The sequence below is a fragment of the Streptomyces sp. NBC_00490 genome (assembly GCF_036013645.1).
Classification (GTDB): Bacteria; Actinomycetota; Actinomycetes; order Streptomycetales; family Streptomycetaceae; genus Streptomyces; species Streptomyces canus_F.
The window spans coordinates 9392698-9450368 of record NZ_CP107869.1; the positions used below are offsets into that span (position 1 = coordinate 9392698).

Below are 57671 nucleotides of genomic sequence, written 5' to 3' on the forward strand. Positions count from 1 at the left end.
TGTCCTGTACTGCGGGCAGGATGGATCTCATGCACAAGACATCCTCCCGACTGCTCGCGCTGCTCTCGCTGCTGCAAACGCACCGTGACTGGTCCGGCGAGGATCTCGCCGGACGTCTCGACATCACCTCGCGCACCGTGCGCCGTGACATCGACCGGCTGCGCGAACTCGGTTACCGGATCACGACGGTCAAAGGACCGGCCGGCGGATACCGCCTGGACGCCGGCGCCCACATGCCGCCCATGCTGTTCGACGACGGCCAAGCCGTTGCCCTGGCCGTCGCGCTGCAGACCGCGGCCTCCGGCACGACCGTCGCCGAGGACGCGACCCGCACCCTGGCCACGCTCCGCCAGGTGATGCCGTCCCGCCTGCGCCACCGCATCGACCTGCTGCGCATCACCGCCGTCCCACCACCCGAGGCCCGCGACGTCTCGCAGGTCGATGCGCGGGTCCTGGTGGAGCTGAGCCGCGCCATCCACGCGCGCGAGGAACTGCGCTTCGACCACACCCCCGGCGCCGGCACGTCCCTCGACCATCCTCGCCGCGTGGAACCCCACCACCTGGTCACCCGGCTCAATCGCTGGTACCTCGTGGCCTGGGACCTGGACCGGGAGGACTGGCGTACGTTCCGCGTCGACCGTGTCCGGCCCCGCACACCCACCGGCCCCCGCTTCACCCCGCGTGAACTCCCCGGCGGCAGCGTCTCCGCCTTCGTCACCGGCCGGTTCCGCGGCAACGACGGCGCCACCACCGACTGGCCCTGCCGGGGCGAGGTCGTCCTCCACCTCCCCGCCGCCGAGATCGCGCCCTTCGCCCAGGACGGAATCGTCGAGGAACTCGGCCCCCACCGCTGCCGGCTCACCCTCGGCTCCTGGTCATGGACCGGACTCGCCGCCGCCATCGGCCGCTTCGACACCGAGATCGACGTCATCGGCCCACCTCAACTGGCCACGGCGTGCGCGGACCTCGCCGCCCGCTACGCCCGCGCCGCACGCGCGGCAGGGTCGGACTGACCGTGTCTCGCGTGCGGCAGGCAGGGCGTGCGGGCTACGTCCGGATCACGGAGGGGAGCAGGGGTAGTTGTCGCCGGTGCCCAGCGCAAGGGAATTGATCGGGCTCAGGTCCTGGGGGAACCCCCATCCCGCGTAGATGACGGTGGTTCCTCTGCCGGTTCCGTTGTACCCGGTGCACAGCTCCACCCAGGCGCTGTCGTACTGGTTGTTCATCACGAAGTGTTCGCCGTACTGGTTGCTGAGGTTGTGCGGACCGTAGGCCCAGTACACACCGCCGCTTTGGATACCCGAGTTCGGGTCGGCGGTGTTGTAGAGGCACACGGCTCCGTAGGGGCATCCGTAGTCGTTGTGAGCAGCGGACGCGGGCCCGGCGGTGACGGCCATGAGCGACCCGGCCACCGCGACGGCCGAAACCGCCATTCTCATGAGTTTGCTGAACATCGCGAGTACCTCCTTGTCGTTGCCGGTCAGCAGTTGCGGATCGACCAGACCGGTTCCCAGTCCACGTCGGGTGCGTCCGTGCTGACCGGGAAGGTCTGGATCACGTCGCCGTTCTGGCCGTAGGTCGTTGCCTGGGCGGCGTCGGTCTGGCTGTTCATGACCTCGCCCGTGCCATGCCAGTTCGACAGGTAATAGCGGTCGCAGTCGTACAGGAAGAAGACCCGCCACTGCTCGACAGTGGGGTCCCAGACGCCGGCACAGAAGTTGCCTGTGTCGCAGGTGACGTGGCTGCCGGAGGGCACCAGCTGTGAGGGGGCGGCCGGTGAGATCGTCGGGGCGACGGCGGACGTGGCGGACGAGGCCGCCTGGGCCGTGCCGGAGGCGAGGACGGAGGCCAGCACCAGGGTCATGGTGCCGACCGCAGCGAGGAGAGAGCGCTGGGGACGCATGGTCGCGTTGCTCCTGTGGGTGTCGAGCGGAGGGCCGCTGCGGGATCGGGCTGTGGCGGACTGCCGGAGGTGGTGCGCCCAGCAACGTAGAGGGCAGCCGGGCCCAGTGGTCCCTGACAGATGTCAGGGACCCGCAGCGAGTCCGAGAGGACGCGGTGATGCGGCCGGCCTCGCCCCCTTACGGCGGCGGTCACGGAGTGGGCTTCGGCCCGGCTCGGTAGCATGCGGCGCATGGGCATCAAACTTGAGAACGTCGGCATCGCCGTTCGCGACCTCGAAGCGACGATCGCCTTTTTCACCGACCTCGGCCTCACGGTCCTCGGCCGTGACACGGTCAGTGGTGAGTGGACCGACACCGCCGTCGGGCTCGACGGCAACCACGCCAACATCGCGATGCTCCAGACGCCGGACGGCCAAGGCCGCCTCGAGCTCTTCGAGTACATCCACCCCGAAGCGATCGAGACGGAGCCCACGCTTCCCAACGAGATCGGCATGCATCGCGTGGCCTTCTCGGTCGACGACATCGACAAGGCCCTCGAGGCGGCCGCGAAGCACGGATGCCGTCCGCTTCGCGGTGTGGCGACCTATGAGGACATCTACAAACTCACCTACCTCCGAGGGCCCAGCGGCATCCTTGTGATGCTCGCCGAGGAGCTGAAGAAGAACTGACCTGGGTGCCTCCTGGTTGCCACTGGGCGCCGCCAGGTTGCCGTCGGTCTCACACATCGCATTATCGTGATGTGTGTCACGCCGGAATTGCGCTCCATGGCATCGATTGACGGGTTACCGAAGGTAATAACTGTGCTCTTTTGAAGCCGAATCGGGAGTTTGTCGCCGTGAACGGCTTATTCGGCCGCGCGTCATGTCGGTGATCGCGGTCGTGGAGGAGCCCTTTCGGGCTGGTCGGGCGTGGCGTGGGGCGTGCGTACGGCGGCGCCTCGTCTGTCGAGGGCTCATCGCGTCAACGCTCGGCAGCGGCACAGGCGTTCGTTGCCCGGTGTGCTGGGCGATCCCCATAATGACCGGGCTCGCCAGGGCCGAGGTGAGCGGCTGAACGCACCCGCTTGCGATGCGGGGTGCCGCTTTTTGACGCAGAATTCCGGATCACCGAATGAGGCCACGCATGAGCAAACACCGTCAGAAATCGAAACGCCAGAAAATAGCCGGTGCCGCGGTCGCCGCGGTTGTTGTGGGCGCCGTGGGCATTCCTTCGGTCGCCCAGGCGAGCGGCGGCGGGCTGGGAGGCTGGCGTGTCGTCTCGTTCCCCTGGTGGGGAGGGGGCACGTCCGATCCCGTGGCCGAGCCGAGGCCCTCGGGGTCACCGGTCCCGTCCGCGACCGCCTCGGGCACCTCCGCCACAGCCGCTCCGTCCGCCACCCCGAGCGCCTCCCCCTTCGGTGCCACCCCGAGCGCGTCGCCCTCGGCGGCCGACAGTCAGTCCGTTCCGCCTGCCTCCGTCACGCCTGCCTCCGACGTGCCCGACGAGTCCACGTCGCCCTCGGCCTCTCCGCAGGCCACAAGCTCCAGCGGCGCCCCTGGCCCGTCCGTCGGCAGTGCCGATCCCGGACCCACCGAGCGTGTGCTGGTCCTCGTCAACGCCGAGCGCGAAAAGGCCGGTTGTGCGCCGCTGACCGAGAACGCCAAACTCACCAAGGCCGCTCAGGACCACAGCCAGGACATGGCCGATCACCAGAACATGTCCCACACCGGTTCCGACGGTTCGTCCATGACCGACCGGCTCGCCCGCGTCGGGTACAAGTTCAGGTCGGCGGGAGAGAACGTCGCCTACGGGTACACCACCCCCGAGAGCGTCATGGACGGCTGGATGAACAGCTCCGGGCACCGGGCCAACATCCTCAACTGCGGCTTCAAGGAGATCGGCATCGGTCTGGCCCAGCCGGGCCACTACTGGACGCAGGACTTCGGCTCGGCCGCATAGCCGCAAGCCGAGTCAGCAGGTCCGCTGCTGACGCAGACCCCGGGCGACCGCGTCCCGGGGGGGGGGGAAGGGCGACGCACTCACCGGACGGCGGAGCCTCGCCGTCCTCGCGGCGGCCCCCTCCCGTGGAACCCGGAGTGACCCGTGCCCGGCGGGGTCGTGAGCCGACATGTGCGGCCACGGCCCCGTCGGCATGCGCGCTGCTCGGCCGTGAAGCCGCACAGTCCCCGGAACCCCCGTCGTGTGCCTTGACCGCCGCTCGGCGCTGCATGATGCTGTGTTGCGACACATGAGATGCGTGCCGTAATGAGCAACATCTGATTCGAGTCTCGACCAGCCGAGGAGTGGCCATGACGCACCAGGTGCGTGCTGTCGTCGCGCGGGGCAAGGGCGCCGCCGTCAGCCTGGAGACGATCATCGTGCCCGACCCGGGGCCGGGCGAGGCGCTGGTGAAGGTCGAGGCCTGCGGGGTCTGCCACACCGATCTGCACTATCGCGAGGGCGGCATCAACGACGACTTCCCCTTCCTGCTGGGCCATGAGGCGGCGGGCGTCGTGGAGGCGGTGGGGGAGGGCGTCACCGATGTCGCCCCCGGTGACTTCGTGATCCTCAACTGGCGCGCGGTGTGCGGTCAGTGCCGGGCGTGTCTGCGAGGACGGCCGTGGTACTGCTTCGACACCCACAACGCGAAGCAGAAGATGACCTTGCTCGACGGCACCGAGCTGTCGCCCGCGCTGGGTATCGGCGCCTTCGCGGAGAAGACGCTGGTGGCGGCGGGGCAGTGCACGAAGGTCGACCCCGCAGCGTCGGCGGCCGCCGTGGGCCTGCTGGGGTGCGGGGTGATGGCGGGCATCGGCGCCGCCATCAACACCGGCAACGTCGGACGCGGTGACACGGTCGCGGTGATCGGCTGCGGGGGCGTCGGGGACGCGGCGGTCGTGGGGGCCGGCCTCGCGGGCGCATCGCGGATCATCGCCGTCGACATCGACGACAACAAGCTGGAGACCGCCAAGAAGCTGGGCGCGACCCACACCGTCAACTCCAGGAACGCCGACCCGGTCGGGGCGATCCGCGAGCTGACCGGCGGCTTCGGCGCCGACGTCGTCATCGAGGCGGTCGGCCGCCCCGAGACCTACAAGCAGGCCTTCTACGCCCGCGACCTCGCCGGAACGGTCGTGCTCGTCGGCGTGCCCACGCCGGAGATGAAGCTCGAACTCCCCCTCCTGGACGTTTTCGGCCGCGGCGGTTCGCTGAAGTCCTCCTGGTACGGCGACTGCCTGCCCTCCCGGGACTTCCCGATGCTCGTCGACCTCTATCTGCAGGGCCGCCTGAACCTGGACGCCTTCGTCACGGAGACCATCGCCCTCGACGAGGTGGAGAAGGCCTTCGAGCGGATGCACGGCGGCGACGTCCTGCGCTCGGTGGTGGTGTTCTGATGGCCGCCCGCATCGAACACCTCGTCACCTCGGGCACGTTCTCGCTGGACGGCGGCACCTGGGACGTCGACAACAACGTGTGGATCGTCGGCGACGACGACGAGGTGATCGTCATCGACGCCGCGCACGACGCCGAGGCCATCGCGGCGGCCGTCGGCGGACGCACCCTGCGGGCGATCGTGTGCACCCATGCCCACAACGACCACATCGATGCGGCGCCCGCACTCGCGCAGCGCACCGGCGCCCCGATCCTGCTCCACCCGGACGACCTGCCGCTGTGGAAGCAGACCCACCCCGACCGCTCGCCCGACGGTGAGCTGGCCGAGGGCTGGGTCCTCGCGGTGGCCGGCGTCGAACTGACCGTGCTGCACACCCCCGGGCACGCCCCGGGTGCGGTCTGCCTCCACGCCCCCGCCCTGACGGCGCTGTTCAGCGGCGACACGCTGTTCGCCGGTGGACCCGGGGCGACGGGACGGTCGTACAGCCACTTCCCGACCATCGTCGACTCGATCCGGGACCGGCTGCTCACGCTCCCCGGCGAGACCGTCGTGCACACCGGACACGGGGACACGACCACCGTCGCCGCCGAGGCTCCGCATGTGCAGGAGTGGATCGACCGCGGTTTCTGACGCCTGCGGGCGTCCCCTATATACCCGTACATACCCGCCGTATCGGCTCGCGGTTGTCGTGAGTCGATACGGCGGGCTGTTGTTGTTCTATGTGGACTTGGTTCTGTTGTGCGCAACAAACTGATCGGCTCAGAGTGCTCTCTGAATGCCTTGACAAGGTTTCTGGCCGACCCCAGACTGATGTTGCGCTTACCGCAATCCGTTTCGCTATACGCACCGAGGTGTCATGATGATTCCCGCGTGCCGTCTCGCGGATCTCCCGCGAGGTGAGGCCCACCGGCTCGACACAGATCCGCCGGTCTCGGTGTTCCACACCGACGACGGCGAGCTCTACGCCATCGACGACACCTGCACCCACCAGGACGCCTCGCTCGCCGACGGCTGGCTGGAGGGCTGCGAGGTGGAATGCCCGCTGCACGCCTCGAAGTTCGACCTGAGGACCGGCGCGGTCGACGCCCCGCCGGCCAAGCTGCCGGTCCGGACGCACGAGGTCTTCGTCGAGGACGGCATGGTCTACGTCCGGGTGTCCACGGCGGCGCCCAACCTCCCGCCCTGCATATCCGCCCGGCTCGCCGGGGGTCCCGCGTGAGGACGGTCGCCGTGGTCGGCGCCTCGCTGGCCGGTCTGTCGGCGGCGCGCTCCCTGCGCAAGCAGGGCTACGACGGACGGCTCGTCGTCATCGGGGACGAGCTCCATCGGCCCTACGACCGGCCCCCGCTCTCCAAGGAGTTCCTGGCCGGCACCCTCGGCGAGACCGAACTCTCCCTGGAGACCGGTGACGAGGACCTGCGGGCGGAGTGGCTGCTCGGTACCCGCGCGGTCGGACTCGACCGTACGGACCGCGCGGTCCGGCTCGCCGACGGACGTGAGGTGCGTGCCGACGGCATCGTCATCGCGACCGGCGCCGCGGCCCGTACCCTCCCCGGCTCCGAGGGGCTGGCGGGAGTGCACACTCTGCGCACCCTGGACGACGCCCGCGCCCTGCGGGACGAACTGGCCCGCGGCGGACGGCTGGTGGTGATCGGCGGTGGTTTCATCGGCGCCGAGGTCGCCTCCACGGCGTACGCGCTGGGCCTGGACGTGACCGTCGTCGAGGTGGCCCCGACGCCGCTCGCGGCGCCCCTCGGGGAGACCATGGGCGCCGTCGTCTCCGCCCTCCACGCCGACCACGGGGTACGGCTGCTGTGCGGGGTGGGGGTCAAGGGGCTGAGCGGGGAGAGTCGGGTCGACGCCGTCCTGCTCGAGGACGGCCGCAGCGTCCCGGCCGACATCGTCGTCGTCGGCGTGGGCGCGCGTCCGTGCGTCGACTGGCTGGCGGGATCCGGCGTCGAGCTCGACAACGGCGTCAAGTGCGGCGCCGACGGCCGCACCACGCTGGCCGGGGTGGTCGCGGTCGGCGACTGCGCCAACTGGTACGACCCGCGCGCGGGCTTGCATCGACGTGTCGAGCACTGGACCGGCGCCCGGGAGCGGCCCGACGCCGCGATCGCCACACTGCTGGCGGGCGGCGCGCTGGAACCGGGTGTGCCCAGGCCGCCGTATTTCTGGTCCGACCAGTACGGCGTGAAGATCCAGTTCGTCGGGCACGCGGCCGCCGCCGACAGCGTGACCATCGAGGCGGGCACCGCGGACGACCGTGACGTGCTGGCCGTCTACCGGCGCGCCGGAGATCCGGTCGCCGTGCTCGGCATGAACCAGCCGCGGCTGTTCACGCGCTGGCGCAAGCAGCTCGCCACCGCGGGCTCTTGACACCGCCCCTCAGGCATCCCATGCTGCGGTTGCATATGGCACGCAGCGTTGCTCCATACAGAACACCGTCCGGAGTCGCTCTTCCCGGCGCGTGAATGACCCCTCCCTGACGTTTCCCGAGGAGTGCCCTGTGACCTCGACCGGTCTGCCGGACAGCCTGATCGCCACCCTCCCCGGCTCCTCCTACACGGATCCGCAGATCTTCGCGCAGGAGCAGGAGCGCATATTCGAGACCATGTGGTTCTGCGTCGCGCGCGCCTCCGAACTGGCCAGGCCCGGCGCCTTCCGCACCGTCGACGTCGGCCGCGAGAGCATCCTCGTCACCCGGGCGCGTGACCATTCCGTCCGCGCCTACTTCAACGTCTGCCGGCACCGTGGCGCCAAGCTCTGTACGGAGGAGTCCGGCGAGGTCAAGCGAGCCTTCCAGTGCCCGTACCACGCCTGGACCTACGGCCTCGACGGCAAACTCGTCGCGGCGCCCAACCTCACCAAGATGCCCGACATCGGCCGCACCGAGTACGGCCTGGTGAGCGTGGCCGTGCGGGAATGGCTGGGCTATGTGTGGGTGTGCCTGGCGGAGAACCCGCCGTCCTTCGAGGAGGACGTCATCGGCGAGGTCGTCTCCCGCCTCGGCGACGTGGAGTCGATCGAGCGCTACGGCATCGACAACCTGTCGGTCGGCAAGCGCATCGTCTATGACGTGAAGGCCAACTGGAAGCTCATCATCGAGAACTTCATGGAGTGCTACCACTGCGCGACCATTCACCCCGAACTCACCGAGGTGCTCCCGGAGTTCGCGGACGGCTACGCGGCGCAGTACTACGTGGGCCACGGCGCGGAGTTCGGTGAGGAGGTCCAAGGCTTCACCGTGGACGGCTCGGAGGGGCTGGACCGCATTCCGGGAGTGGCCGAGGACCAGGACCGGCGTTACTACGCGATCACCGTCAGGCCGCAGGTGTTCATCAACCTCGTCCCCGACCATGTGATCTTCCACCGGATGTACCCGGTGTCCGTCGACCGCACGATCGTCGAGTGCGACTGGCTCTACCTCCCGCACGTCGTCGAGAGCGGCAAGGACGTCAGCCGGTCCGTGGAGCTCTTCGACCGGGTCAACCGGCAGGACTTCGACGCGTGCGAACGCACACAGCCCGGGATGAGCTCCCGGATGTACGCCAAGGGTGGCGTACTGGTACCCAGTGAGCACCACATCGGTGCCTTCCATGACTGGGTGAACGAGCGTCTGGGCGCGCCCCTGGGGTGACTCAGCCCAGGTAACCCATCCGGTGGCTGATCTCCTCGGCGCCCTTGAGGAGCACCGGGGAGAGCTCGTGCAGACGCTCCTCGGTGAAGCGGTACGCGGGTCCGGAGGCGCTGAGTGCGGCGATGACCTCGCCGTCGCGGTCGCGGACCGGAGCGGCCATGGCGTGCAGGCCGATCTCCAACTCCTCGAGGGTGAAGGCGTAGCCGCGCTCCCGGGCCTCGGCGAGGTTCTTCTCGAGCTTCGTCTTCGCGGTGATGGTCCGCGCGGTGACCTTCTTCATGCCGGTCTCGCTCAGCAGCGCCGCGCGCTCCTTGGCCGGCATGTGGGCCAGCAGGATCTTGCCGCTGGACGTGGCGTGCAGCGGGGTCAGCTGGCCGACCCAGTTGTGCGCGGTGATGGCTCCCGGACCGCGCACCTGGTACAGGTTGATCGCGTAGTGCTCCTGCATGACCGCGATGTTGACGGTCTCGCCGATCTCCTCCGCGAGTCGCTCGCAGACCGGGCGGCCCTGCTGGGTGATGTCGATACGCCCGGTCACCGCGCCGGCCAGCCGCACGATGCCGAAGCCGAGACGGTACTTGCCCCGCTCGCCCGCCTGCTCCACCAGACCGCGCGCCTCCAGGGCGCCGAGCAGGCGGAACGCGGTGGACTTGTGGACGTCGATCTCGCCCGCCACCTCACTGACGCCCGCCTCGCCACGCTGGGCGAGGATCTCCAGGACGCTGATGGCGCGGTCCACGGACTGCACGCCGCCGGCTTGTGAATTCGACGTTTCTGTGTCAGTGCTGTAGTTGCTCACAGTGAAACTATACGCGTAGTAAACAACACGACTGCAAGTAACGGCACCGAAACACGGCCCCCGAAGTTGCGCCGTTCGCAACCTGGTGCGTATAACGCTACGGCGCTAGCATGCCTCGCATATCTACGGCGCGAGCGAGACGAGGCACCATGGCTCCCCTGCAATACGACTTCGTCATCGTCGGCGGCGGATCGGCCGGCAGCGCACTGGCGAACAGGCTCTCCGCTGACCCGGCGAACCGGGTGCTGGTACTGGAGGCCGGCCGGTCCGACTACCCGTGGGACGTCTTCATCCAGATGCCCGCGGCGCTGACGTATCCCATCGGCAGCCGGTTCTACGACTGGAAGTACGAGTCCGAGCCCGAGCCCCACATGGGCGGCCGCCGCGTCTACCACGCCCGCGGCAAGGTCCTGGGCGGCTCCAGCAGTATCAACGGCATGATCTTCCAGCGCGGCAACCCCCTGGACTACGAACGCTGGGCGGCCGACCCCGGCATGGAGACCTGGGACTACGCGCACTGCCTGCCGTACTTCCGGCGGATGGAGAACTGTCTCGCCGCCGACCCGGACGACGAGTTCCGCGGCCACGACGGCCCCCTCGTCCTCGAACGCGGCCCCGCCACCAACCCGCTCTTCACCGCCTTCCAGAAGGCCACCGAGGAGGCCGGCTACGCCCCCACGGACGACGTCAACGGCTACCGGCAGGAAGGCTTCGCCAAGTTCGACCGCAACGTCCACCGCGGACGCCGGCTGTCGGCCTCCAAGGCGTACCTCAAGCCGGTGCGCAAGCGCCCCAACCTCACCGTCAGGACCCGCGCCCTGGTCACCCGCGTCCTCTTCGAGGGCAAGAAGGCCGTCGGCGTCGAGTACCAGCGCGGCAAGGGCGCCCCCCAGCAGGTCCGCGCCAAGGAAGTCATCCTGTGTGGCGGCGCCATCAACTCCCCGCAACTGCTCCAGCTCTCCGGCATCGGCAACGCCGAGGAACTGCGCGCCCTCGGCATCGACGTCGTCCACGACCTCCCCGGTGTCGGCGAGAACATGCAGGACCACCTGGAGGTGTACATCCAGTACGCCTGCAAACAGCCCGTCTCCATGCAGCCCTACCTGGCGAAGTGGCGCGCCCCCTTCATCGGCCTGCAGTGGCTCTTCCGCAAGGGCCCGGCCGCCACCAACCACTTCGAGGCCGGCGGCTTCGCCCGCAGCAACGACGACGTGGACTACCCCAACCTGATGTTCCACTTCCTGCCGATCGCGGTCCGCTACGACGGCTCGGTGCCCGCGGGCGGCCACGGCTACCAGGTGCACGTCGGACCCATGTACTCCGACGCCATCGGCTCGGTGAAGATCAAGAGCAAGGACCCGCGCGAACACCCGGCCCTGCGCTTCAACTACCTCTCCACCGAGCAGGACCGCCGCGAATGGGTCGAGGCGATCCGGGTGGCCCGCAAGCTGCTCAACCAGCCCGCGCTCGCCCCCTTCAACGACGGCGAGGTCTCGCCCGGGCCGTCGGTGGAGAGCGACGAGGAGATCCTGGCCTGGGTCGCCAAGGACGGCGAGACCGCGCTGCACCCGTCCTGCACCTGCAAGATGGGCACCGACGAGATGTCCGTCGTCGACCCCGCCAGCATGCGCGTGCACGGGGTGGAGGGCCTGCGGGTCGTCGACGCGTCGGTGATGCCGTACGTCACCAACGGCAACATCTACGCCCCCGTGATGATGGTCGCCGAGAAGGCCGCCGACCTCATCCTCGGCAAGGAACCGCTCGCGCCCTCGAAGGCCGTGTTCTACCGCCACCGCGACGCCCAGAAGCAGGCGGGATAGACGTTGGCCGCCACAGGGCTACGGGCGCTGCTGGACAGCGTCCGCTACGAGGTGCTGCCCGCCGGGGCGACCGAGGACAAGGTCCTCGCCCATGTGCCGCGCGACGTCGTCGTCACCGTGACGGCGTCGCCGGTCAAGGGCCTGGAACCGACCCTCGCCCTGACCGAGCGGCTCGCGGCGCACGGCCACCGGGTGGTCCCGCACGTGCCCGCGCGGCTGCTGCGCGACGAGGTCCATCTGAAAGAGGTCGCCGACCGGCTGCGCGAGTGCGGAGTCGACGACGTCTTCGTCCCGGCGGGGGACGCCGATCCGCCCGCCGGCGCCTACGAGGGCGCGCTGCCGGTGCTGCGCGCCCTGGGCGAGCTGGGCAGCCCGTTCGCACGGGTCGGCGTCACCGGCTACCCCGAGAGCCATCCCCTCATCCACGACGACATCACCATCCAGTCGATGTGGGACAAGCGCGAGCACGCCACGTACGTCGTGAGCAACCTCTGCTTCGATCCACGGGTCCTGGGGGAGTGGATCGTCCGGCTGCGGAGCCGCGGCGTCACCCTGCCGGTGTATGTGGGCGTCGCCGGGCCCGTGCAGCGGGCCAAACTGCTGGCCATGGCGACGAAGATCGGCGTGGGGGAGTCGACACGCTTCCTGACGAAGCACCCCTCCTGGTTCGTGCGGTTCGCGGCACCCGGCGGATACGCGCCCGAACGGCTGCTGGCCCGGGCCGAACAGGCCCTCACCGCGCCCTCGGCGGGCGTGGCCGGGCTGCACCTGTTCACGTTCAACCAGATCGCCGAGACGGAGCGGTGGCGTCGCGAGCTGCGCGACCGGCTGGACGGCTGACCGACTCGCATACAAAGGGGGCGGGGCCGTAATCCGGCCCCGCCCCCTTTGTATGCGAGTCGGTCAGCGGAAGACGACCGTGCGGTTGTCGTCCACCATCACCCGGCTCTCGCTGTGCCACTTCACCGCGTGCGCGAGGACCTGTGCCTCCACGTCGCGTCCGACCGTGACCAGGTCGCCGGGGTCCAGGGAGTGGTCCACCCGGATCACGTCCTGCTCGATGATCTGGCCCTCGTCCAGGTCCGGGGTCACATAGTGCGCCGTCGCGCCGACCAGCTTCACTCCGCGCTGGTAGGCCTGGTCGTAGGGTCGGGCCCCCTTGAAACTGGGGAGGAAGGAGTGGTGGATGTTGATGGCGCGGCCCTCGAGCTGCTTGCACAGGTCGTCGGAGAGGATCTGCATGTACCGGGCCAGCACGACCAGGTCGACGTCCAGGTCGCGCACCAGCTCCAGCAGGCGCGCCTCGGCCTGGTCCTTGGTGTCCCGGGTGACGGGGACGTGGTGGAAGGGGATGCCGTAGGTCTCCGCGAGCCCTTCGAAGTCCCGGTGATTGGAGACGATCGCGGGGATCTCGATGTTGAGGGAGGCGGTGCGCTTGCGGAACAGCAGGTCGTTGAGGCAGTGGCCGAACTTGGACACCATGATCAGCGTCCGGGTCGGGGTCGAGGCGTCGCTCAGCGCCCAGGTGATCCCGTAGGCCTGGGCGACCGGACCGAACCGGTAACGCAGATGTTCCAGATCGGCGTTCGGATCGGAAACGTCGAAGTGGACCCTCATGAAGAACCGGCCCTGAAGTCGGTTGTCGAACTGCTGGCTTTCCAGGATGTTTCCGGAGTTCCTGACGAGAAAGCCGCTCACGGCGTGGACCAGTCCGGCGCTGTCGGGACACGAGAGGGTGAGGACGTACTCACGGCCTGGTTGTGGGCGAGGGGACATGGGCGGCCTCCGTTGGTGCGTATTGCACAACAAGGTGAGCGATACGCAACATGGTCGGCTCGGTGCAGCCCGCGGTCAAGGGTGGTCGGGCAAGTGGTCTCAAGGTGAGAACGGCATAGGCGAACCCCTTGACGTCTGTCCGGACATTCGCCACTGTGTTCCACCACAAGCAATTGGGTGCATGATGCGCAACGAATTTCTGTTGAAAGGCTCGGCGCGTGGCAGACCTGTATGTGGCTGGCGAATGGCGGGATCCGGTGGCCGGCGGGCACCGGGAGATCCGATGTCCCGCTGACGGCTCCCTCGCGGCGACCGTCTCGGAAGGGACACGCCCCGACACCGAAGCGGCGATCGCCGCCGCCCGCCGCGCCTTCGACGAAGGCCCCTGGCCCGCCACCCCCGAACGCGAGCGCGGCGCGCTGCTGCTGCGGACCGCCGACATCCTCGAGCGCGACGCCAAGGAGTTCGCCCGCGCCGAGTCGCTGGACACCGGCAAGCGGCTGGTGGAGAGCGAGTACGACATCGCCGACGTCGTCTCCTGCTTCCGCTACTACGGCGGGCTCGGCGGCACCGACGCCGGCCGTGCGATCGACACCGGCCGCGGCGACGCCGTCAGTCGTGTCGTGTACGAGCCGGTCGGCGTGTGTGGTCTGATCACTCCGTGGAACTACCCTTTGCTGCAAGCCAGTTGGAAGGTCGCCCCGGCTCTGCTGGCCGGCAACACGATCGTCCTCAAGCCCAGCGAACTCACCCCCTCCACCTCGATCCTGCTGATCAAGGCGCTCGAGGAGGCAGGCATCCCGGCCGGCGCCGCCAATCTCGTCCTGGGCACCGGCCCCGAGGTGGGCGCACCGCTCTCCGAGCACCCGGCCGTCGACATGGTCTCCTTCACCGGAGGCCTGGAGACCGGCAAGCGCATCATGGCGACCGCCGCGGCGGGCGTGAAGAAGGTGGCGCTGGAACTCGGCGGCAAGAACCCCAACGTGGTCTTCGCCGACGCCGACTTCGAAACGGCCGTCGACTTCGCCCTCACCGCCGTCTTCCTGCACTCCGGGCAGGTCTGCTCGGCCGGCGCCCGGCTGATCGTCGAGGACTCCCTGCACGACGCCTTCGTCGACGAGGTCGTCCGCCGCGCCCGTCTGATCCGACTCGGCGGGCCCTTCGACCCCGATGCGGAGACCGGCGCGCTGATCTCCGCACAGCACCTGGAGAAGGTCGAGGCGTACGTCGCCGCGGGCCTCGCCGAGGGCGCCGTACTGCGCTGCGGCGGTGCGCGCCCCGACGACCCGGCCCTCGCGGATGGCCACTACTACCCGCCGACCGTGCTCGACGAGTGCCGGCAGGACATGCGGGTGGTGCACGAGGAGTCCTTCGGACCCGTGCTCACCGTGGAGCGGTTCACCGACGAGGACGACGCCGTACGCATCGCCAACGACACCGAGTACGGACTCGCCGGAGCCGTGTGGACACAGGACGCCGGCAAGGCCCAGCGGGTCGCCCGGCGGCTGCGGCACGGCACGGTGTGGATCAACGACTACCACCCCTATGTGCCGCAAGCGGAATGGGGTGGCTTCGGACACTCGGGCGTGGGCCGGGAACTGGGACCGACCGGCCTGAACGAGTACCGAGAGCCCAAGCACATCTGGCAGAACATCCAACCCCGGCCGCAGCGCTGGTTCAGCGGCTGAACGCCGAAAGAAGGTCGAACGTGACCACACAGACCGAGGTGCCACCGCGGCGCGGCACGCCCCAGGACTCGGGCCCCACCCCGGTCATATCCGTGCGCCGGCTGTGGAAGGTGTTCGGGCCGAAAGCGGACCAGGTGCCGGACTCCGAAGAGCTGCGCGGCCTGACCCGCCGCGAACTCATGGACCGCACCGGGTGCACCGCCGCCGTACGCGACGTCCACTTCGACGTCTCGCCCGGTGAGGTGTTCGTCGTCATGGGTCTGTCGGGATCCGGCAAGTCCACTCTGGTGCGATGTCTCACCCGGCTGATCGAACCCACCGCCGGCGAGATCGTCTTCGAGGGCGAGGACATCCGCAAGGCCGACGACCGGCGGCTGCGCGACCTGCGGCGCCGCAAGTTCTCCATGGTCTTCCAGCACTTCGGTCTGCTGCCCCACCGCCGCGTCGTCGACAACGTGTCGTTCGGCCTGGAGATCCGCGGCATGAGCAGGGCCGAGCGGAACAAGCGGGCTCTTGAGGTCGTCGAACTCGTCGGCCTCTCGGGCTACGAGAACTCCTACCCCGACCAGCTCTCCGGCGGGATGCAGCAACGCGTGGGCCTGGCCCGGGCATTGGCGGGCGACCCCGACGTCCTCTTCTTCGACGAACCGTTCTCCGCGCTCGACCCGCTGATCCGCCGTGACATGCAGAACGAGGTCATCCGGCTGCACCACGAGGTCGGCAAGACGATGGTGTTCATCACCCACGACCTCTCCGAGGCCCTCAAGCTGGGCGACCGCATCCTCATCATGCGCGACGGCAAGATGGTCCAGTGCGGCACCGGCGACGAACTCGTCGGCGCCCCCGCCGACGACTACGTACGCGAGTTCGTGAAGGACGTACCGCGCGGCGATGTGCTCACCCTGCGGTGGATCATGCGCCCGCCGGCGGACGGCGACGAACTGGACGGACCCGAACTGGGCCCGGACGTCGTGGTCAAGGAGGCCACCCGGGCGGTGCTCGCGGCCGACAAGCCGGTCAAGGTCGTGGAGAACGGCAAGCTGCTCGGCATCGTCGGCGACGAGGAGATCCTCGCGGTGGTCGCCGGGCAGGAAGGCGGCGTGTAATGACCGTCGTCATGGAGAAACCGGAGAAGACCGGGGCCGTGGAGGAGCCGGCGCCCGTCAAACCCGTGCGCAGGGTCAGCCGGTCCATGGTGGTCGCGGCGATCCTCGTCGTCTGGCTGGTGCTCTTCGCCGTACTGCGCGGCAAGCAGACCCTCACGCTGGCGGCGGCCGACCTGACCGATCTGCACCGGTGGTTCAACGACGTCAACGACTCCATCGGCGCGAACCGCAACTCCAACCCGCTCTTCCTGTACTTCTTCAACGAGATCCGCCTGGTCAACGACACCCTGGTGACCTTCGTACAGGAGCTGATCTCCCAGCCGACCGGCGACCGCCCCGTCCCGCAGATCGGCTGGCTCGGCGTCGTCGGCATCGTGGGCTTCGGCTCCTGGGCCGTCGGCAACTGGCGGGTCGCGCTCCTCGCGGTGGCCGGCTTCACCTTCCTGGGCCTGCAGGGCCTGTGGCAGGAGAGCATGGACACCCTGGCGCTCACCGTCTCCGCGGTCTGCGTGGCGCTGCTCTTCGCGATCCCGCTGGGCGTATGGGCGGGGCTGTCCGACCGGTTCAACCGGATCGTGACGCCCTTCCTGGACCTCATGCAGACGATGCCGACCTTCGTCTACCTGGCCCCCCTGACCCTGTTCTTCCAGATCGGCCCGGCCTCGGCCACGATCGCCACGCTGATCTACGCGGCGCCGCCGACGATCCGCATCACCGCGCACGGCATCCGCTCCGTGCCGCACACCACGGTCGAGGCGGCCGACTCGCTCGGCGCCACCCGGCGGCAGTCCCTGACGAAGGTGCTGCTGCCGATGTCCAAGCGGACCGTGGTGATGGGCGTCAACCAGACCATCATGGCCGCCCTGGCCATGGTGACCATCGCCGCCCTGATCGACGCGCCAGGCCTCGGCAAGACCGTCCTGCAGGCACTCCAGTCGCTGGATGTCGGCACCGCCTTCAACGCGGGCCTGGCCATCGTCGTCCTGGCGATCGTGCTGGACCGCGTCACCACCGCGGCGAGCACCCGCGCGGAGGCGGCGCGGCGCTCCAAGAACCGCTTCCTGGCCTGGCGGCGCCCGCTGCTGGGCGTGGGCGCGGTGGTCACGGCGGTGCTGATCTATCTCTCGCACACCTATCTGTGGGCGGCGGAGTTCCCCGGCGAGGGAGGCACGGGCAGCGCCATCCGCAGCGGCGCGGACAACGTGACCACCTGGGCGCAGGACAACCTGTCGGGCGTGACCAACGCGTTCCGCGACGCCATCACCAACGGCCTGCTCAACCCGTTCCAGTCGCTGCTCACCGACTCCCCGTGGTGGCTAGTCGGAGCCGCCCTCATCGGGATCGGCGTCGTCCTCGGCGGATGGCGGGCCGGCATCACCACGGCGGTGTGTGTAGGGCTGCTCGTCGGCACCGGGGTGTGGTCGGACAGCATGACGACCCTCGCGTCGACCGCCGTTGCCACGGTGCTGGTGATGCTCCTCGGCATCTGCTTCGGCGTCTGGATGGGCCGCAGTGCCCTGGCGGACCGGCTGCTGCGGCCCACGCTGGACGCGGCACAGGTCATGCCGCCGTTCGTCTATCTCGTCCCGTTCCTCGCGCTGTTCGGCGCGACCCGCTTCACCGCGATCGTCGCGGCCGTCGTCTACGCCGCCCCCGTCGCCATGAAGATCATCGCGGACGGCGTGCGGAACGTGCCCGCCACCACCGTGGAGGCGGCCACCTCCGCCGGATGCAACACCTGGCAGATCATCACCAAGGTCCAGCTGCCGATGGCACGCAGCGCCCTGACCCTCGCGACCAACCAGGGCCTGATCTACGTGCTGTCGATGGTCGTGGTGGGCGGCCTGGTGGGCGCGGGGGCCCTCGGCTACGACGTCGTGGCCGGATTCTCGCAGGGCCAGTTGTACGGGAAGGGGCTCGCCGCGGGGCTCGCCATCGTCCTTCTCGGTGTCATGTTCGACCGGATCACTCAGGCAGCGGCTCGCCGCACCTCCGCATAAGGAGCACCACACCATGGCAAGACAATGGCGGGCCGGCGCGGCCGGCGTGGCGATACTCGGCCTCACCCTCACGGCCTGCGGCGGCGCGAAGGTCGGCGACGACTCCGCGGGATCCGGTGAGTCCGGCAAGTGCGGCACCTTCAACCTCGCGGTCAACCCGTGGGTCGGCTACGAGGCGGACGCGGCCGTCCTCGCCTACGTCGCGCAGAACGACCTCGGTTGCAAGGTCAACTCCAAGGACCTGAAGGAAGAGATCGCCTGGCAGGGCTTCGGGACGGGCGAGGTCGACGCCGTCGTGGAGAACTGGGGCCACCCCGACCTGAAGAAGAAGTACATCACCGACCAGAAGACCGCCGTGGAGGCCGGCTCGACCGGCAACAAGGGCATCATCGGCTGGTACGTGCCGCCGTGGCTGGCCAAGGCGCACCCCGACATCCTCGACTACGAGAACCTCAACAAGTACGCGTCGAAGTTCAAGACCTCCGAGTCGGGCGGCAAGGGCCAGCTCCTCGACGGCGACCCGTCGTACGTCACCAACGACGAGGCCCTGGTGAAGAACCTGAAGCTGGACTTCAAGGTGGTGTACGCGGGCAGCGAGACCGCGCTCATCCAGGCCTTCCGCAAGGCGGAGAAGAACAAGGAATGGGTGATCGGCTACTTCTACGAGCCGCAGTGGTTCTTGTCCGAGGTGCCGCTGAAGAAGGTCGAGCTGCCCGCGTACAAGGACGGCTGCGACGCCGATGCGGAGAAGGTCGCCTGCGACTACCCCGTATACGACCTGGACAAGATCGTCAGCGCCAAGTTCGCCAAGTCCGGCAGCCCCGCCTATGACCTGGTGAAGAACTTCAACTGGACCAACGACGACCAGAACGTCGTGGCGAAGTACATCGCGGTCGACAAGATGACCCCCGAGGCGGCCGCCAAGAAGTGGGTCGAGGCCAACCGCGGCAAGGTGGACGCCTGGCTCAAGTAGCCCCGGCGAACCAGGAGTCGACGACCGGTCGGACATGCCCGGTGGACGGTGCGCACCCCGCGCGCACCGTCCACCGGGCATTGCCGTGTCACGCCCTGTTTTCCGAGGTCCCGGCCCCCTTGACACCCACCTGCACGGAAGGCACATTGAGTTGCGCAACCTGAGTCACGTTGCGTAGACAGCAACTCGATCGGCTCGGCTGGTCAACAATCCGGAGGTGCGGCGATGGCGGGACCCCGAGTGGTCATCATCGGAGCGGGCGTCGTGGGAGCGGCCCTCGCGGACGAGATCTCCGCACGCGGCTGGACCGAGGTGACGGTGGTCGACCAGGGCCCGCTGCCCGCCACCGGAGGGTCCTCCTCGCACGCCCCGGGGCTGGTCTTCCAGACGAACTCCTCCAAGACCATGACCGAGCTGGCCCGCTACACCGTCGAGAAGTTCTGCTCCCTCGACGTGGACGGCAAGCCCTGCTTCCTCCAGGTCGGCGGCCTCGAGGTGGCGACCACCCCCGAGCGCCTGGTGGAACTGCGGCGCCGACACGGCTGGATCACCGCCTGGGGCGTCGAGAGCAGGCTGCTGAGCGCCGACGAGTGCGTCGAGCAGCACCCCCTGGTCAACCGGGACAAGGTCCTGGGCGGGCTGCTGGTCCCGACGGACGGCCTCGCCAAGGCCGTCCTCGCCGTCGAGGCGCAGATCCGCCGGGCCACCGAACGCGGCGTCCGCTTCCTGGCCCGCCACGAGGTCCTCGACGTCCAGCAGAGCGAGGGCCGCGTCACCGGCGTCCTCACCGACCAGGGCGAGATCCCCGCCGACATCGTCGTGTGCTGCGCCGGCATCTGGGGCCCGAAGATCGCCCGCATGGCCGGCATGAACCTCCCGCTGACCCCGCTCGCCCACCAGCTCGCCTGGACCGGCCCGGTACCGGCGCTCGCCGGCCAGACCGAGGAGGCCGTCCGCCCGATCCTGCGCCACCAGGACGCCGACCTCTACTACCGCGACCGCTTCGACGCCATCGGCATCGGCTACTACGGCCACCGCCCGATGCCCATCACGGCCGACGACATCCTCTCCGTCGACGAGGCCGACGACATGCCGTCCGTCCTGAAGTTCACCGAGGAGGACTTCGAGCCGGCCTGGACCGAGACCCAGTCCCTGCTCCCCGCGACGAAGGACGCCAAGGTCGAGGAGGGCATCAACGGCCTCTTCTCCTTCACCACCGACAACTTCCCGCTGCTCGGCGAGTCCCAGGACGTCAAGGGCTTCTGGGTCGCCGAGGCGGTCTGGGTCACCCACTCCGCGGGCGTCGGCCGCGCGATGGCCGAATGGCTGGTGGACGGCCACTGCTCGTCCTTCGACCTGCACGAGTGCGACGTCAACCGCTTCGAGCCGCACCAGCTCGCCCCGGAATACGTGCTGGCCCGCGACTGCCAGAACTTCGTCGAGGTCTACGACATCCTCCACCCCCTCCAGCCCTCCGGCCACCCGCGCCCGATCCGCAAGAGCCCCTTCCACGCCCGCCAGGAGGAGCACGGCGCCTTCTTCCTGGAGGCGAACGGCTGGGAGCGCCCCCAGTGGTACGAGGCCAACGCGGGCCTGGTCGAGGGCCGTTCCATCCCCACGCCCAACGACTGGGCCGCGCGGTACTGGTCGCCCATCGTCGGCGCCGAGGCCCAGGTCACCCGCGAGACCGTCGCGATGTACGACATGACGGCCCTCAAGCGCCTGGAGGTCGCCGGACCCGGTGCCGCGGACTTCCTGGAGGGGCTGGTCACCGGCAAGGTCGCCAAGTCGGTCGGCTCGGTGACGTACACCCTGGTGCTGGACCACGACGGCGGCATCCGCAGCGACATCACCGTCGCCCGCCTCGCCCGCGACCTCTTCCAGATCGGCGCCAACGGCAACCTCGACCTCGACTGGCTCACCCGCCGCCTCCCCGCCGACGGCACCGTCCAGGTCCGCGACATCACCCCCGGCACCTGCTGCATCGGCCTGTGGGGTCCGTTGGCCCGCAAGGTCCTCCAGCCCCTGACGGACGAGGACTTCAGCAACGACGGCCTGAAGTACTTCCGCGCCAAGCGCGCCTACATCGGCAGTGTCCCGGTCACTGCGATGCGCCTGTCCTACGTCGGCGAACTCGGTTGGGAGCTCTACACCACCGCCGATCAGGGCCAGAAACTCTGGGACACCCTCTGGCAGGCCGCGCAGCCCCTCGGCGGGATCATCGCGGGCCGCGGCGCCTTCAACAGCCTCCGCCTGGAGAAGGGCTACCGCTCCTTCGGCACCGACATGACCTACGAGCACGACGCCTACGAGGCCGGCGTCGGCTTCGCCGTCAAGCTCGACAAGGGCGACTTCATCGGCAAGGAGGCTTTGGAGCGCCGCAAGGAGAACGTGCGGCGCAGGCTGACCTGCCTCACCGTCGACGACCCGCAGGCGGTCGTCCTCGGCAAGGAGCCGGTGTACGACGGGGACCGCGCGGTGGGCTACGTCACCAGCGCCTCCTACGGCTACACGATCGGCAAGGGCATCGCCTACGCCTGGCTGCCCGCCGAACTCGCCGCCCCGGGCACCACCGTGCACATCGGCTACTTCGACCAGCGCGTCGAGGCCGTCGTCGCCGAGGAGCCCCTGTTCGACCCCACCATGTCCCGCCTCCGTGGCTGACCTGCCGCGTCGGCTTCGACAGAAGGAGCACAGCCGGTGACTGCACAGCTGCTCGACGGCAAAGCCACCGCCGCCGACATCCGTCGCGAACTCGCCGAGCGCGTCGCCAAGCTGACCGCGGGCGGCGAGCGCCCGCCGGGCCTCGGCACCGTCTTGGTCGGCGACGACCCGGGCAGCCACGCCTACGTCGCCGGCAAGCACCGCGACTGCGCGCAGGTCGGCATCGCCTCCTTCCGCCGCGAACTGCCCGCCGACGCCACCCAGAAGCAGGTCGAGGACGTCATCGACGAACTCAACGCCGACCCGGCCTGCACCGGCTACATCGTCCAACTCCCGCTCCCCAGGCACCTGGACGCCAACGCCGTACTGGAACGCATGGACCCGGCCAAGGACGCCGACGGCCTGCACCCCGTCAACCTCGGCCGACTCGTCCTGGGCGTGGCGGCCCCGCTGCCCTGCACCCCGCGCGGCATCGTCGAACTCCTGCGCCGCTACGACGTACCGCTGGCCGGAGCCCGGGTGTGCGTGATCGGCCGGGGCATCACGGTCGGCCGCCCCATCGGCCTGCTGCTCACCCGCCGCTCCGAGAACGCCACCGTGACCCTGTGCCACACCGGAACCAAGGGCCTGGCCTGGCACGTACGCGAGGCGGACATCGTCATCGCGGCGGCCGGCTCACCGGGGCTGATCACCAAGGACATGCTGCGCCCCGGCGCGGCGGTCCTGGACGTCGGCATCACCCGCACCGACAGCGGCCTGGTCGGCGACATCCACCCCGACGCGGCGGAGATCGCCGGATGGGTCGCACCCATGCCCGGCGGCGTCGGCCCCATGACGAGGGCGATGCTGCTGGCCAACGTCGTCGAGGCCGCCGAGAGGAACGCGAGCACCGTATGAACCTGTCCCTTCCCGAGGACGGAGCCGTCCGATGAGCCCCCGCACCCCCGGCGCCGAACTCCCGGAGCACCCGGACTTCCTCTGGCGCAACCCCGAGCCCAAGCGCTCCTACGACGTGATCGTCGTCGGCGGTGGCGGCCACGGCCTGGCCACCGCCCACTACCTGGCGAAGAACCACGGCATCACCAACGTCGCCGTGCTGGAGAAGGGCTGGCTGGCGGGCGGCAACATGGCCCGCAACACCACGATCATCCGCTCCAACTACCTGTGGGACGAGAGCGCCGGCATCTACGAGCACGCGCTCAAGCTGTGGGAGGGCCTGGCGGAGGAGCTGGACTACCCGATCCTCTTCTCCCAGCGCGGGGTGCTGAACCTCGCCCACAGCCTCCAGGACGTCCGCGACAGCGTGCGCCGAGTGGAGGCGAACCGCCTCAACGGCGTCGACGCGGAATGGCTCGACGCGGACGGCGTCAAGGAAGTCTGCCCGATCGTCAACATCTCCCCGGACGTGCGCTATCCGGTCCTGGGCGCCACCTACCAGCCCCGGGCGGGCATCGCCAAGCACGACCACGTGGCCTGGGGCCTGGCCCGCTCGGCGGACGCGGCGGGGATCGACATCATCCAGAACTGCGAGGTCACCGGCCTGGACGTGGTCGGCGGCCGGGTCGTCGGCGTCCAGACCAACCTGGGCCCGATCGCCGCGGGCAAGGTCGCCCTCTGCTCGGCGGGCCACACCTCGGTCCTCGCCGCGATGGCCGGCATCGAACTCCCCGTCCAGAGCCACCCGTTGCAGGCGCTGGTATCGGAACTGCTGGAACCCGTCCACCCCACGGTGGTCATGTCCAACGCGGTCCACGTCTACGTCAGCCAGGCCCACAAGGGCGAGCTGGTGATGGGCGCGGGCATCGACGCGTACAACTCCTACACGCAGCGCGGCGCGTTCCACATCATCGAGGAACAGATGGCGGCCGCCCTGGAGCTCTTCCCGGTCTTCGCCCGCGCCCACGTCCTGCGCACGTGGGGCGGCATCGTCGACGTCAGCCCCGACGCCTCACCCATCATCGGCCTCAGCCCGGTCGACAACCTCTACCTCAACTGCGGCTGGGGCACGGGCGGTTTCAAGGCCACCCCGGGCGTCGGCTGGGTCTACGCCCACACGATCGCCCACGACACCCCTCACCCTCTCAACGCCCCCTTCTCGCTCGACCGTTTCACCACCGGCGCGCTCGTCGACGAGCACGGCGCGGCCGCGGTGGCCCACTAGGACCGCTGGATACTGGGAGCCGATCCATGCTGCTCATCCCCTGCCCGTGGTGCGGGCCCCGCGACGAGGCCGAGTTCCACTACGGCGGCCAGGCCCACGTCCCGTACCCCGAGACCCCGTCGGCCCTCACCGACGAGGAGTGGGCCCGCTACCTCTTCTTCCGCGACAACACCAAGGGCCCCTTCGCCGAACGCTGGAGCCACGCGGCGGGCTGCCGCAAGTGGTTCAACGCGATACGCGACACGTCGACGAACGAGATCCTGACGGTGTACAGGTCGGGCGAGGAACGCCCGGAGACGGTGGAGCGGCGTCTGAGCCAGCCGGGCAGTGCGGCGTTCGAGGACGGGGCTGAATCTCTCCACGCCGGTGCAGGTCTTTCAGCCCGTCCCGCGTCTGAGGACGAGGCCCCTTCAGGGCCGACGGGGTCCAGGGGCGGAGTCCCTGGCGGGGTCGAAGGGGCGGAGCCCCTGGGGATGGGAACGGGTAAGGGCGGCGGGGGCGAATCCTTCTTCCGCCACCCGACCCGCGGCCGAATCCACCGAGACGTGCCCCTCACCTTCACCTTCGACGGCACCGAATACCGGGGCTACAAGGGCGACACCCTCGCCTCCGCCCTCCTCGCCAACGGCGTCATCGAGGCCGGCACCAGCATCAAGCTCGGCCGCCCGAGAGGCATCTTCTCGGCCGGCGTCGAAGAACCCAACGCGGTCATCCAGATCGAGGCCCCCTTCCCCGAGCCGATGCTCCCCGCGACCGCCGTCGAGCTCTACGACGGCCTCGTCGCGACCAGCCTCCCCGGCCAGGGCCGCCTCGCCACGGACCCGGACCCCGCCCGCTACGACGCCGTACACGCCCACTGCGACCTCCTGGTCGTCGGCGCCGGCCCGGCCGGCCTCGCGGCAGCCGCCGCGGCGGCGAGGAGCGGCGCCCGCGTCATCCTCGCCGACGACCAGCCGGAGCCGGGCGGCAGCCTCCTGGGCAGCGGCGAACACCTCGACTGGGTGTCAGAGACCGCCGAACTCCTCGACGCCGCACCCGAGGTCCGCGACCTGCGCCGTACCACCGTCTTCGGCTACTACGACGACAACCACCTCCTCGCCGTGGAACGCCGCACCAACCACCTCGGCGCGGCAGCCCCCGACAACGTCTCCCGCGAACGCGTCTGGCGCATCCGCGCCCGCCGCGTCGTCCTCGCCACCGGCGCCCACGAACGCTCACTGGCCTTCGCGGACAACGACCGCCCCGGAGTGATGCTGGCCTCCTCGGCCCGCACCCACGTCAACCGCCACGGCGCCCTCCCCGGCCGCCACGCGGTCGTCTTCACCACCAACGACAGCGCCTACGCGGCCGCGTTGGACCTGAAGGCGGCGGGCGTGGACATCACCGCCGTCGTCGACACCCGCCCCGAACCGGGGGAGTGGGCACAGCGCGCCCGCCAGGCCGGCATCGAGGTGCTGACCGGCCACGCGGTCACCGGCACGGAGGGCACCCCCCGCCTCACCGCGGTGACCGTCGCCCCGTACGGAGACTCCGTGGGACAGCGCGAGTTCGCCGCCGACCTGCTGCTGGTCTCCGGCGGCTGGAACCCGGTCGCGCACCTCTACAGCCAGGCAGGCGGAAAACTCCGCTACGACGAGACGCTCGGCTCCTTCGTGCCCGACACCTGCCGACAGGCGGTCGAGGTCGTGGGCAGCGCGAACGGAGTCCTGGCCACGGCCGAGGTCCTGGCCCACGGCAGGGCCGCCGGAGCTCGCGCGATCGAGTCCGAGGGCTACACCCCGCAGGCACCCCGCCTCCCGGCGGTGGCCGCGCAGCCGCGACCGACGCCCGCGATGCACGTGTACCTCGTCCCCGGCACCTCCGGCCCCCACCGCTTCGTGGACCTCCAACGCGACGTCACCGTCGACGACCTGGCCCGGGCGGCCGGCGCCGGCATGCGCTCGGTCGAGCACACCAAGCGCTACACCACCGCCGGCACCGCCAACGACCAGGGCAAGACGTCCGGCGTCCTGGCCAGTGGCGTGGTCTCCGAACTCCTGGGCGTGGACATCTCGGCACTCGGCACGACCACGTTCCGGCCGCCGTACACACCGGTCTCCTTCGCGGCGCTCGCCGGCCGCGACCGTGGCGTCCTGAGCGATCCGGTCCGCACGACCGCCATCCACGAGTGGCACGTCGACCACGGCGCCCTGTTCGAGAACGTCGGCCAGTGGAAGCGCCCTTGGTACTACCCGCGCGGCGGCGAGGACATGGAGACCGCAGTGCTGCGCGAGTGCGCCGCCACCCGGGAGAGCGTCGGCTTCATGGACGCCTCCACCCTCGGCAAGATCGACGTCCAGGGCCCGGACGCCGGTGTCTTCCTCGACCTGCTCTACACCAACATGATCAGCACCCTGAAGGTCGGCATGATCCGCTACGGCGTCATGTGCCGCCCGGACGGCATGGTCTTCGACGACGGCACCGTCATCCGCCTGGCCCAGGACCGCTTCCTGGTCACCACCACGACCGGCAACGCCGCCGCTGTACTGGACTGGATGGAGGAGTGGCTGCAGACCGAGTGGCCCGAACTGAAGGTCCACTGCACGTCCGTGACCGAGCAGTGGGCCACTGTCGCCCTGGTCGGCCCCCGCTCCCGCGACGTCCTCGGCTCGCTCGCGCCCGAACTCGCCGTCGGCAACGACGACTTCCCGTTCATGGCCTGGCGCGGGACGACCGTCGCGGGCATCGAGGCCAGGGTCTGCCGGATCAGCTTCTCCGGCGAACTGGCCTACGAGATCAACGTGTCACCGTGGCGGGCCCGCGCCCTGTGGGAGGCGCTGTACGAGGCGGGCGCGCCGTACGGCATCACTCCTTACGGCACCGAGACCATGCACGTCCTGCGCGCCGAGAAGGGCTACCCCATCATCGGCCAGGACACCGACGGCACGGTCACCCCCCAGGACCTGGGCATGAGTTGGGCCGTGTCGAAGAAGAAGCCCGACTTCATCGGCAAGCGTTCCTTCGCCCGCGCCGACACCGTCCGCGCCGACCGCAAGCACCTGGTCGGCCTCCTCCCCGAGGACCCCGGCACCTTCCTCCCGGAAGGCACCCACCTGGTCGCCGACAGCGTCCTTCCGGCGCCGCCCGTCCCGATGCTCGGCCACGTCACCTCCAGCTACCGCAGCGCGGCACTGGGCCGGACCTTCGCGCTCGCCCTGGTCAAGGGCGGCCGCGAGCGCATCGGTGAGCGGCTCTACGCCCCCGTGGGCGACCGGCTGGTCCCGGTGACCGTCGCAAGCCCCGTCCTCTACGACCCTGAGGGAGCCCGCCGCGATGGCTGACACCGCACTGACCGCCCCGCCCCAAAGCCCCCTGTCGCAGGCCGCGGGCCGACTGGCCGCCGCCACCCGCACCTCCGGGGGCGCGGTCCGGCTGGCCGAACTCCCTTTCCTGTCCCAGCTCAACGTGCGCCTGGACGCCAAGGGAACGGCGGCGGAAGCCGTCGGGCTCGCACTGGACCTGCAACTGCCCCTCCAGCCGAACACCGTTGTCCGGGCAGGGGAGTTGACCGTGCTCTGGCTCGGCCCGGACGAGTGGCTGCTGGTGGGACCGCCCGGAAGCGAGCGGGAGCTGGAGAGCCGGATCCGCACGGCCGCGGGAGACGAACACGCCTCCGTCACCGATGTCTCCGCACAGCGCACCACGCTGCTCGTGGCGGGCCCCCGCGCCCACGATCTGCTGGCGCACGGCTGCGCACTGGACCTGCATCCGCGGAGCTTCGGCTCCGGACGCTGCGCCCAGACCACCCTGGGCCGTACGCAGGTCATCGTGGTCGCCCGGGCCGATTCCAGAGCCGGTTTCTGGGTCCTGGTGCGGTCGTCCTTCGCCGGCTATCTGACCGACTGGCTGCTGGACGCGGCGACGGAGTACGTCTGAGCGAACGCCGGCCCCAGCCCACCGGTCGGGCAGGGGCTGGGGCCAGCCCAGGTGGCCCATCCGGTGACTGATCTCCTGCGCGCCCTGGAGGAGCGCGGGTACGAGCGGTACACGGGTCCGGAGGCGCTGAGGGCGGCGACGACCTCGCCGTCACGGGCCCGGATCGGGGCCGCCACGGCGCGCAGTCCGCTCTCGAGTTCCTCCAGGGTCACCGCGTAGCCGCGCTCCGGTGCCGATGGCGCCCGGGCCGCGTACCTGGTACGGGTTGACCGCGTAATGCTCCCGGAGGGCCGCGATGTCGACGGCCTCGCCGCCCTCTTCGCTGGGCCGCTCGCACACCTGCCGGCCTCGCTGCGTGACGTCGAGACGGCCCGCCCCGAGCAGGCGGGAGGCGGTCGACTTGTGGACGTCGATGCGAGGATCTCCAGGACGCTGACGGCACGGTCGACGGACTGCACCCCGTTCACCGCGGACCCGGCTATCCGCTCCCGACGTCGGCCGGTCAGCGGGGTGTTGAGCCCTCCGGGCCCGGTGCTGCCCGGCGCCCGTCAGCGCAGGACGACCGTGCAGTGGCCGTTGATCAGCACACGGTTCTCGCTGTGCCACTTCACCGCACGGGACAGGGCCTGGGCCTCGACATCGCGGCCGAGGGCGACCAGTTCGTCGGGGGTACGCGAGTGGTCCACGCGGACGACGTCCTGCTCGATGATCGGGCCCTCGTCGAGGTCGGGCGTGACGTAGTGTGCCGTCGCCCCGACGAGCTTCACACCGCGCTGGTGCGCCTGGACGTACGGGCGGGCCCCCTTGAAGCTCGGCAGGAACGAGTGGTGGATGTTGATCGCCCGTCCGTCGAGCTGCTTGCACAGGTCGTCGGAGAGGATCTGCATGTAGCGGGCGAGGACCACGAGGTCGACGTCCAGTTCCTCGACGAGACCCAGCAGCCGCGCCTCGGCCTCCGCCTTGGTCTCCTTCGTCACCGGGATGTGGTGGAAGGGGATGCCGTAGGTGCGCGCCAGCGGCTCGAACTCGCGGTGGTTGGAGACGATCGCCGGGATCTCGATGTTGAGGGCGCCCGTGGACCTGCGGAAGAGCAGGTCGTTGAGGCAGTGCCCGAACTTCGACACCATGATCAGGGTTCGCGTCGGCGTGGAGGCGTCCTGCAGCCGCCAGCGGATCCCGTACGCCTCGCTGACCGGACCGAACCCCGTGCGCAGCTCCTCCAGCGAGACCGCGGGATCCGAGACATCGAAGTGCACCCGCATGAAGAAGCGGTTCTGTAGCCGGTCGTCGAACTGCTGGCTCTCCAGGATGTTGCCCGAGTGACGCACGAGGAACGTGGTCACGGCGTGGACGATTCCGGCCTGGTCGGGACAGGACAGGGTGAGGACGAACTCGCGGCCGGGCTGCGGTCGAGGGGACATGCCATCCTCCGAATGTCTAGCTGCGCATTACGCAACAAGTAGAGCTATGCGCAACATGCTCCAACGTTGACGCCGCGCGGGTCAAGGGGTGGCGTGTGGAGGGAAGGTCCGATCCGTCGACCTCTTGACAGTGAGTGTCGGTGGCGGGACAGTTTGGGCGTTCGTTTCGTATAGCGGATGCCGTTGCCTTATGCGCAACCCAGAACTGGTCCGGCCTCGACTCGGCCGCCCCTCGATGAGGAGACCGACAGTGACCCAAGAGGGCCTGCCCCCGAGCCTGATCGCCACCCTGCCAGGGGAGCACTACACCTACCCCGGGATCTTCGCCCTGGAGCAGCAGCGGATCTTCGAGGCCATGTGGTTCTGCGTGGCCCGAGCCTCGGAGCTGGCCAAGCCCGGGAGTTTCCGCACCTACCAGGTCGGGCGGGAGAGCGTGCTGATCACGCGCTCGCGGGACAGCTCGGTCAAGGCCTTCCTGAATGTCTGCCGGCACCGCGGCGCCAAGCTGTGCACGGAGGAGTCCGGCGAGGTCAAGCGAGCCTTCCAATGCCCGTATCACGCCTGGACGTACGGTCTCGACGGCAAGCTGATCGCCGCGCCGAACCTGACCTCGATGCCGGACATCGACCGGACCGAGTACGGCCTGGTGAGTGTGGCCGTGCGGGAGTGGCTGGGCTATGTGTGGGTGTGCCTGGCGGAGAACCCGCCGTCCTTCGAGGAGGGCGTCATCGGCGAGGTCGTCTCCCGCCTCGGTGACGTGGAGTCGATCGAGCGCTACGACATCGACAACCTCGAGCTGGGCCGCCGTATCACCTACGACGTGAAGGCCAACTGGAAGCTCATCATCGAGAACTTCATGGAGTGCTATCACTGTGCGACCATCCACCCCGAACTGACCGAGGTGCTCCCGGAGTTCGCGGACGGTTACGCGGCGCAGTACTACGTGGGCCACGGCGCGGAGTTCGGTGAGGAGGTCCAGGGTTTCACCGTGGACGGCTCGGAGGGGCTGGACCGCATTCCGGGGGTGGCCGAGGATCAGGACCGGCGTTACTACGCGATCACCGTCAGGCCGCAGGTGTTCATCAACCTCGTCCCCGACCATGTGATCTTCCACCGGATGTACCCGGTGTCCGTCGACCGCACCATCGTCGAGTGCGACTGGCTCTATCTCCCGCACGTCGTCGAGAGCGGCAAGGACGTGGCGCGGTCGGTCGAGTTGTTCCACCGCGTGAACCAGCAGGACTTCGACGCCTGCGAACGCACCCAGCCGGGAATGAGCTCGCGGGTCTACGCGAAGGGTGGCGTCCTGGTCCCCAGCGAGCACCACATCGGCGCGTTCCACGCCTGGGTACAGGACCGGATCGACGCACAGCCCGTCGGGTGATCCGCGGCATGCGTTGCTGTATGAGACAACCCTCCGTCTGGAGCCCGCAAATGAGGAGCATCACCGTCGTCGGAGCGTCGTTGGCAGGTCTGAGCACGGTCCGTGCGCTGCGCGCGGAGGGCTACGACGGTGAGATCGTCGTCGTGGGGGAGGAGCGCCACACTCCCTACGACCGCCCGCCGCTGTCGAAGGACTTCCTCAAGGGGGACCTCGACGTTGACGCGCTCGCACTCGGTGACGCCGATGAGTACGAGGCGTTGGACGTGCAGTGGCTCCTCGGTGAGCGCGCGGTGCGGCTGGACCCGGTGGCCAGGACCGTCACCCTGGCCGGGGGACGGCACGTACGCACCGGCGGGGTCGTCGTCGCCACCGGCGCCAGTGCCCGGATGCTCCCCGGTACGGACGGCCTGGCCGGTGTCCACACCCTGCGCACCCTCGACGACGCCCAGGCCCTGCGCGCCGAACTGCTGGACGGCCGGCCCCGGCTCGTCGTCATCGGCGCCGGCTTCATCGGCGCCGAGGTGGCCTCCACCGCCCGCGGACTCGGGCTCCACGTCACCGTCGTGGAGGCTCTCGACGTACCGCTGGAACGCCAACTGGGCCGGGAGATGGGGCTGGTGTGCTCCTCGCTCCACACCGATCACGGAGTCCGCCTGTTGCGGGGAACCGGAGTGGCGGGACTCGTCGGCGAGAACCGGGTGACCGGCGTACGGCTGACGGACGGGCGAGTGCTGCCCGCCGACGTCGTCGTGGTGGGCGTGGGTGTCAGGCCCGCCACCGACTGGCTCGCGGGATCCGGCGTGCGGGTGGACGACGGTGTGGTGTGCGACGCCGGCTGTGCGACCAGTGTCCCGGGCGTGGTCGCCGTAGGTGATGTCGCCCGCTGTCCCAGCCCGTTCACCGGGCGCCATGCCCGCGTCGAGCACTGGAGCAACGCCACCGAGCAGGCGAGGACCGCCGCTCGGACACTGCTCCGCGGAGAGTCGGCCCCGGCACCGCTCACCGCGCCGTACTTCTGGTCCGATCAGTATCAGGTGCGCATCCAGCTCGCCGGACACGTCGGCCCCGGAGCCGAGCCGGAAGTCGTCGAAGGCGACGTCGACAGCCGTTCCTTCACTGCCGTCTACCGGCGCGAGGGCACCCCCGTCGCGGTGCTCTCCCTCAACCAGCCCAAGTTCTTCAACCGGCTCCGCCGCACCCTCGTCCCCGCCGCCGCGGTCGCGCTCTGAGGAGCGCCCACATCCAAGGAGACCGTCGATGACCCTCTTCAACCAGCCCCTGCACGAGGTGGACCCGGAGATCGCCGCGGCGGTCGATGCCGAGCTGGACCGTCAGCAGTCCACCCTGGAGATGATCGCCTCCGAGAACTTCGCGCCGGTCGCGGTGATGGAGGCCCAGGGCTCGGTCCTGACCAACAAGTACGCCGAGGGCTACCCCGGCCGCCGCTACTACGGCGGCTGCGAGCACGTGGACGTCGCCGAGCAGATCGCCATCGACCGGGTCAAGGCCCTGTTCGGCGCCGAGTACGCCAACGTCCAGCCGCACTCGGGTGCCTCCGCCAACCAGGCCGCCCTGTTCGCGCTCGCCCAGCCCGGCGACACCATCCTGGGCCTGGACCTGGCGCACGGCGGCCACCTCACCCACGGCATGCGGCTGAACTTCTCCGGCAAGCAGTTCAACGTGGTCGCCTACCACGTGGACGACGCCGGCCTGGTCGACATGGCCGAGGTCGAGCGCCTCGCCAAGGAGCACCGGCCGAAGGTGATCATCGCGGGCTGGTCCGCCTACCCGCGCCAGCTCGACTTCGCCGAGTTCCGCCGGATCGCGGATGAGGTCGAGGCGTTCCTGTGGGTGGACATGGCGCACTTCGCCGGACTGGTCGCGGCGGGCCTGCACCCCAACCCGGTCGAGTACGCCGATGTCGTCACCTCCACCACGCACAAGACCCTGGGCGGGCCGCGCGGCGGGATCATCCTGGCCAGGCAGGCGTTCGCGAAGAAGCTCAACTCCTCCGTCTTCCCCGGCTTCCAGGGCGGCCCGCTGGAGCATGTGATCGCGGCCAAGGCGGTCTCCTTCAAGGTCGCCGCGAGCGAGGAGTTCAAGGAGCGCCAGGCGCGTACGGTGGAGGGAGCGCGGATCCTCGCCGAGCGGCTGACCGCCCCGGACGCCCGCGAGGCCGGTGTCAACGTGCTGTCCGGCGGCACCGACGTCCACCTCATCCTGGTCGACCTGCGCGCCTCCGAGCTGGACGGGCAGCAGGCCGAGGACCGTCTCCACGAGGTCGGCATCACCGTCAACCGCAACGCCGTCCCCAACGACCCGCGTCCCCCGATGGTCACCTCGGGCCTGCGGATCGGCACCCCGGCCCTGGCCACCCGCGGCTTCACCGCCGACGACTTCACCGAGGTCGCCGACGTGATCGCCTCCGCGCTGAAGCCGTCCTACGACGTCGACGACCTCAAGGCCCGGGTCAAGACGCTCGCCGACAAGCACCCGCTGTACCCCGGCCTGTAACCGACCACCTCCCGCAGGGCACGCCCCTCGCCCTTCACCCCATGGAGTACAGCGTGGCAATCAGCGTCTTCGACCTGTTCTCCATAGGCATCGGCCCGTCCAGCTCGCACACCGTCGGACCGATGCGCGCCGCCGCGATGTTCGCCGCCCGGCTGAAGACGGACGGCCTGCTCGCCCCGGCCGCCGCGGTACGGGCGGAGCTGTTCGGCTCCCTCGGCGCCACCGGCCACGGCCACGGCACCCCCAAGGCGGTGCTGCTGGGCCTGGAGGGCAACAAACCCCACACGGTCGACGTCGCCCAGGCCGACCTGGACGTCGAGCGGATCCGTGCCAGCGGGCGCATCCGGCTGCTCGGTGCCGAGATCGGCGCGGCCCACGAGATCGACTTCGACGCCTCGACCCAGCTGGTCCTGCACCGCCGGCGTTCGCTGCCGTACCACGCCAACGGCATGACCCTCTTCGCGTACGACGCCGACGGGGTCCCGCTGCTGGAGAAGACGTACTACTCGGTGGGCGGCGGCTTCGTGGTCGACGAGGACGCCGTCGGGACGGACCGGATCAAGGTCGACGACACCGCGCAGGCCCATCCGTTTCACACGGGTGACGAACTGCTGCGGCTGACCGGGGAGACGGGGCTGTCGATCTCCGCGCTGATGCTGGAGAACGAGAAGGCCTGGCGCACCGAGGAGGAGATCCGCGCGGGCCTGCTGGCGATCTGGCGGGTGATGGAGGAGTGCGTGTCGCGCGGGATGGCCTGCGAAGGCATCCTTCCCGGTGGTCTGAAGGTGCGTCGGCGGGCTGCTGCGGCGGCTCGTCAACTGCGCAGCGAGGGCGATCCGTTGGCGCGCGCAATGGAGTGGATCACGCTCTACGCGATGGCGGTGAACGAGGAGAACGCGGCGGGCGGACGGGTCGTCACCGCGCCGACGAACGGCGCGGCGGGCATCATCCCCGCCGTTCTGCACTACTACCTCAACTTCGTGCCGGGCGCCGACGAGGACGGCATCGTCCGCTTCATGCTGGCCGCCGGGGCGATCGGCATGCTCTTCAAGGAGAACGCCTCCATCTCCGGCGCCGAGGTCGGCTGCCAGGGCGAGGTCGGTTCCGCCTGCTCGATGGCCGCGGGCGGTCTCGCCGAGGTGCTGGGCGGCTCCCCGGAACAGGTCGAGAACGCCGCCGAGATCGGCATGGAACACAACCTCGGGCTGACCTGCGACCCCGTCGGCGGCCTCGTCCAGATCCCCTGCATCGAACGCAACGGCATGGCCGCGGTCAAGGCCGTGACCGCCGCGCGGATGGCCCTGCGGGGCGACGGCCGGCACCACGTCTCCCTCGACAAGGTCATCAAGACCATGAAGGAGACCGGCGCCGACATGAAGGTCAAGTACAAGGAGACCGCCCGCGGCGGCCTCGCCGTCAACGTCATCGAGTGCTGAGGCCGGGGCAGGGGGCGGGGGTCACAGCCGTAGGACGATGAGCGCCGTGTCGTCCGTGTTGCCGGTGTGGGGGAGCAGGTCGGTGAGGAGGGCGTCGGCCAGGTCCTCGGGGGCGGCGTGCTGGTGGTGGGTGAGGGAGTCGGCGAGACGGGCCAGCCCGGCGTCGATGTCGTCGGTGCGGCGTTCGACCAGGCCGTCGGTGTAGAGGACCAGGGTGGCGCCCTCGGCGAAGGGCGTCTGGGCCTGGGGGCGCGGGGCGGAGCGGGGGCGGGCGGCCAGTGGCGGGTCGGTGGCCCCGTCGAGGAAGGACACGGTGCCGTCGGGGTGGAGCAGGGCGGGCGGCGGGTGCCCGGCGCAGCTGTAGGTGATGGTGTGGTCGTCCCAGTCGATGAAGGTCGTCGCCGCGGTGGTCGACTCGGCGCCGTCGACGGAGCGGGCGTACATGTCGAGGGCCTCCAGCGCCTGTGCCGGGCCGTCGGCGACGCGCGTGGCCGCGCTCAGGGCGCTGCGCAGTTGTCCCATGGCGCAGGCGGCCGCCAGGCCGTGACCGACGACGTCACCCACCGCCACCGCGAGGCCCTCGCCGGGCAGCTCGACCACGTCGTACCAGTCGCCGCACACGTTCAGGGCGCCGATGGCGGGCCGGTAGCGGACAGCCGCTTTGCGGTGTGCGAGGGGTCTGGGGTCGGGCAGCATGGCCGCCTGCAGGGCCAGGGCGACCTCACGCTCACGGTCGTGTGCCTGGCGCAGACGCTCGTTGACCTGCTGAAGTTCCCGCGCGCGGGTGTACAGCTCGGCCTCCAGCACCCGGGACCGCCGGTCGCCGCCCGGTCCGCCGAAGGCGTGGATGAGTTCGGTGACCTCCTCCACCCGGTGCACGATCAGCGTGACCTGCCCGTCGGGGCCGTGGACGGGGGCGTTGACCGGGCTCCAGTAGTGCTCCTCCCAGCGGCCGGGGTGTGCGGGGTCCTCGATGTCGTAGCGGAGCAGCGCCATGGTGTCGCGTTCGCCGGTGGCGGCGGTGCGCAGCATCGACTCCCGGGTCTCGCGCATACCGGCCGCGGCCGCGTCGTTCGGGTTCTCGGGGAAGACGTCGAAGATGTAGTGGCCCAGGAGCTGCTCGCGGGTGCGTCCGGCCAGCCGGAGGAAGTCCTCGTTGGCGTCCACGTACACCAGCTCGGGGGTGAGCAGTGCCACCATGCCGGGCAGAGCCCTGAATACCGCCGCATAGTCGATCTGCGGTTCCTCCGCCATTTGCTGCCTGCCTCGGCGCCGAGCGTCACTGTGCCGTTCCACGATAGGAGCGAACAGGCCACGGGGCCCGGGGAATGGCCCACCCGGGCCGTGTCGGCGATCAGATGGTGGTGTCGTCGCCCGGCGAAGGCGGGAGGTCCGGGCGTAGGACCATCAGGGAGTTTTCGAGGGCCGCCACCATGGCGAAGGGGAAGCGGTCGAGTTCGAGACAGAGTGCGACGTCATCGGGGTGGACCCCTTGACGCACCCCTTGCGTCAGTTCGGCTGCCGCGCGGGACTCGGCGGCACGGCGGAGGAACTCGGCGGCATCCGTTCCCGCCTCGGTGGCCCTCCGGGCGATGTACTGGGCACACGCCAGATCCTCGTCGGCCTGTCCACCCTCGCCGGTGACGACGAAGGTGACGCTGTCACTCCTGCGTGTCCGCAGGAGCCGAGCCGTTGCCTCCGCCACCACGAAGCTGGCGCACAGCACCAGCGACGCGTCCTTGACCGCGAGGGCGCCGACGGTCCCCGCCGTGGTCTTCTGTACGACGGTCCGGCCGCCGAGGTCCATGGCGCGCAGCATGCCCGGCGAGTTGACGGTGTCGAAGCCGGGCGCGGGCGGACCGTCCTTGAGCGCCACCCAGTCCGGGTGGCGGGCCTTGAGGGCCAGGGCCTCGTCCAGCGACTCGGCCAGAACGATCTTCTCCGCCCCTTGGCCAAAGGCCCAGGCGGCCACGGTGAAGGCCCGCATGACGTCGACCACGACCGCCACGGACGGTGTCTCGACCAGCTCGGTGATGCCAAGAAAGTGGGCGTCCATTCGGATCATGATCGAGCACGCCCGACCCGCGGCACCCGGCGAGTGACCCACATCACGCGACTCAGATCCAGCTGTCGAGCCACATCCTGGCGCGCCAGTCCGCGTACGGAATCGTCTGCCCGGTGTAGGCGGGGAAGAAGTAGGCGAAGTTCCAGACGATGAGCAGCACGAGCACACCGGCGGCCACCGCCCCCAGTGTGCGGCGCTCGCCGGTCGCTCCCGGCGGACCCAGCAGGGCTCCCAGCATCATCGTGACGGCCAGACACAGGTACGGCACGAAGGCGACCGCGTAGAAGGAGAAGATCGTGCGGTCCTGGTACAGGAACCAGGGCAGATAACCGGCACCCACCGCGCACAGGACGGCACCGGAGCGCCAGTCGCGGCGCAGCGCCCATCGGTAGAGCAGGTACACCAGGGCGCAGCACGCCGACCACCACAGCAGGGGTGTCCCCAGGGCGAGGATGGTCTGCGTGCAGTCGGTGGCTGTGCGGCAGCCTTCCGTCCCGGGTTTCGGCGACTCGTAGTGGAACAGCACCGGGCGGCCGAGGACCAGCCAACTCCAGGGGTTCGACTCGAACTTGTGAGGCGTGTGCAGCCCCACGTTGAACTGGTACACCCCGTACTCGTAGTGCCACAGGCTGCGCAGCGGAGCCGGGATCCACGACCATGTGCCGCCGCGGCCGTCCGCCCAATGGCGTCCGTAGCCGTCGTCGGACAGGAACCATCCGGTCCATGTCACCAGATACGTCACGACGGCGACCGGCACGAGGGACAGCACCGACCGGCCGAGGTCCTTGCGCAGCACCGCGCGATACGGGTGGCGCGCCCCGGCCACACGGCGGGCCCCGACGTCCCACAGCAGGGTGAGGACCACGAAGAAGGCGAGGAAGTACAGGCCGTTCCATTTGGTGGAGGCCGCCAGTCCCAGGCAGAGGCCGGCCGCGATCCGCCAGGGACGCGCTCCCGTTCCGGCATGGTCGCCGGTGTGTCCGTCCGGGCGCACCCGGCCGTCCTCGGGGACGGGCAGGGCCGCCGCGAGCCGGGCCCGTGCGTGGTCCCGGTCGATGAGCAGACAGCCGAACGCCGCCAGGACGAAGAACATGACGACGAGGTCGAGCAGAGCGGTGCGGCTCATGACGTAGTGCAGACCGTCCACCGCCATCAGCGCCCCGGCCAGGCAGCCCAGCAGCGTCGAACGGAACAGCCGGCGCCCGATGCGGCACAGCATCAGCACCGACAGCGTGCCGAGGACCGCCGTCATGAAGCGCCAGCCGAACGGGGTGAGACCGAACATCCACTCGCCGAGGGCGATCACCCACTTGCCCGTCGGCGGGTGCGCGACGAAGGACCCGGTGTCGGAGAGCGATATCACCTGGGGATGGGCCAGGATGTGCGGGTCGGCGACCTTACGGTCGGGCCAGGTGCCCTCGTAGCCCAGCCGGAGCACGGACCAGGCGTCCTTGGCGTAGTACGTCTCGTCGAACACGACCGAGCGCGGGCTGCCCAGACGCCAAAAGCGCGGCAGTCCGGAAAGGAGCGCCACCAGCAGGGGCCCGCCCCAACCCGACCAGCGGGCCAGTCGGAACGCCGCCGTGGGAGACAGCCCCAGCATGCGCCACGGCCCTGACCCGGGTTCGGGAAAGGGCACGACCAGGCGGTCGCGCACGGACGTGTGCGGGCGTCCCGTGTATCCGAAGGCGCGCAGCCTCTGCTCCCAGGAGGCCGGCCGGAGATCGGCCTGGTCGATTCGGGGCATGCCGACAGACGTGGGCGCGTTCTTGGGGAACACCTGGTGAGCCTTCTGTTCGTGGAGAGCGGGACGAGCGGACGTCAGCCGCTCAGCGGGCGGTGGTGGTCACACCGGCTCGGCTCTCAGCGAGCGGGGCCGCTCGAAGCTGCCCCTACCTGGGCCGTGGAGGCGGGGAGGACCGTCGACGGTGTCGGGACCGACTCGGCGGAGGTGACGGGGCGGGGCTGCCTCGTGTGGGGTCCGCCCTGGGCGACGGAGCCCGCCAGGAGCAGCAGTCCGATGCCGAGTCCGGCGATGGTCAGCACGGATGCGGTGGCCATCCAGGCGGCCCGGGCCCGCTGCCGGGCGCGGACGCCGGCTTGCAGCCGGTAGCGGTGCCGGTCCTCGTAGGGCCTGTCCGTGTGGCCGTCACGCATCATGCGTGTCAGCTCCTGCTCGAAGTGATCCACTGTTCCTCCTTCACTCGACCGGCTCGACCGCCTCGGCCAGAAGCCGCCGCAGCCGTGCGACACCGCGCGCCGTCAGTGAACGGGCGGTCCCCACCGGACACCCGAGCACTTCCGCGACGTCCCGCTCGGGCAGGTCCTGGTAGTAGCGCAGCACCACCGCGGCCCGCTGCCGTGCCGGCAGCAACGCCAACATGGCCTCCAGCCGGGTCCGTTCGTCCACCGCGGCCGTCTCGTCTCCCGCTCCGGGCGGGTCGGGCAGCTGGTCGACGGGGTGCTCGCCCCACCATCGACGCCGTGCCGAGCGTGCCGCGGCACGGGCCAGGACCTTGCGCACATAGGCCTCGGGCGCCTGGTGGGCCACCTTCGGCCAGGCGAACCACAGTTTGACCAGCGCGTCCTGCAGCAGGTCCTCGGCCCGGTACCGGTCTCCGCCGGTGAGCAGCCGCGCCAGGTGCAGCAAGGCCGACCACCGGGCAGCCACGAACCGGTCGAACTCAACGGCCCGCTGCTGCCCCGTCAACGTCGCCCCCCAGCCCCCTGCCGAACACGCCGGCTTCCGCCGCTGTCACCCTTAACAAGACGCTGGGCCCCGCCCCGCTATGCACTCCCACAGTGTGGCGTGGGTCACGTCCGCCGGTTCGCGGGGGCCTGCGCTCCGGCCGGAGTGAACGGCCTGGGGTGGCGTCCCGGCGAGTGGGTAGCCATACCGGCCGTGCGGCTTCGCTCCACACCGAGGTGGTGACCTGCGAATTCACGAAGCCGCGCCGCTGTACCACTCCGCGGGACACCACCCCGCCTGGTGGTCATGCGGCAGCCGGTGGCCGCCAAGTCGCCTCGACCAGGGCCCGTTCGGTGCCGGACAGGTAGACGGCCGCGGCGAGCCACACCCGTGCGTATCCGCCCGGATCGGCCTGCCGGGTCCGGCCGAACACGTCGCGGCCACGGCGGTCGGCTTCCGCCGCGAGCGCGTCCGCCAGGTCGGCCGCTGCCCGGAAGCCGCTACGCCGAAGGGCCGCGGTTCCTGACGCCCGGTCGCCGTCGCGTGCGGGCTCGGCGGCGGTTCGCCGGCCCCCGGAGACGGCGACCTCGACCAGTCGTCGCAGCCGCCACAGAGGTGCTTCGGCCACCGGATCCGGTGGGAACGCGGACAGGGTCTCCACCGACGGCAGTTCGTCGGCCGACGGGAAATGCGCGCCCTCGAGGCGGTCGTAGCCCAGATCGGCGTGTCCCGCCCACTCGGTCGGCAGACGCAGGGTCGCCGTGCCGTCCGGCACAGGGCCGACCGCCAGTGGCCGCAGTGTCGCGGCGCGGGCCGGGTCGAGACGCCCGACGACGCGCAACCGCAAACCGGGCCGCGAGGCCAGTTTGCGGAAGTTGGCCGTATGCGCCAGGTCGGGGTGGCTGTTGGACGGCACCAGCCGGATCAGCAGACCCTCGCCGTCCGCTTCCTGTGCGGGCAACTCCCGGGCGAACAGCTGGTCTTCGGCCGCTCCTACGATGACCACGTCACAGCCGATGAGTTCGTCGGCCGTCTGTCCGACCTGTTCCGGCTCGCTCGTCCCGGCGCCGTTGAACCGTGCCGCCACGGCCTCGGTCAACGGGCGGGAGAACAGCCGGGCGAGCGGGCCGGACGTCCACGACAGGCCCGTGACCGGGGTGGCGCGTACCCCCTTCCCGGCGCCGAGGCGGCCGTCCGGTGAGAGCGTCGCACCGGAGATCAGCAACCCGCCCCGGGAGAGCTGCGCGTGATCGAGGCTGCCGGAGCCGAGCGCCACGGTGGCCGTGGCGGCACCCCGCGCCCGGGCCGGGCCACCGGGTCTGACGTCGGCCACGGAGAACCAGCGGCCCTCGTCGGACAGGACGTGCGTGACGACCCCGCCGTAGCCGGTGGCGGAGATCACCGGCTCCCGGCACACTCCGTGGACACGCAGGCCGCCCCCCGGACGGTAGCCGCGCCGGGCCGTGCCGACCAGGGCCGGGTCGGGGTCGGACGCCGCCAACAGGCCGCTGGTGAGGAGCAGTTCACGCAGGGCGGCCACCAGGTCGGCCAGCCGGTGACCGTCGTGACGGGCGCGGGCCGCACGCAGGGCGCGCACCACCCTCAGGGCGGCCGCCTCGGGACGGTGCAGTCCCGCGAGCCGGGCCGTGTGCGCGGCCCGCAGCAACTCGGCCTGCGGTACGGCACCCGCGCCGGGCACCCCCGCGGCGAGCACAGCGGCGGCGGCGTCCCAAAGGCCTGTCGCGGCTGACACCTGGGCGTCCGTCGGTCCCACCGGCGGCGCATCCGCCGCACGGGTGTCCGGTGTCCCGGCACTTTCGTCAGGCGGGATCGTCTTGACGTCGGCCCCGTCGGACACCGGTTCCGCCGTCTCGGACACCGTGTCCGCGTCGGCCACCGGAGCGGCGCCGAGCACGGCCGCGCGATGCAGACACCGGGGCGCGAGCAGACAGCTGCACTGCGCCTGACCGTCCTCCGTGACCGCACCGGACGGCCCGGGCGCGAGGGTGACCTCGGCGTCCTCACCGCATCGCACCCGCCGTACGGAGCCCTCGACGGTGACCGGCAGCGTCGCGCAGGTCTCGATCGCGGCGTCCAGCTTCTTGCGCAGCCGGGACGTGAGGTGTTCGACGGCGGCGGCGACCACCTCGGGTGCCACGGGGGGCAGTTCGGTGTTCATCGGGTCTCTCCGCGGAGGCGGTCGCCCACCCAGCGGGCGAGGGCGAGGGGACTGAGGGCGGCGACCGGCATCCCGGCCGCGACGAGCTGCTGCGCCACGGGGACCGAGTAGCGCGGGCTGCCGGAGTCGTCCAGGGCGGCGCAGCCCATCAGATGGACGCCGGAGCTCGCGAGGTCGCGTACCTCGCCGAGGAGGCCGCCGAGCGGATAGCCCTCCTCGAAGTCGCTGACCACCACCACGAGGGTGCGGCTGGGGACGGTCACCAGGGAACGTGCCTGGGCCAGTCCCGCCGCGATGTGCGTGCCGCCGCCGACCCGCACTTCCAGGAGCAGCGACAGCGGATCGTCGACGCGCTCGGTCAGGTCGATCACCTCCGTGGAGAAGGCGAGGAAGTGCGTGCTGAGCGTGGGTACTCCGCCCAGCACGGCCGCGGTCAGCGCCGACCAGATGACGGACGCCTCCATCGACCCGGACACGTCGACCACCAGGATCAGCCGCCAGTCCGCCTCCCTGCGCGAGCGGGTGCTGAACACCGGCCGCTCCGGGACGACCAGGGTGCGGCCGTCGTCGGTCCTGCGGGTGTGGGCGAGGTTGGCCCGCAGGGTGCGCGGCAGGTCGATCCGGCCTCCGGGCCGGTGGGTCGGGCGTGGTGTGGCCAGTCCGGTCAGCGCGGGACGCAGCCGGGTGGCCAACTCCTTGGCCAGTTCGTCGACCAGACGGCGCACCAGCGGGCGCAGCCGGGCCAGTTGCTGCTCCGGCATCCCGCCGGCCAGAGACAGCACGGACGACAGCAGATCGACCGAGGGGCGGACCGCCTTCGGGTCGAGCTCGGCCAGGACATCGCTGCGACCCTGGTCGGCGGCCCGGGCCAGCACCTCCTCACGGACGTCGGCGCCGAACAGCGCGTCGAGTTCCTCGGCCCACTCACGGGCGGTCGGGAAGGAGGCCTCCCGACCGCCGCCGGGACCGCCCTCGCGGCCGAGGTCGGCGGAGCCCTCGCCACGGCCGGTGCCGTACAACTCGTCGAGCGCGTGCGCGTAACGGCGGGCGCCCCGCGGCAGCTTGTCGCTCTCCCGGCCCAGGAGCAGTCGCCAGCGGTCGGTCGGCGTGAGGTGGAGGGCGGAGCTGCCCTGTCGTGCTTCACCGCGGGGCGCGGGCGTGTCGGGGGCCTTGTCGGTGTCCGCGGCGTTCGGGGGCGGGGTGCTGTCGGCCGGGGCGAGTGCCGTCCTCAGGGGTGGCCGGAGCGCGTCGACCGCCGCCCGGCCCGCCGCGTCCGCGGCCGTCCACAGCGCGAGGAGCTGTGGCGAGGCGCCGAGCGACAGGTCGAGCCGGTCGCCGAGGCGCTCGGTCACCGTGTCCAGCAGCCGGCCGCGGCCTGCCGGGCTGAGCGCGTCGAAGCCGCCGCGCAGGGCGGGCAGCCGGTCGAGGAACCCCTGGTCGGTGAGTGCGTCGATGCGGTCGAGGAGCGGGTCCAGCGCGGTCGGCGCCGACTGAAGGAGGGGAGCGGCCCCGCTGAGCAGACCGGTGAGGCGGCGGCTCAGCGCATGCCGCTCGTCGGGCCCGGTGGCGGTGTCGATCCAGCCCGCGGCACGGGCGCCGAGGGTGTCGGTGTCGTCGAGGTCGAGCATGACCCGGGCGGCGAGCGCGGCGCCCTGGACGAGCGGGGAGGCGGTGCGCGCGAGGTCGTCCAGCGCGCCGTCCATCCGCAGTCCGAGGCGGTGTTCGCCCGCTCGGGAGGCGAGCGCCACGAGCGCGTCCGCGTCCTGGGGGTCGTCGCTGCCCGCCAGTCCCGGCAGGGACCGTACCGCCGACTCCAGCAGTTCGGCGGCGAGTTCGGCGGCCGCCTCTCGGCTCTCAGGCGTGGTGCCGGGCAGATGGCCCCGTCGCAGCGCCTCCAACAGGTCGAGAGCGCTGAGGAGTTCGGGGAGGGTGGCGCAGGCGGGGAGCACCTCGGCGGCGTCGGCGAGCCGCTCGGCGACCAGTTCCGGCAGATCGCACCGGGCGGCGCCGCGGAGTGCCGCCAGGACGAGGGCGCTGGTGGGCCCGCCGTCCGCCGACTCCCTGCGGAAGGTCTCCCGCAGGGTGCCTTCGGCGGCCAGCGCCGCCGTGACGCCCCGGACGCCGGCCAGATCGAGCCGGACCGGCACGGCCGGGGTCCACGACAGGCGCCACCGCGTGGTGAGCGCGGCCGCATCCCCCGTACCCGCCACCTGGACCGGCTCCCCGTACCCCGCTCCGCACACGGCGAGGCGCTGCAGCAGGATCTCGCGGCGGCCGTCGAGCGCCGAGCGCAGCGGGTCGAGCCGCAGTTCACGCCCGGCGGGATCGTCGGGTCCCGGCAGCCGCAGCGCGGCGAGCTCCGCCTCGACGGACGGGCCGAGCCCGGAGCGGGGCGTGCCCGGGGCGATGCGGCCGCGGTCGGTGCCGACCAGGACGACCTCCAGAGCCCGCGCCAGGGCCCGACCGCGCCCGAGCGGCTCACCCTGGCCCATCACGGTCGTCAGCGCCTCCAGCACCTCGCCGCGCCCGGGAGCCGACAGACCGCGCAGCCGCGCCAGGTCGCACGCCACCCGCAGCGTCTCGCGGGCCTCGCCGGTACCGGCGACGTGTCCGGCCGCCCGCAGCTCACGGCAGGCGTCGGTGATCGCCCGTGCCGCGGCCTCGTGCAGCCGCTCGGGATCGCCCCCAGCGGTGAACACCGCCTGCTGCCAGCGCGGGTCGCGGATCCCGGCCGGATAACCGGAACGGGAGTCCAGCAGATCGAAGGCGTACGGCACGAGGGAGGTGACGACGGCCGGTTGCTCGCCCGAGGACACCGGCGCCGCAGTGGTCGGCGCCGCCCCTTCGGTCAACGCCGGTGCGTGGAAGGCTCCGACGACGGCCGCGACGCGGCGTCCGCCGGCCGTGGCGCGGCCGATCGCCTCCCGCATGTGCGCCTCGCGCGCCAGATCCACCGCGGGAACCCCGCCCGCCGACTCGGCATCGCGGCGCAGCGCCCAACCGACCCCGAGGGCGGCCCGGCGTACGGCCTCGGGGGCGCAGCCCGGGGCGAGGACCTCGACACTGCGGTCCCACATGTCGTCGCCGTCGCGGCCCGTGCCGGCCGCGGTGAGCGCGGCCGCGAACGCCGTGGGCGCCTCGGCCGCCGGCACACGAGAGTCCCCGGCTTCGGCGCTCCAGCGCGGGTCGGACATCGGCAGGTCGCAGCAGACGACCTCGGCGCCGCGCTCGCGTGCCCAGCGGATGGCGGCGAGTTCGGGCGAGAAGTCGGCGAAGGGGTAGAAGCCGAGCCGGTCGCCCTCGCCGGCCCCGGCCAGGGCGACCGGGGCGAGGGTGCCCGGCGCGCCGAGATGGGGCAGCCAGGGCTGGAAGTCGGTGGGCAGCTCCACGCAGACGACGTCGGCGCCGGAGGCGTCCAGCAGGGCGGGGACGGCGGCGGCGAGCGCCGGGCTGTGGTGCCGTACGCCCAGCAGGTACGGCACCACGGAGTCGGCGAGGGCGGCGAGGGCCGCCCTCGGTTCCTGAACGAGGGTCACCGCAGGTTCTCCCGCAGGTCCCACAGGCGGCGCCAGGTCGCCGAACCGTCCTCGGCGCGGCGGCGCACCGGGCCGTCCCAGTAGCCGAGGAGACGCGCGTGGTCGGCCGGGTCGTCCTTGCGGACCACGCCCAGCAGATGGCCGGGGACCAGGTCCAGCGAGTCGCCGCCGGGGAGGTAGGCGGCGGCGACCCCCAGGGAGACGGCGACCTGAACCGCCTCGGCGGTGGACATCACCGTCCCCGGGCGCTCCACGTCCCAGCCCTCGGCCGAGCGTCCGGCCCGCAGGTCGCGAAAGACGGTCAGCAGGACGTCGAGGACCGCGTCGTCGACGCCGAAGGCCGCGCCCGCCCGCTCGACGGCCGCCGTGGCCTGCCGTTTGACGAGGGCGGTCTCGGCCTCGACGTCGGCGATCGGGTGCACGGTCTCGAAGTTGAAGCGGCGCTTGAGCGCGGCGGACATCTCCGACACCCCGCGGTCACGGAGGTTGGCGGTGGCGATGACGGTGAACCCGGGCGCGGCGGCGACCTGGGCGTCGTCGGTACCGGACAGTTCGGGCACGCTCATCCGCCGGTCGGACAGGAGCGACACCAGGGCGTCCTGCACCTCGGGCAGACAGCGGGTGATCTCCTCGATACGGGCCACCCTCCCGGCGCGCATCGCGGCGAGGACCGGTGAGTCCACCAGGGCCTGCGGGGAGGGGCCCTGGGCGAGGAGGAGGGCGTAGTTCCAGCCGTAGCGCAGGGCGTCCTCGGTGGTGCCCGCGGTGCCCTGCACGGTGAGGGCGCTGGTGCCGCAGACGGCCGCCGACAGCAGCTCGGACAGCATCGACTTGGCGGTGCCCGGTTCGCCGACGAGCAGCAGTCCGCGTTCTCCGGCGAGGGTGACCACGCACCGCTCCACCAGGGCGCGTTCGCCGACGAACTTGGGGGCGATGACCAGTTCGTCCGGCAGCTCCCCGGGCGGCTCGGGCAGCTTGAGCGCCTCGCCGCCGCTGCCGCAGACGAAGGTGATCACGGCGCGGGGTGTCAGCAGCCAGCCGGGCGGACGGGGGCCGTCGTCGTGGGCGGCGAGAAAGGCGAGTTCGGTGGCGAAGCGCTCTTCGGCGGGCAGGGTCTGCCGGGCCGGGAGGGCCGACACCGTGTCGGTCAGGGGCATGGATGTCCTTGCTCGGTGGATCGGTCTGTGTCGGGGCGTGGGGGAGACAGAGGTGGGGGGATCGGAGCGCCGCCGCTCGGCGGCGCCCCGGGCCTCGTCACGTCAGCGGCGGCGGGCCCGCCGTACCTTCAGCTCCTCGAACCGGGGAGCGTCGCCCTCCCGCACGCGCTGCCACGCCCTGCGGTAGAGCTCCGAGGCCGGCTCGAAGGGCACGATCACGCCGAACGGCGCGTGGTCGTCGGTCACGTCGGCGAACAGCGGCAGCTTCCAGCGCTCCAGCGGCACGCGCGGCGACGACTGCGAGACCCAGCCGCCCGGCAGGAAGAGCGAGCGTCCGGCGCGGGTCCTGCTGGCCTCGACCACGAGGTCGGTGGCGGCCAGTTCGGCGCGTGCCGCCTTGAGCCGGGCCGGCTTCCAGCCCGTCCACCGGGCCGTCAGACGGTCGGTCGGGTCGGGCATGGCGAGCAGCATCAGATACAGCGTGGCGGCGTCCTCGCCGAGGCCGTACTCCTTGGCCGCCTCGGTCACCAGGTCGGGCACCGAACGGCTCGGGTCCTGCGGCCACCAGGTGCCGTCCTTGCCCCGGTCGCCCGCGAGCGGCTCCCCGGGGTCCGCGAGCAATGCCGCGAACCGCTGGTCGCGGACCAGACGCAGGGCCACTTCGGCGGTGTAGGGCCGCTGGTTGTCGACGCGCACGGCGGGCAGGTACGGGTCCTGGCCCGCCTCGTCGAGGAGAGCGACCCGCACACCCGGAGCGGGCTGGTCGTCATGGGTTGCCAGGACGACGGCGCCGTACCGTTCGAAGCCAGGGCCGGTCTCCGTGGGGGCTCCGGCGGTCTTCCGGAAGTCGGGGAGGCTGATGTAGCGCCCCAGGTCGAGCATCAGCCCGGGGTGGGCGAGGCGTTCCCGCACGGCGGTGAGGACCGGCGGCAGCGCGGCCCGCACCGGGTCGCCGGCCGGCAGCCGGTGGGCCAGCCAGGCCGTGAGACCGACCGCGCCGACCAGCGTCTCCGCCGTGAACCCGTCCGCGTCGTCACCGACGGGCCGGACCCGGTCGCCCTTGACCGCCCACTCCAGATCCCGGCTGAGCCGGGGAGAGCCGGCCGGGTCCAGCAGTTCGGGCAGCGCCCGCCGGACCGGCCAGGACGCGTGTCTGAAGGTGCGGCCCGCGTCGCCGAGCAGTTCCTCGGGCACGGCGACCCGCTTGCCGACCCTGGCGTTCCACACCGCGGCGGCCGCGGCCACGTCCGGGCCCTCGGTCCACAGCCGGGCGGGTTCGGCGGGCACGAGCGCGCCCACGACCGCGGCACGCACCGTGCCGTCGACGGCGCTCAGCTCGTCCTTGGCGACCGCCGCCGGGGCGACCTTCACCCCGATGAGGGTGCGTGCCTCGGTGCTCAGGAAGCTCCGCTCGTAGACGTCGATGCCCGGCAGACCGGCCACGATCAGCCGGGCCATCGTCTCGGTCACCCCGGTGAGGCGGGCGAACTCCTCGGCGGCCTCCGGGAACCAGGGGGCCGGTCCGCGCTCGGCCAGCTCGGCGAGGAACCTGCCCAGCCGTCCCGTGTCGGGGTCCTCGCCGAGCGGCTCCGACGTCAGCACCTTGTACGGCTGCGGCGTCTCGAACCGTCCGGACGGGTCGTGGAAGTAGCCGGTGAACGTACCGCCGTCGTCCTCCAGCAGACGGCGTCCGGTGACGGCGAGGAACGCGCCGTCGGCCAGCGGGAGCAGCCCGTTCCACGAGCCGTCGCGCCATTGGCCCGCGGAAGTGCGCAGCGGGGCCGCGGGCACGTGCAGGCTCATCTTGCGCCAGCGGTCGGACGCGGCGGGGCCCAGCCCGAGGCGGTCGAACTCGGCGAGCAGCGTGCGCAGCACCTCGCGGTGCTCCTCGGTGGTGGTGCCGGACGCCGCGCGGTAGGCCAGTGCGGCCGCTCGATCGAGCAGCGACTCCAGGTCCGGCTGTCCGACGGGCAGCGGGTGACCGTCGAGGTGGAGCCGGACGTCCGGCCGGTCGGGCAGGGCTGTCCCGGAGAGTCCGGCGGCCCGGGCGAGGACACGCAGGGAGCGGAAGACGGTGTCGGCCTCGTCGTCGCCGTTCCACCAGTAACCCCTGGAGGTGCCGAGTCCGCTCGTCGCCGCAGAGAGGATGCTGTCCGCCGGTCCGGCGGGTCCCTCGTCCTCCAGGTCGCCTTCGAGGGCGCGGGTGAGCCGAGCGGCCGCGGCGTCCAGCACGGCCTGCTGCGCCGCGGCGTAGCGGGCGACTCCGGCGATGCCCGTCACGAGGGCTTCGTGGGTGACCGGAAGGAGGGTGCCGATCGCGTCGGGCAGCGCCTTCTTGTCGGCGCTCGCCGCGGCGGCCAGCAGCGCCGCGGCCGTGTCCCGGTCGATGTTCCGCAGCGCCTTGGACCCTTCCGGGTCGCGCGGTGTCAGGCACTCCCAGTACTGCACGGGCGGCAGCAGCAGGGTGCCCTCGCCGAAGTCGCCGGGGGCGCGGTCGGTCTTGGCCCAGGAGGTGACGGTGCCGTCCGCGTCGACCAGTTCGAGTTGCCAGTTGTTGCGGACGACGGCGGTGGCCCGCTCGGCGCCCGGGAAGACGAGGAGCGCGCTCGGATTGCCGGCCTCGGCGGGCAGGGTGACGGTGTGTCCGGCGAGGTTTTCGGCGCGCCGTGAGCCGTCGGGCAGTTCCACGACCCGCAGGCCGACGAGGCCGCCCACGGGAGCGCAGGCCGAGGTGGGGTCGGCGGTGGGGGAGGGGCGCAGCCGGCCGCCCGCGAAGCTGCTGCCCTCGGGGGCGTCGCGCAGGGCGTCGGCCAGGAAGGCGGGGCGGCTCATGCGACCGCGCTCGTTCGTGGCCGGGTCGTACTCGTACCAGCCGTGCGCCTCGCGGTCCTCGGAGTCCGCGTGCCACACCCAGTAGGAGGAGCCGTCGAAGAGCAGCGGCCGCTCCTCGGGCAGGGTGGTGTCCCCGGCGTGCAGGACGCCGCGTCCGGTGGTCCGGCCGCCGTCCGGCAGGGGCAGGGTGATCGGGAAGTCGGCCCGGTACCAGTCCATCTCGGTGCCCCGGGTGGCGTGCGGTCCCTTGAGGGACTCGACGCGGTCGGCACGGGGGTGCCAGTAGCCGCGCAGGCCGTCCTTGCGGGAGTTCCAGTAGACGAGCAGTTCGCCGTCCACGTGATGGAACCCCGGGTCGCCCGACACGTCGTTCGCGGGCAGTCGCAGGTCGTGGGTGAGCAGGGTGCCGTCGGCGCCGATGACCCGCGCCTGGGCGTTGCCGGCGACGACGAGGTGGGGCCAGGCGTCGGCGACGATGATGTCCTCGACCCGGTCCTTGGGGACCAGGGCGGCGGTCGCCTCCTCCCAGGCCGGCCAGCCCAGTTCGTCGAAGAGCCCGGCGCGCAGGGTGCGCGCCAGCACGGGTGCGAGGTCGGTGCCGACCGCGGCGCGGACGTCGTCCTCGGCCAGCGCCAGGGCCTCGGCGGGGAGCCAGCCGAGCCGGGTCAGCGCGTTGGGCAGGCCGGGCAGCCCGACCGCGGTGAACCGTCGCACGACCGTGCCGACCCACTCCGCCAGCCAGGGGCGGGCGCCGGGCGACACCGACAGCAGACGGATGGCCCGCAGCCCCTGGTCGTTGTTGTGGAAGCGCTCCGCGCCCCGCAGGAAGGCGTCCCGGAAACGGGAGTCGGCACCGAACAGCACCAGGTCCCGCTGGCCCTCGCCCACGGCCCACGCCGTCAGCGGCAGGGCCTCGTCCTTGTCCGGGGTGGCCACCGGCACGTCCAGGGACAGCAGCAGATCGATCAGGTCGATGTCGTGCAGCACCTTCAACGCGCCGCCGGAGGCCGCGAGTTCGGCACGAAGGCCGGGCGCCATCCGCTCCACCAGCGGGTACAGCTCCGGCATCCGGGTGGAGGCGCGCCAGGAGCGGGCCCGCTCCCGGAACGTCAGGAAGCGCTCCAGCCAGCCCGCCGTGCCGTTGCCCGGGCGCTCCTCCGCGGGCAGGGAGTCGTCCCACAGCCCCGCCGTCGCGCCGGACGACTCCAGCACCTCCAGCCACATCGCGGGCATCGCGCTGTCGGCACTGGCGGGGAGCATGTCCAGGAGGATGCCGCGCACACGTCGGTCCCGTTCGGCCAGCGCCACCAGGGCGGCATGGTGGCCCTTCCACCAGCCGGCCGCGGCACGCAGCGTCGCCGGCAGGCCGAGCAGCTCGGCCAGATAGTCCTGCTCGGCACGGTCGGCGTCCTGGTCCGCGGCACGGGCGAGCTTGCGCAGGTCGTTCGCCATCTGCGCGGACGGCGGCAGACCGCCCGCGGTGCGGCGCAGGCACAGCCGGGTGAAGCGGCGCAGCGCCTCATCGGCCGGTACCCGGGCGGCCAGCTCCTTGCCGTACGCCGACAGCACCTTGACCGGAAGGGCTCCGGCCAGCGCGAACTCCAGGAACACCGCGTCCAGACGCTCCTCCTCCACCGTCAGCCCGTGCTCCGCCTCGGCCTTGCGGGCCCGGGTGAACAACTGGGCGGCGTAGGTGGCGTTCTCCTCGGCCAGGAACACCCGTCCTGCCTGCTCGTAGAACGTCGGCAGGAAATGCGGGACCGACGCGGCCAGCCGCTGACCGAGTTCCAGATAGGCGTCCAGGGCGGCCTTCGGACGGGACTTCGCCTGTCGAGCCGCCCGCTCCAGATCCGGTACGACCCCCAAAGCGTGGTGGCCGTCCTCGGGGTGATGCACCAGCACCCACTCGGGAAAGCCCAACGACTGACGCAGCCCCAGCCCCACGACGGCAGGCTCGCCGTCCGGCTCCAGGCCGAGGAACCCGGCGGCGAGATCCTCGGCCGTCCCGAGTTCACCGGCGACCAGCCGCACCACCACACGGTCGTCGAGGCCCGGATGGCGGTAGGCGCGCGCCGTCAGCGGCACCGCGCGCTCGCCGCCCCCCTCGGTGTCCGGCGGCAGCACCGCGCCCGCCGTCAGCAGTTCCTCGTACGACACCTGCGTCCCCCCGCTCATGCGTTCTTGCCTTCCTCGATCACGCGCCCGGCATAGAGAGCCGCGGCCATCCGCATCCCCTCGGACCAGGCCACCGGTCCCACCTCCCGCAGCGGCAGGGCACGCCCGTCCTGGTCCTGCCAGGTGAGGCTGCCGGTCTCCACCGTGTCCTCCCAGTACGGCTCACCGATCCACACGCAGGCCTCCACGGTGCGCCCGCCGTCGCGGACCCGAGCGGTGGAGTAGCCCCCGGAGACGCGGTAGCCCAGCGAACTCGCCCGAGCGGCGAGGGCGAAGCGGGAACGGAACGAGCCGCCCGTGAACTCCCGTATCTCGGTGGCCTTGGGGTCGAGGTCGTCGGGTTGCCGCCAGGTCGCCCGGTGGATCTGCTCGACGCGCTGGACAATGCCCAGCTCCGCCGCGAACTCCCGGATGTCGTCGAGGTCCGGGAGCAGCACCGGGTGCGGCAGGGTGACCGTGCGCGGCGACAGCCGTACCGTCTCGCCGTCCAGGTTCACCACCCGCAGCTCGCCGTCCTCGGTGGCCCCCCGCAGGAATCCGACCTCCTCCGGGTCGTCGCCCACCACGGCCATGTCACGCAGCGCGGACTGCCAGGCCTCGTCCGGCCACACCCGGGCCAGCAGGCCGGTGGGCACGGGCAGCGACGACACCATCCAGGAGTCGACCTGTGCGACACATGCCGCGGCGTGCCGATCCAGCCATTCGGCGAAGCGCCGCAGCCGGTCCACCTCCGGGTGGTCGCGCAGCGCACGCGGCAGTGATTTCAACTGCCGCCCCGCCGACCGGCCCGAGGTGGCACGCGCTGCCACCCGTCCTTCCACCAGGGCGACTTCATACCCGTCACCCGCCGAGAGCCAACCCACGAGTCCCCGCCTTCCGCACCAAGACAGCAAGAAGAAAGCACAGTTCAGCCGGGGATTTCCCGGCGCCAGTGCGACGATGTGAGGAACGTTAGCGGCGATCACTGACAATCGGCCCCCCGAGCCGATGCCTGGACTCGGGGGGCGTCTGCGGAAAGGGCGGCGACCGCCTACGTCAGAGGTCCGCGCGCTGGGCGCTGAGCTGCACCGTCGCGGACGGGAGCGCGCTGTTTCAGCCAGTTCGCACGTGCATGAAGGTGCGTCTGAAGTGCTGTGCGGGCGGGGCCGGTTCGTGACGGCGTGTCATGCCGCCACGAACCGACCGGGCCGCGGTGTCACATGTAACGGCGCCTGGTGCGGCGCAGGAGAACGAAACCGGAGATGAGCAGGACCGCTCCGGCAGCGGCCGGCCACAACTGCGTTCCGGTCTCGGCGAGACTGCCGTTGCCGCCCTGCGGAGCGGGCTGGGCATCGGCCGGAGGCTGCGCCTCGACGCCGGTCGAGTTGCTCTCGGACGCGCTCGGCGTGCTGTCGTTGCGGGGGTACGACGTCGCCTCGGGGGACTGCGTGACGGGCTTCTCGGCGGTCGAGGGCGAGGTGTACGTCTTGGGCTCGTCCTCCGCGGGTGCGGTGCTCGCGTCACCGCTCGGTGCGTCGGCGGTCGGCGTCGGCTCTTCCTGCGGCTCGTCGTCGGATCCGCCGGGCTTCTCGGAACCGTTGTCGGAACCCGACCCCGGTTCCTGGCTCGCCCCGTTGTCGGAACCGTTGTCAGAGCCGTCGTCCGAGCCGTTGCCGTTGTCGCCGCCGTTGTCACCACCGTCGCCGTTGCCGGGCTCTTCGTCCGCGCCCGCTCCGCACTGGCGGCCGTCGTTGATGCAGCCGACCATCTCCCGCATCAGGCCCTCGTCGAAGACGTTGATGAAGTCACCGTGGTCAGTGACGGGCTTGTGCAGCTGCTCCGGGAACGAGTCCACGGCGAAGAGTGGAACGGTGCGGCCGCCATCCTGCAGGCTCGGCGCGTCGACGTCGTAGACGATGCGCTGGACCAGCTGCGGGATGGCCTGGAAACCGGCCGGGCAGGAGCCGTCGGCCTGGGCGAACGCCACATGGGTGCGGTGGTTGGCGCTGTCGATGTTGCGACCGTCCCAGCAGCTCTGGAACTTGAAGGTGCGGACCACGTCACTGCCCTGGGGACAGACCGGGTACTTGTCCTTCAACTGGCGGTCCTCGAAACCGGTGCAGCTCCAGGACGCGTTGGCGTTGGTGGTGCCGTTGACGAACGCCTTGGCGTCGCCGGTGATGATGCGCAGCAGCCGCGGCATGGCCGTGACCTTGCTGCTCGGGCTGCCGACGAAGGTGAGGGTGACGTCCTTGGGCGTGACGATCTCACCCGCGTTGCCCTCGGTGCCGCCGCCGGGAGCGCCCGCGTCCTGCTCCTGCGTGCCGTTCTGCAGACGCAGGACCGGCCAGTAGTAGGAGGACTTGTCGCCCTGGTCGACGCAGCTGGTGCCGCCGTCGGCCAGTTCGTTGTCGTCGGCGAAGGCGTTGTTGGCCTGGTTGCCGATGTAGTCGTGGAAGTGGTGGGCGCCGTTGGACACGCCGGGCGCCACGATCACGTTGTCCGAGTTGAACAGGCCGTTCGCGTTCACGCCGCAGCTCGTGGCGAAGGTGCCACGGGAGGCGTCGGCTCCGGCGTTCGGGGCCTGTGCGGCGGGCGGTGCGGTGGTGATGTCGGCGAAGTCGGCGGCGACGGGGCCGTTGCCGGACTGGCCGCCGTTGCCCTGCTGCTGGCCGCCCTGGTCCTGACCGTCCTGCTCCTGGCCGCCTTCTTGACCCTGGTCGCCCTCGCCGTTCTGGCCGTCCTGGGATCCGTCCTGCCCGTCGGCCTGGTCGTCGGACTGGCGCAGCGTGCACGCCGCCAGCTCGTCGAGGCCCTCGGGGCGCTCCCCGGCGCGTTCGAGAGCGGCGGCGATGCGCTCGATCGTCGCGGCCCGGTTCTCCGCCAGCGGATCCATGATCCCGCTCGCGGCGGCCTCGTCACCCCGCACCGCGGGGTCCTGCACCTTCTGGTACGCCTCGGCTATCTGCTGATCCAGCTGGGCGAGCTCTTTGTCGACCTCTTCCCTCGCGTCGTCCGGCACGTTCGTCAAGGTGTCGCCCACGTCGGGGCAGTCGATCGTGCCCGCCTGCCAACCACCGTCGGTCGTCTGGCTCGTGTCGGGGCTGCCTTCGGTCGCGGAGGCGTACACATTCACCGCCACCAGGCCACCACCCCCCAACATCAGAGCTACGGCTGCGAAGGTCGCACGTCGTGCACCTGTTGGGCGTCTGCGATTACTGCGTCCCACGGAAGTACTCCTGCGCCTGTCGTCCGTCCCGGCATATAAAGCCCCCCGGCCCCATACGGATGGTGAGTCCCGTCTGTTCAATCGCATCGGAAACTCACAGCACTTTGACAGGTGACGGGGGCGGCGGGGATGTCGGAGGCGCCGTCGTGGTGCCTTCGCGCGTCAGTCCCAGTCGGAGGAGGGTTGATCGACACGGCCCCCCTTGTGGGGTGCGCGAACGTAGCCCTCGGCGCCATCGGGCAGGGCGGCCACACACGCGGACGAGCAGGCATTGACCAGGAGAGGCAGCACGTCCGTGGCCACCCGGAGCGAGATCCAGACCTGATGGAGGCCGCGCTGCCCGACCGGCCGTTCGCAGACACTGCAGTGGTGCACGGCGGTCGCTCCCCACCGCTTGGGGTCGAGGTCGGCCGTATCGGGCTCCGTGACGGAGTCCTGGGACGGCTGCAGACGGGGGAAAGGCGGCCGCAGCTTGTAGTTGCCGAACAGGGCGCGGGTGCTGACCGTGCTGGAGACGAGCCTGCGGCACCGGGTGATCTCGTACGGGAACCAGTGCAGCCGGTAAGAGGTGTACGGGGTGAACTCCTCCAGGCTGGTCATGGCCCCGATCTCGGGTGGAATCCGCACCAGGTTGCTGCCGTAGAGCATGAGGTGCCTGACCTCGGTGAGCGTGGCGATGCTCGGCGGCAGGGTGACGACCTGCCGTCGCTCCTCGGGGCTGAGTTCGACCAGGGGGCGGAACTCTTCGCGGCCGTCCGCGGCGGCCTCGTCGATGAGCTCCAGCAGGCGCTGCCAGCCCGGGGCGGAGGTGTCCTGACGTTCGCTGTGGAACCCGACCCTGGCGCGTGGGTGAGGCTTGGAGCCGTCGAAGCACGAGCAGCTGTCCGTGGAGGGCCCCGGCCCGCCTCGGCCCGGCGTCGACGTGTCGCCCCAGCGGTTCACATAGAGCGTCGGCTCTCTCTCGTCCGTCATGGCGCCAACATACGAGGGACCCCGCGGGCCCACCCAACGATTACCGGGCCCGTACGGTCAGCAGGTGCCCTGGCGCGGGCCTTCGACCGACTCACGCCACGGGCCCTCCGGCATCAAGTCGCCGAGCACGGACAACAATTGCGGCGGCTCGACCGGCTCCGGCTGCGAGTCCAGATCCGACCATGCGATCCAGGCATGAGTGTCCAGACTGGCCGCCTCGTCGGGGAGCAGACCGGTCCGTACGAGTGGTGGCCGCTCCTCGGCGTACTGCGCGAGAAAGAAGAGTTCCGTGCCGGTGTACCGCTTGCCGTTCCACCGCACATCACGGTCGACCGGCAACGACCGGTCAAGCACGGCAGCCGGGTCGAGGCCGGTTTCCTCGGCCAGTTCGCGACGCGCAGCCGCCAGTGGGGTCTCGCCCGGCTCGATGCCGCCACCGGGCGGCTCCCAGAGAAGTCTCCCGTCGAACGGATCACGCCAGCGCAGAAGAAGCACGCGATGGGCGGCGTCAAGACAGATGACCCGGGCGGCGGATCGATGTGATGTCCCCACCGCCCTGACGTTATGCGGTGCTCGAAACGCCGTTCAAGGCCTGGGCCACCCGTCACCACCCGCTCCGCCTCGACCGCGACTCACGGGTATGGGCTCAGACATGCAAGGTGGGCCGGTAGACGAGCTCCTGGATGTGGCTGTCGAGCGTCCGGTGCTCGATGAGTTCGAGGTCGAAGTCGGCCGCCCCCTGGAAGATCGCGTCCGCCCCGGTCTGACCGGTGATCACGGGGAAGAGGGTCACCTGGACCCGGTCGACGAGACCGGCGGCCATCAGTGCCCGGTTCATCGACAGGCTGCCGTGCGAGCGCAACGGCACCTCGGACTCTTCCTTGAGCCGGGCGACGACGTCGACGGCGTCACCGCTCGCGACATTCGCGTCCGGCCAGTCGAGGGGGCCTTCCAGGGTGGTCGACACCACCGTGGCGGGCAGGTTCCTCATGCGCGTCACCCATGGGTCACGCACGTCGGACTCCTCGGTGCTCGCGGCCAGCATGCGCGCGAACGCCTGATACGTGTTCGCTCCGAACACCATCCGCTGCTCCTCGCTGTACAGGGCGAGGCGGTGGTCGAGGAGTTCGGGGCCCTGCTTGCCCCAGTAGCCGGTCCAGTTGCCGCCGGCGGCGCCGTAGCCGTCGAGGCTGGAGAAGACGTCGAAGGTGTAGGTAGCGGTCACGATGCTCTCCTTGAGGACGGGGTGCGATTGATCGTGTGTCGGGGATGGAGACCGGAGATCACGGCGAGACTCATCGCTCTTGAACCGTTCCCCTGCCCTGGGCGCCACCCTTGGCCTGATCGAGTGATCGAGGCAAGGTGTTCCGGCCGGCCGCGATCACCCCGCGCAAGGGGAACGCGATCAGCAGCGCGACAGCGACCATGAGTCCGCTCGACCACGGCGGTCCGAGAACCCCGGCCGGACTGCTGAGCGTGGATGCGGCGATGAGGGGTCCGACGGTGGCGCCGACGTTGAGTGCCGCCGTCGCGTACGAGCCGGCCATGGTGGGGGCTCCCGCAGCCTCGTAGAGGACCCGTGTGATCAGAGTGCTGCCCAGCGCGAACGACAAGGCGCCCTGTACGAACACGAGGGTGAGCAGGGCGACCGGCTCGTCGGCCAGTACCGCCAGGGCAGGCCAGCCGATGAGCAGCAGCGGACCACCGACCGCGATGACCGAGCCGGGCTGCCGGTCGGACAGACGGCCGGCGACCGTGACCCCGGCGAAGGAGCCGAGGCCGAAGAGGACCAGGGCGACGGACACCCACAGGTCACTCAGCCCGGCGGAGTCGGTCACGACGGGTGCCAGGAAGGTGAAGCCGGCGAAGGTCGCCGCGTTCACCAGTGCGCCGAGCAGCATCACCAGAATCAACCTCGGCTGTGCGAGGAGGGCGAGTTCCGTACGCAAGGCTGGGCCGCCGCTCGCCCCACCATTCTCTCGTCCCCTCGGGGTCCCTTTCAGGATGCCGATGGCTGCGGGCAGGCAGAGGGCGGCGACCGCCCAGAACGTGGCTCGCCAGCCGAGCAGCGTGCCGAGTACCGACCCACCGGGGACACCGGCGATCGTGGCCACCGTCGTGCCCGACAGCAGCACGGCCAGTGCGCGTCCCTTCTTGTCGGGTGGGACGAGCGTGGCGGCGGTCGTCAGCGCGACGGCGAGGAACCCTGCGTTCGCGAGCGCGGCGACGACCCGGGTGGTGAACAGGACCGGGAAGCTCGTGGTGACGGCGCCCACGGCGTGAG

At 71.0% G+C, this 57671-nt stretch carries 43 protein-coding genes and 1 pseudogene (1 of these 44 running past the window's edge); 23 read left to right on the top strand and 21 right to left on the bottom strand.

All coding sequences use genetic code 11. The annotated features are described in order from the left end of the window. The first annotated feature begins 29 nt into the window (after positions 1 to 29). Complete coding sequence (locus OG381_RS42915; protein WP_327721385.1) at positions 30 to 1013, top strand: helix-turn-helix transcriptional regulator; 984 nt, start codon at positions 30 to 32, stop codon at positions 1011 to 1013. A gap of 45 nt (positions 1014 to 1058) precedes the next feature. On the opposite strand, the gene OG381_RS42920 is transcribed toward OG381_RS42915, so the two are convergent. Continuing rightward, on the bottom strand, positions 1059 to 1433 hold the full coding sequence (locus OG381_RS42920; protein ID WP_327721386.1) for a hypothetical protein: 375 nt from the start codon (positions 1431 to 1433) through the stop codon (positions 1059 to 1061). Positions 1434 to 1480: 47 nt separating this feature from the next. Further along, positions 1481 to 1903 carry a hypothetical protein gene (locus OG381_RS42925; RefSeq protein ID WP_327721387.1) on the bottom strand — a complete coding sequence of 141 codons (423 nt, stop codon included), beginning with the start codon at positions 1901 to 1903 and terminating at the stop codon, positions 1481 to 1483. A gap of 231 nt (positions 1904 to 2134) precedes the next feature. Between OG381_RS42925 and OG381_RS42930 the strand changes: the two genes are divergently transcribed. The 7 genes from OG381_RS42930 to OG381_RS42960 all read left to right on the top strand — a co-directional run bounded on the left by OG381_RS42930 (position 2135) and on the right by OG381_RS42960 (position 8917). Next, positions 2135 to 2572: a VOC family protein gene (locus OG381_RS42930; protein ID WP_327721388.1), complete on the top strand. Its 438-nt coding sequence runs from the start codon at positions 2135 to 2137 to the stop codon at positions 2570 to 2572. Positions 2573 to 3026: 454 nt separating this feature from the next. Beyond that, complete coding sequence (locus OG381_RS42935; protein WP_327721389.1) at positions 3027 to 3842, top strand: CAP domain-containing protein; 816 nt, start codon at positions 3027 to 3029, stop codon at positions 3840 to 3842. A 350-nt stretch (positions 3843 to 4192) separates the two neighbouring features. Next, positions 4193 to 5278, top strand: coding sequence for an S-(hydroxymethyl)mycothiol dehydrogenase (locus tag OG381_RS42940; RefSeq protein WP_327721390.1), 1086 nt, complete (start codon positions 4193 to 4195; stop codon positions 5276 to 5278). Beyond that, the gene (locus OG381_RS42945; RefSeq protein WP_327721391.1) at positions 5278 to 5907 is read left to right on the top strand and encodes an MBL fold metallo-hydrolase; all 630 of its coding nucleotides are present in this window, start codon (positions 5278 to 5280) and stop codon (positions 5905 to 5907) included. Before OG381_RS42940 ends, OG381_RS42945 begins: the two co-directional genes overlap by 1 nt. Positions 5908 to 6133: 226 nt before the next feature. Then, positions 6134 to 6496 carry a bifunctional 3-phenylpropionate/cinnamic acid dioxygenase ferredoxin subunit gene (locus OG381_RS42950; protein ID WP_307022349.1) on the top strand — a complete coding sequence of 121 codons (363 nt, stop codon included), beginning with the start codon at positions 6134 to 6136 and terminating at the stop codon, positions 6494 to 6496. Then, positions 6493 to 7656: an NAD(P)/FAD-dependent oxidoreductase gene (locus OG381_RS42955; RefSeq protein ID WP_327721394.1), complete on the top strand. Its 1164-nt coding sequence runs from the start codon at positions 6493 to 6495 to the stop codon at positions 7654 to 7656. Before OG381_RS42950 ends, OG381_RS42955 begins: the two co-directional genes overlap by 4 nt. A gap of 130 nt (positions 7657 to 7786) precedes the next feature. Next, the gene (locus OG381_RS42960; RefSeq protein ID WP_327721395.1) at positions 7787 to 8917 is read left to right on the top strand and encodes an aromatic ring-hydroxylating oxygenase subunit alpha; all 1131 of its coding nucleotides are present in this window, start codon (positions 7787 to 7789) and stop codon (positions 8915 to 8917) included. A gap of 1 nt (position 8918) precedes the next feature. Here the strand turns inward: OG381_RS42960 and OG381_RS42965 are convergent, their stop codons facing one another. Continuing rightward, positions 8919 to 9665: an IclR family transcriptional regulator gene (locus tag OG381_RS42965; protein ID WP_327721396.1), complete on the bottom strand. Its 747-nt coding sequence runs from the start codon at positions 9663 to 9665 to the stop codon at positions 8919 to 8921. A gap of 200 nt (positions 9666 to 9865) precedes the next feature. Here OG381_RS42965 and betA point away from each other — a divergent pair, with 200 nt between their 5' ends. Both betA and OG381_RS42975 read left to right on the top strand, forming a co-directional pair. Then, positions 9866 to 11536, top strand: coding sequence for a choline dehydrogenase (gene betA, locus OG381_RS42970; RefSeq protein ID WP_327721397.1), 1671 nt, complete (start codon positions 9866 to 9868; stop codon positions 11534 to 11536). A gap of 3 nt (positions 11537 to 11539) precedes the next feature. Further along, on the top strand, positions 11540 to 12376 hold the full coding sequence (locus OG381_RS42975) for a 5,10-methylenetetrahydrofolate reductase (protein ID WP_327721398.1): 837 nt from the start codon (positions 11540 to 11542) through the stop codon (positions 12374 to 12376). A 63-nt stretch (positions 12377 to 12439) separates the two neighbouring features. Here the strand turns inward: OG381_RS42975 and purU (OG381_RS42980) are convergent, their stop codons facing one another. Continuing rightward, complete coding sequence (gene purU / locus OG381_RS42980; RefSeq protein ID WP_327721399.1) at positions 12440 to 13312, bottom strand: formyltetrahydrofolate deformylase; 873 nt, start codon at positions 13310 to 13312, stop codon at positions 12440 to 12442. A 218-nt stretch (positions 13313 to 13530) separates the two neighbouring features. Here purU (OG381_RS42980) and OG381_RS42985 point away from each other — a divergent pair, with 218 nt between their 5' ends. The 9 genes from OG381_RS42985 to OG381_RS43025 all read left to right on the top strand — a co-directional run bounded on the left by OG381_RS42985 (position 13531) and on the right by OG381_RS43025 (position 27819). Next, entirely contained in the window at positions 13531 to 15000 is a 1470-nt protein-coding gene (locus OG381_RS42985; RefSeq protein ID WP_327721400.1) for an aldehyde dehydrogenase family protein, read from the top strand. 20 nt (positions 15001 to 15020) lie between these two features. Further along, positions 15021 to 16106, top strand: a complete 1086-nt coding sequence (locus tag OG381_RS42990; RefSeq protein ID WP_327721401.1) for a quaternary amine ABC transporter ATP-binding protein — start codon at positions 15021 to 15023, stop codon at positions 16104 to 16106. Beyond that, positions 16106 to 18106 (top strand): ABC transporter permease, encoded by a 2001-nt coding sequence (locus OG381_RS42995; RefSeq protein ID WP_327721402.1) that lies wholly within the window; start codon positions 16106 to 16108, stop codon positions 18104 to 18106. Before OG381_RS42990 ends, OG381_RS42995 begins: the two co-directional genes overlap by 1 nt. 13 nt (positions 18107 to 18119) lie before the next feature. Next, positions 18120 to 19079 carry an ABC transporter substrate-binding protein gene (locus OG381_RS43000; RefSeq protein ID WP_327721403.1) on the top strand — a complete coding sequence of 320 codons (960 nt, stop codon included), beginning with the start codon at positions 18120 to 18122 and terminating at the stop codon, positions 19077 to 19079. Positions 19080 to 19304: 225 nt separating this feature from the next. After that, positions 19305 to 21743, top strand: coding sequence for a GcvT family protein (locus OG381_RS43005; RefSeq protein WP_327721404.1), 2439 nt, complete (start codon positions 19305 to 19307; stop codon positions 21741 to 21743). 36 nt (positions 21744 to 21779) lie between these two features. Beyond that, a complete protein-coding gene (locus tag OG381_RS43010; protein ID WP_327721405.1) occupies positions 21780 to 22640 on the top strand; it encodes a bifunctional methylenetetrahydrofolate dehydrogenase/methenyltetrahydrofolate cyclohydrolase in 861 nt (286 codons plus the stop codon). A 31-nt stretch (positions 22641 to 22671) separates the two neighbouring features. Beyond that, the gene (locus OG381_RS43015; RefSeq protein WP_266819105.1) at positions 22672 to 23904 is read left to right on the top strand and encodes a sarcosine oxidase subunit beta family protein; all 1233 of its coding nucleotides are present in this window, start codon (positions 22672 to 22674) and stop codon (positions 23902 to 23904) included. Positions 23905 to 23930: 26 nt separating this feature from the next. Continuing rightward, positions 23931 to 27224: a sarcosine oxidase subunit alpha family protein gene (locus tag OG381_RS43020; RefSeq protein ID WP_327721406.1), complete on the top strand. Its 3294-nt coding sequence runs from the start codon at positions 23931 to 23933 to the stop codon at positions 27222 to 27224. Next, on the top strand, positions 27217 to 27819 hold the full coding sequence (locus tag OG381_RS43025) for a sarcosine oxidase subunit gamma (RefSeq protein ID WP_327721407.1): 603 nt from the start codon (positions 27217 to 27219) through the stop codon (positions 27817 to 27819). The genes OG381_RS43020 and OG381_RS43025 overlap by 8 nt, the downstream gene beginning before the upstream one ends. A gap of 45 nt (positions 27820 to 27864) precedes the next feature. Here OG381_RS43025 and OG381_RS43030 read toward each other — a convergent pair. Next, positions 27865 to 28277: pseudogene (locus tag OG381_RS43030) on the bottom strand (IclR family transcriptional regulator domain-containing protein); the annotation flags it as partial. 90 nt (positions 28278 to 28367) lie between these two features. Next, the gene (gene purU, locus OG381_RS43035; protein WP_327721408.1) at positions 28368 to 29240 is read right to left on the bottom strand and encodes a formyltetrahydrofolate deformylase; all 873 of its coding nucleotides are present in this window, start codon (positions 29238 to 29240) and stop codon (positions 28368 to 28370) included. A 250-nt stretch (positions 29241 to 29490) separates the two neighbouring features. Here purU (OG381_RS43035) and OG381_RS43040 point away from each other — a divergent pair, with 250 nt between their 5' ends. From OG381_RS43040 to OG381_RS43055, 4 genes are read left to right on the top strand one after another with little or no spacing between them, the layout of a single operon-like run. Then, on the top strand, positions 29491 to 30624 hold the full coding sequence (locus tag OG381_RS43040; RefSeq protein WP_327721409.1) for an aromatic ring-hydroxylating oxygenase subunit alpha: 1134 nt from the start codon (positions 29491 to 29493) through the stop codon (positions 30622 to 30624). A gap of 50 nt (positions 30625 to 30674) precedes the next feature. After that, a complete protein-coding gene (locus OG381_RS43045; protein WP_327721410.1) occupies positions 30675 to 31853 on the top strand; it encodes an NAD(P)/FAD-dependent oxidoreductase in 1179 nt (392 codons plus the stop codon). A 28-nt stretch (positions 31854 to 31881) separates the two neighbouring features. Next, positions 31882 to 33138: a serine hydroxymethyltransferase gene (gene glyA / locus OG381_RS43050; protein ID WP_327721411.1), complete on the top strand. Its 1257-nt coding sequence runs from the start codon at positions 31882 to 31884 to the stop codon at positions 33136 to 33138. 53 nt (positions 33139 to 33191) lie between these two features. After that, positions 33192 to 34574 (top strand): L-serine ammonia-lyase, encoded by a 1383-nt coding sequence (locus tag OG381_RS43055; RefSeq protein ID WP_327721412.1) that lies wholly within the window; start codon positions 33192 to 33194, stop codon positions 34572 to 34574. A gap of 21 nt (positions 34575 to 34595) precedes the next feature. Here OG381_RS43055 and OG381_RS43060 read toward each other — a convergent pair whose 3' ends face one another. The 15 genes from OG381_RS43060 to OG381_RS43130 all read right to left on the bottom strand — a co-directional run. Then, on the bottom strand, positions 34596 to 35828 hold the full coding sequence (locus tag OG381_RS43060) for a PP2C family protein-serine/threonine phosphatase (RefSeq protein ID WP_327721413.1): 1233 nt from the start codon (positions 35826 to 35828) through the stop codon (positions 34596 to 34598). A gap of 100 nt (positions 35829 to 35928) precedes the next feature. Further along, on the bottom strand, positions 35929 to 36630 hold the full coding sequence (locus OG381_RS43065; protein ID WP_327721414.1) for a 2-phosphosulfolactate phosphatase: 702 nt from the start codon (positions 36628 to 36630) through the stop codon (positions 35929 to 35931). 61 nt (positions 36631 to 36691) lie between these two features. After that, positions 36692 to 38386: a dolichyl-phosphate-mannose--protein mannosyltransferase gene (locus tag OG381_RS43070; protein ID WP_327721415.1), complete on the bottom strand. Its 1695-nt coding sequence runs from the start codon at positions 38384 to 38386 to the stop codon at positions 36692 to 36694. Positions 38387 to 38502: 116 nt separating this feature from the next. Beyond that, positions 38503 to 38829, bottom strand: a complete 327-nt coding sequence (locus OG381_RS43075; protein ID WP_327721416.1) for a hypothetical protein — start codon at positions 38827 to 38829, stop codon at positions 38503 to 38505. A gap of 10 nt (positions 38830 to 38839) precedes the next feature. Further along, positions 38840 to 39349 carry a SigE family RNA polymerase sigma factor gene (locus OG381_RS43080; RefSeq protein WP_327721417.1) on the bottom strand — a complete coding sequence of 170 codons (510 nt, stop codon included), beginning with the start codon at positions 39347 to 39349 and terminating at the stop codon, positions 38840 to 38842. Between the two features lie 283 nt (positions 39350 to 39632). Then, complete coding sequence (locus OG381_RS43085; protein ID WP_327721418.1) at positions 39633 to 41507, bottom strand: hypothetical protein; 1875 nt, start codon at positions 41505 to 41507, stop codon at positions 39633 to 39635. Continuing rightward, entirely contained in the window at positions 41504 to 45043 is a 3540-nt protein-coding gene (locus tag OG381_RS43090; protein ID WP_327721419.1) for a vWA domain-containing protein, read from the bottom strand. Before OG381_RS43090 ends, OG381_RS43085 begins: the two co-directional genes overlap by 4 nt. After that, a complete protein-coding gene (locus tag OG381_RS43095) occupies positions 45040 to 46200 on the bottom strand; it encodes an ATP-binding protein (RefSeq protein WP_327721420.1) in 1161 nt (386 codons plus the stop codon). The genes OG381_RS43090 and OG381_RS43095 overlap by 4 nt, the downstream gene beginning before the upstream one ends. Positions 46201 to 46302: 102 nt before the next feature. Then, positions 46303 to 51207, bottom strand: coding sequence for a DNA-binding protein (locus OG381_RS43100; RefSeq protein WP_327721422.1), 4905 nt, complete (start codon positions 51205 to 51207; stop codon positions 46303 to 46305). Then, positions 51204 to 52070, bottom strand: a complete 867-nt coding sequence (locus OG381_RS43105) for a DUF4132 domain-containing protein (protein ID WP_327721423.1) — start codon at positions 52068 to 52070, stop codon at positions 51204 to 51206. The genes OG381_RS43100 and OG381_RS43105 overlap by 4 nt, the downstream gene beginning before the upstream one ends. 332 nt (positions 52071 to 52402) lie before the next feature. Continuing rightward, positions 52403 to 54349 carry a DUF1996 domain-containing protein gene (locus OG381_RS43110; RefSeq protein WP_327721424.1) on the bottom strand — a complete coding sequence of 649 codons (1947 nt, stop codon included), beginning with the start codon at positions 54347 to 54349 and terminating at the stop codon, positions 52403 to 52405. Between the two features lie 228 nt (positions 54350 to 54577). Then, complete coding sequence (locus OG381_RS43115; RefSeq protein WP_327721425.1) at positions 54578 to 55387, bottom strand: leucine-rich repeat domain-containing protein; 810 nt, start codon at positions 55385 to 55387, stop codon at positions 54578 to 54580. Positions 55388 to 55444: 57 nt separating this feature from the next. Then, a complete protein-coding gene (locus OG381_RS43120; RefSeq protein ID WP_327721426.1) occupies positions 55445 to 55939 on the bottom strand; it encodes an NUDIX hydrolase in 495 nt (164 codons plus the stop codon). A 94-nt stretch (positions 55940 to 56033) separates the two neighbouring features. Then, positions 56034 to 56612, bottom strand: coding sequence for a dihydrofolate reductase family protein (locus tag OG381_RS43125; protein WP_327721427.1), 579 nt, complete (start codon positions 56610 to 56612; stop codon positions 56034 to 56036). 70 nt (positions 56613 to 56682) lie between these two features. After that, a protein-coding gene (locus OG381_RS43130; RefSeq protein WP_327721428.1) for a Cmx/CmrA family chloramphenicol efflux MFS transporter crosses the window boundary here: on the bottom strand, positions 56683 to 57671 show its 3' portion. It continues 241 nt past the right edge of the window; only the last 989 of its 1230 coding nucleotides appear in the window; its start codon lies off the right edge, out of view; the stop codon is at positions 56683 to 56685.

Excerpts from the sequence above, each read along its gene's own strand:
- OG381_RS42915 (WP_327721385.1), top strand. The coding sequence starts at position 30 with ATGCACAAGACATCCTCCCGACTGCTCGCGCTGCTCTCGCTGCTGCAA.
- OG381_RS42920 (WP_327721386.1), bottom strand. The coding sequence starts at position 1,433 with ATGGCGGTTTCGGCCGTCGCGGTGGCCGGGTCGCTCATGGCCGTCACC.
- OG381_RS42925 (WP_327721387.1), bottom strand. The coding sequence starts at position 1,903 with ATGCGTCCCCAGCGCTCTCTCCTCGCTGCGGTCGGCACCATGACCCTG.
- OG381_RS42930 (WP_327721388.1), top strand. The coding sequence starts at position 2,135 with ATGGGCATCAAACTTGAGAACGTCGGCATCGCCGTTCGCGACCTCGAA.
- OG381_RS42935 (WP_327721389.1), top strand. The coding sequence starts at position 3,027 with ATGAGCAAACACCGTCAGAAATCGAAACGCCAGAAAATAGCCGGTGCC.
- OG381_RS42940 (WP_327721390.1), top strand. The coding sequence starts at position 4,193 with ATGACGCACCAGGTGCGTGCTGTCGTCGCGCGGGGCAAGGGCGCCGCC.
- OG381_RS42945 (WP_327721391.1), top strand. The coding sequence starts at position 5,278 with ATGGCCGCCCGCATCGAACACCTCGTCACCTCGGGCACGTTCTCGCTG.
- OG381_RS42950 (WP_307022349.1), top strand. The coding sequence starts at position 6,134 with ATGATGATTCCCGCGTGCCGTCTCGCGGATCTCCCGCGAGGTGAGGCC.
- betA (WP_327721397.1), top strand. The coding sequence starts at position 9,866 with ATGGCTCCCCTGCAATACGACTTCGTCATCGTCGGCGGCGGATCGGCC.
- purU (WP_327721399.1), bottom strand. The coding sequence starts at position 13,312 with ATGTCCCCTCGCCCACAACCAGGCCGTGAGTACGTCCTCACCCTCTCG.
- OG381_RS42995 (WP_327721402.1), top strand. The coding sequence starts at position 16,106 with ATGACCGTCGTCATGGAGAAACCGGAGAAGACCGGGGCCGTGGAGGAG.
- OG381_RS43000 (WP_327721403.1), top strand. The coding sequence starts at position 18,120 with ATGGCAAGACAATGGCGGGCCGGCGCGGCCGGCGTGGCGATACTCGGC.
- OG381_RS43005 (WP_327721404.1), top strand. The coding sequence starts at position 19,305 with ATGGCGGGACCCCGAGTGGTCATCATCGGAGCGGGCGTCGTGGGAGCG.
- OG381_RS43015 (WP_266819105.1), top strand. The coding sequence starts at position 22,672 with ATGAGCCCCCGCACCCCCGGCGCCGAACTCCCGGAGCACCCGGACTTC.
- OG381_RS43020 (WP_327721406.1), top strand. The coding sequence starts at position 23,931 with ATGCTGCTCATCCCCTGCCCGTGGTGCGGGCCCCGCGACGAGGCCGAG.
- OG381_RS43025 (WP_327721407.1), top strand. The coding sequence starts at position 27,217 with ATGGCTGACACCGCACTGACCGCCCCGCCCCAAAGCCCCCTGTCGCAG.
- purU (WP_327721408.1), bottom strand. The coding sequence starts at position 29,240 with ATGTCCCCTCGACCGCAGCCCGGCCGCGAGTTCGTCCTCACCCTGTCC.
- OG381_RS43045 (WP_327721410.1), top strand. The coding sequence starts at position 30,675 with ATGAGGAGCATCACCGTCGTCGGAGCGTCGTTGGCAGGTCTGAGCACG.
- glyA (WP_327721411.1), top strand. The coding sequence starts at position 31,882 with ATGACCCTCTTCAACCAGCCCCTGCACGAGGTGGACCCGGAGATCGCC.
- OG381_RS43060 (WP_327721413.1), bottom strand. The coding sequence starts at position 35,828 with ATGGCGGAGGAACCGCAGATCGACTATGCGGCGGTATTCAGGGCTCTG.
- OG381_RS43065 (WP_327721414.1), bottom strand. The coding sequence starts at position 36,630 with ATGGACGCCCACTTTCTTGGCATCACCGAGCTGGTCGAGACACCGTCC.
- OG381_RS43070 (WP_327721415.1), bottom strand. The coding sequence starts at position 38,386 with ATGCCCCGAATCGACCAGGCCGATCTCCGGCCGGCCTCCTGGGAGCAG.
- OG381_RS43085 (WP_327721418.1), bottom strand. The coding sequence starts at position 41,507 with ATGAACACCGAACTGCCCCCCGTGGCACCCGAGGTGGTCGCCGCCGCC.
- OG381_RS43095 (WP_327721420.1), bottom strand. The coding sequence starts at position 46,200 with ATGCCCCTGACCGACACGGTGTCGGCCCTCCCGGCCCGGCAGACCCTG.
- OG381_RS43100 (WP_327721422.1), bottom strand. The coding sequence starts at position 51,207 with ATGAGCGGGGGGACGCAGGTGTCGTACGAGGAACTGCTGACGGCGGGC.
- OG381_RS43110 (WP_327721424.1), bottom strand. The coding sequence starts at position 54,349 with ATGTTGGGGGGTGGTGGCCTGGTGGCGGTGAATGTGTACGCCTCCGCG.
- OG381_RS43115 (WP_327721425.1), bottom strand. The coding sequence starts at position 55,387 with ATGACGGACGAGAGAGAGCCGACGCTCTATGTGAACCGCTGGGGCGAC.